The following is a 54,744-nucleotide window of genomic DNA, read 5'->3' on the forward strand; positions in this document are numbered from 1 at the left end:
GTGCGGCCTCAACCACGGTGATCTCGCTGCGATATACTCGTTGAATTATGTCTAGTCGTTTCTCGTCTTTCATTGTCAGGGTTGTCATCCTTCCACCCTGACATAATTACGTTGCCGTTAACCCCTGACATAATCACTTTGCTACAACATAAATTGTGAAATAGATTGACACTGCGTGGGCGATTCTGTTAGCAGAGAGAGCGAATTGAACGCCAGCGCGAGGGGAAGCATGTTGAAGATTAATTCTCGAATTACACTCATCGCCGCCACTTGGCTCTTAACCGTCGCCTTGGCGCGCGGCGCCGAATATCCCACCAAGACGATTCAAATCATCAATCCGTTTCCGCCCGGCGCGGTGACCGATATCGTCGCGCGGCTGTTGGCGCCGAAGATGTCGGCGGCGCTCGGCCAGCAAGTGGTGATCGTCAACAAAGCCGGCGGCGGCGGCGCGGTGGGAATCCAAGCGGCGAAGGATGCCGCGCCCGACGGTTATACGATTTTGGTCACGCCGCCGCCCGTCGCGCTGATTCCGATCATCAATAAAAATTCCGGTTTTACCTTGAAAGACTTCGCGCCGCTGACCTTGGCGACCAGCAGCCCTAATACGACCGTGGTCAAAGCCGATGCGCCGTGGAAAAGTTTCGAAGAGTTTATCGCCGACGCCAAGAAAAATCCTGGGCAGTTTACCTATGGCTCGGCGGGTCCGGGCACGACGCCGCACTTCATCGGCGAGTTGGTGAAATTGAAAACCGGCGTCGACCTGACGCACGTGCCGCTCGGTTCGGAATCGGCGGCGGCCACGGCGGTGCTGGGCGGCCACGTCAACATCGCGTTTCTAACCATAGGCACGACGCGCAGTCATATCGAAGCGGCGACGATGCGCGCGCTGGCGGTGGCGTCCAATAAACGATTGAAAGATTTTCCTAATATTCCGACCACCGTCGAGAAGGGCCATCCGGAACTCAATCTCAAAGTCTGGGTGGGATTTTTCGCGCCGGCCAAAACCCCGCCGGCGGCGCAGAAGCGGCTGGTGGCGGCGATCAACGAAGCGTTGAAAGACGCCGAAGCGGCCGCCAACATCGAAAAAGCCCAAGCTCTGATCGAGAATCTCGGCGCCATCGATTTCGCCAAGTTTCTCGCGGAAGAAGAACGTAAGTGGTCCGAAGTGGCGCGAGTGGCGAAAATCACCCAGTGAAAATTGTCTTCGCGCCGCAAAGTTCGCCGCCATGAAACGCGTTAATCTCGCGGCCGCGATTGGCTTGCTGCTGTTGGCGGGATTCATTCTCTTCGAATCGCGCGTGCTCAGCTTCGGCACGTTCCGCGTGCCCCATACCGGCTTCTATCCGAAAATCATAATCGGGCTGTTGCTGCTGCTGTCGCTCTGCTGTTTAGCCCAATCTTTGCGCGACAAGACCATCGATCGGCCCACGGAGAAAATTCCCACCGAGGGTTGGATTCGTATCGGCGCGACACTGGCGACGCTTTTGGGTTTTGCTTTGGTTCTCGAATGGCTCGGCTTCTTGCTCAGCACATTTTTTCTCATGGTGCTGTTACTGCGCGCCATCGAAGCCCCAAAATGGTCGAAGGTGATTGTCGTTGCATCGGCGACGGCGGCGCTTTCCTACGGCTTGTTTGCATGGCTGCTCGGCGTGCCACTGCCCGTGGGAGTGTTGGGGATTTAGCGTGGACATTTTGCACAACATGGCGGTTGGCTTCGGCGTGGCGCTGACGCCGATGAATTTATTGTTCTGCTTCATCGGCTCGCTGGTGGGAACTCTAGTCGGCGTGCTGCCGGGCCTGGGACCGGTGGGCGCCGTCGCCTTTTTGCTCTCACTGACGTTCAAAATGGAACCGGCCAGCGCGATCATCATGCTCGCGGGCATTTACTACGGTGCCATGTACGGCGGCTCGACAACTTCAATCTTGGTCAACATCCCCGGCGAAACCGCGTCGGTGGTCACCTGTCTTGACGGCTACAAGATGGCGCGTCAGGGCCGGGCTGGCGCGGCCCTGGGCATCTCGGCCTTCGGCTCGTTCATCGCCGGTACCTTCGGCGTCGTCGGTTTGATGTTTTTAGCACCGCTGCTCGGCAGAGCGGCGCTGAGTTTCGGACCGGCGGAATATTTCGCATTGACGCTGGCGGGTTTGACGCTGGTTTCCTATCTGTCGCAAGGCTCGATGGTCAAGGCGCTGATCATGGCGGTGCTCGGCCTCCTCGCCGGCACCGTCGGCATGGACCCGATCTCCGGCGAAGAGCGCTTCACTTACGGCACGCTGACGCTGCGCGATGGTTTCGGCTTGGTGCCGGTGGCGATGGGACTGTTCGGCGTCGCGGAAATTTTAGAAAACTTGGTCGATGTTAGCACCCAATCGGTTTACCAGACCAAGATTCAAGGCTTGTTGCCCAACCGTAAAGACTGGCAAGACAGCGCCTGGCCCATCGCGCGGGGCTCGGTGCTGGGCTTTTTTCTCGGCATTCTTCCTGGACCCGGCCCGGTGATCGCTTCGTTCGTTTCCTACGCCATGGAGAAGCGCTTGTCGCGCTATCCGGAAAAATTTGGCACCGGCGTCATCGAAGGGGTCGCCGGTCCCGAGGCGGCGAATAATTCCGCCACCGCGGGCTCGTTCATTCCTTTACTTTCGTTGGGCATTCCCACCAGCGCGATCATGGCGCTGTTCATGGGCGCACTGATGATCCACGGCATTCAACCTGGGCCGTTGTTTATCGCTAAATACCCGGAACTTTTCTGGGGCTTCATCGCCAGCATGTACGTCGGCAACGTCATGCTGCTGGTTCTAAATCTGCCGCTGATCGGCATCTGGGTGAAGCTGTTGAAAACGCCCTACGTGATTTTGTTTCCGTTGATTTTGCTGTTCTGCTTAATCGGTGTTTACAGTTTGAATGCCAACGTCGCCGAGATCATCATCATGCTGGTCTTTGGCGTGTTGGGCTTTGGCCTGCGCCGCGTCGGTTTCGAAGGCGCGCCGTTCATCCTCGCCATGGTGCTCGGGCCGATCATGGAAACTTCGTTGCGCCAGTCGCTGTTGATTTCCCGCGGAAGCTTTATGATCTTTCTCAACCGGCCGATTTGCGCAGTGTTGATTGTTCTCACCGCGGCGTTTTTGATTTGGCCGATGGTGGGAAGGAAAAAAGGCGCGAGGCTTGAGGCTTGAGGCGCGAGTTGAGATCGGAAATTATTTGCCGTATTGCCGATTCATCTCTTCGAAGAAGCCGGTGCTTTCCAATTCGTTGACGTAGCGCGTTTCGATGAAGCCCTCCGGGTTGGTGCCGGCGACTTGTGGGCTGTTGCGCGATAACAAGTAGAGCATCGACTTCGCCACGCTCGCCGTCGGCGTCGGTTTATACATCAGTCTTTCTTTGTACAAGTTGTAGATCGTGGTCAAGACTTCTTGGTCTTGGGTGGCAACGTATTTTTTCAGGACGCTGAAGGCGACGTCCGGTTTGGCTTTGAACAGATAGAGACCTTCGATCCACGCTTTCAAGAATCGCAATGTGATGTCGATGTTTTTCGAAACGTAGGATCGGCGCACGAGAATGCCAGAGCCGGCGATTTCGATGGGCAGTTTGGAGTAGTCGATCAAGGTACGATAGCCCAACTTGTTTGCTGTGAGCGTCTGGATGCCGGCGATGATCGCGCCGTGAATTCTGCCGGTCTGTAAGCCGTTGAGTCTGGCGGCGAGATCGCCCACCGAGATGATCGTGAGTTCTTTTTCCGCGATGCCGTTCAAGCGCAGTCCTTCGCGCAAAAGAATGTCGGTCAGCGATCCCACCGTACTCATGCCCAAAACTTTGCCGCGCAGTTGTTCGACGTTGGTAATACTTTTCTGCACGACGAGCGAATGCTCTAGCTGGTTCATCGGCGAAGCGATTAGCGCGGTGTCGGCGCCGCGTTGAAACGCTTCCAGCGCGGGCATGCCGGAGTGGTTGACGAACTGGACGCTGCCGCCGATCAGCGACATGATGCTGCGCGGGCCGCCGGAGATGTAGACGAGGTTTATGTCGAGGCCGTGCTTTTCGAAAAGCTTGGCTTCCTTGGCGATCCAGGTTTGCGCCATGGAGCCGGAGATGGCGCCGTAGCTGGCGCCGTAGCTGGCGTTGATTTTCTCCGCTGCGTCGGCCGATGCGCCGCCGTTCGATCCCGCGAATAGCAACAAAGCGGCGAGCCAACGATTTGCAATAATTCTTGTCATCGCGATCTCTCCAAATTTGCCGGTTGGATGCGGAAGCGGCGGACCATGGGGAATGCGGCGGCGACCAGGCCGGATTCGAATTGGCCCAACTGCGGTCCGTTGCTGGTGAAGATGCTGTTGATCGACGACATGCGGCCGCGCAGTTCGTCCGGCGTGCTCATTTGGTTGATCGTCGAGCGCAGGATCGAACTGATGGTGTCGCCGGCGCCGGTCAGTGTCAGCATTAGAATCGATAACCAGAAGATTTTGGACTGGGCGAAGAGCGCCGTCGAGGCGCCATAGATCGCGATGCCGATGATGATCCAGCGGCCGGCGCGCCGCACCGGTCCGAGCACGGTCATGCCGACGGCGACGAGCAACGAGCCGATGGCGCGCGACGCATAAAGCAAGCCCAAGCCTTTCGGTCCGACGAACAATATGTCGCGGGCGAAAATCGGAAACTAGCCGCGCGCGTTGCCGAAGAAAGTCGCGCTGAAATCCAACAGCATAAGCGGGAAGATGACGCCGTGGGAGCGGACGAAGCGAAAGCCTTCGTGTAGCGATGCGATCGAAACCGATTTCCAGCCGCCGCCTTCGGGGATTTTCGTGCGGAGAATCCGTAACGCGGTTAGCATGGCGATCCACGAACAAGCATCGACGGCGTAGCACGCGGCGGGACCTGAAAAGGCGAGCAGCACGCCGGCGAGAGAAGGTCCGGCGATGATCGGCACGTAACGTTGGGTGCCTTGCAACGCTAGCGCTTGAGCTAGGTGTTCGCGCGGCACCAGGTTGGGAATCATCGATTGGCGCGACGGTTGTTCGAGCGAAGTGAAGATCGCCAGCAACATGGTCGCGGCGTAAAGCATGTGCGCCGAGACCTGGCCGAAATAGCTGAGCAGCGCCAGCGTCGTCGAGATGCAGAACAGGCCGCTCTGCGTGCACATCATCAACTTGCGCCGATCCATGGCGTCGGCGAGCAAGCCGCCGACCAGCAGCAATAGTATTTGCGGCAGCGCCCGTGCCAGGCCGAGCAGGCCGATCTGCAAGGGCGAGTCGGTCAGCTCGTAGATCTGCCAGGCCATCGCCACCGTGGTGAATTGCGTGCCCATGCTCGACAAAAACGAACCGGTCCAGAAAACGCTGAAGTCACGATGGCGAAAGGGTATGAGATAGTTTCGTTCGGATGTGGCAGTCATTCAATTGGCGCGCGTGTGGTGCGCTCACTTGGCAAAAAAGATTTCCCGGAAATCGGCCATCAGCTTTTTGAATTCCTCTTCAGTGGCGCTCTCCATGAAGACGACGTTAGCGCTGACCTTCTGGGCGTCGTTGATAGCGGGATAGATTCCCGGTGAGAGCACGAACTCGCCGGTTTCGGCGAAAGCTTTTTGACCTTCGGGAGAACAGGCGTAGTCGATGAACAGGCGTGCCGCGTTGTTATGGGCGGCTTTGGTGCCGAGACTCAAATAGCTCGGGTCGGTGAGATATTTGTCGATGGGCGCGTAGGCCACCGGCCCTTTGAACTGGGTGACGGTGTTGATCAGCGCGATGCCGACGTGGGCTTCACCTTTGACGATGGTGTTGGTCACCGGGGTTAGCGATTCGACCAAGCGCGGTTGTTGCTTGGCCAATGCCTTGGCATAGTCGAGCCATTTGTCTTTCTTGAATTGTTTGATGTTCCAGAGAAACTGCGCCGTGGTGGTGTGGCTCGCCGGGTCGGGCATGGCGAGCTTGCCTTGCCATTTGGGATTCAACAAATCATCCAATGATTTCGGCGCCTCGTTGGCTTTGACCAGCTCCGTGTTGTAGATGATGCCAATCGGCAACATGCGCCAGGGTGTCATGATGCCGTCTTTTTCTTTGAACTTGGCGGAAAATTTCTCCGCCGACGGCGGAATATTTTTTGCGAACAGGCCGGCCTTCTTCATGATCAACTGCACGCCGCGGCTCGCTTCGATGACATCGAATCATGGCCGCTCGGCGCGCCATTCATTGAGCGCGCGATCCGCCACGCCGGTGGCCGAGGCGCGCCAGTACTCGACCTTGATGTCGTACTTCTTTTCGAACCCTTTCATGATCACGTCCATCGCCTGGGGCGTCGCGGTGCCGTAAACCACGACGCTGGCTTCTTTCTTCGCCGCCTCGACGTTGACCGGTTGCGCGTGCGCGCTAGAAGGCGCCGGAGTCAAACACTGAACAAGGAATAAAAGTAGAACGGCCGCGTGGCGCTTGACGATCGGTCTCATGAATATTTCCTCGCGAGATGAACTAGACGAATAGGCTCGTCCGTTCATATCGTACGGTCGGTGCAAAGTCTATTCGCTGACGGGCGGCGTTCGCGCGATGTGATTGACCGCGATTACTTCTTGTTCTCGGCCAAGACTTCTTTCAACAAGCTGTAATCCAACACTTGCGTCAGCGGCACGGCGGTTTTGAGTTTGTTTTGCTCGCGGACGAATTCGATATCGGCGCGCACCGCTTCCTCGGCGGTGGTGCCGTCTATGGAATAGTTTTTGACGATCTCGCGCAGCGATGCCTCGGCGGTTTTTTTGTCGAGCTGAAAATCTTCCATGATGTACGCAATGATCTTGTCTTGATTGGCCGGATCGCGCGCGAAGTCTATACCGCGCAGCGCCGCGCGGATGGTCCGTTTGACCTGCGCCGGATTGTTTTTGATGCGCGCGTCGGAGGTGCCCAGGCCGGACAACACCGTGCGCAAGAAATCGGCGGCGTTGCCGAGGCTACGGTAGCCAAGTTCATCGGCTTTCAAGTTAAACGGTATCGAGAGCATCGCCGCCGCCGCCGAACCGGCTTGCAAAGCGGCGAGGGCGTTGGCGGTGCTGCCGGCGCTGATAAACGTCAAATCCTGCTCGCCGTTCATGCCGGCGGCTTTGGCCATGGCGCGGGCGCCCAACGCATCGGTGGCGGCGAGCGCGGTTACCGCGACGGCTTTGTCTTTGAGATCTTGAATGCGTTTGGTTTCGGGCTTGACCATCATGAAGAAGATCGGTTTGTCGAGAGCGAACATCAGCGCTTTCACCGGCAAACCGGCGGCGCCGCCGCGCAGCACGGTGCCGGCGGCGGCGATGTATTCCATCTCGCCGGTAACGACGGCAGTCAGCTGCACGTCCGCTTTGCCGACCGGAAAGCTTGCTTCGAGTCCCTCGCTTTTGAACAGGCCGAATTTTTCCGCCAAATAGAAATTCAAGAACGTCAGACTCTTCGACGGCATGGCGATGCGAATCGGTTCGGCGACAGCGGCAGCGCCGAGCAATTGGTAGAGTGAAAAGACGAGGGCTGCTGTGAACACGCGCTTATATTGCATGGTAAATTCCTTTTCGGATTTTCTCCCACAAAGGCGCCAATGTGCCAATGAATGTGGAAAGGGCGCAGCATGCTGCGCCCCTACACCGCGCCTTTGCCGGAGATATTCCCATCTCTTCAGACTTGGCTCTCAAGTATTTCCAAACCGTCCAGTCGATCGATCAAGTAGAGCAGGCCGTTTTTGTCGCGATAAACGTCGTTGCTCTTCACCGTCTTCTGCCCGCGCCCTGGATTGGGCACGTAGTAGCCTATTTCTTGCAGGCTGTAGGGATTGCTGATATCGACCACGCGCAAACCGCCGCTGAACCAGGTGACGAACATTTTGTTGTCGTAGATTTGCTCGGCAGGTTGGTGCGCGCCGTACTGATTTCCCGGCGCGATGTCCCACGCGCCGGCGGGATTGAACGTCGATACCGACACCGGCTGTTTCTCGTCGGTGATATCGACCATCCACATGAACGCCGGCGGCGTCGGCGCGCGCTTGCCGGCTTCCTCATCGCATACCACCATCATGTCGCGCCCCATGAGCTTCCATGGGATCGGCAGCGTGGTGTGAATCGGCGAAGGGTAGGGCGGCGACCAGTTGAGGCCGCTGATAAATTTCGGTTTGCTCATGTCGGCGATATCGAGAATCACGAAGCCGCCGTGCCAGTAACTGACGTAGAGCCGGTCGCCGTAGCGGATCGGATGATGGCACTGATGCGCGGTGCCTTCCCAGTTGGGCTTCTCGCCGCCGGCGAGCCATTGTCCGGGCATCCACCAGCGGCCGACTTCTTGCGGTTTGGTGGGATCCTTGAGGTCGAGAATAATTGGGATGCGGCCGATGTAATCCTCGACGTGAACGGAAAGATAAGCGTAGCGGCCGTCGAAGGTGAAACGATGGACACCGCCGTTGGTCTCATAGAAAGCGATCTCGCGCGGCTGGTCGCGCTTCGAGATGTCGTAAATTTTCAATCCGGTAGGAGGCCGTTCCTTGCCGCGATATCTTTCTAAATTTACCAGCATGACATCGCCGCTGACGCGCACTTTGTGCGAATGGATGCCTTCGGGAATCTTGATCTCGGCGACGATCTTCGGATGTTTGGGATCTTTGACGTCGAGAATCGTCGTGCCATGGGGCGGGTCCATATGGCCGACGTAGGCGTAGCCGTTCTCGACGACCACTTGGCCGCCGCCGGCGAGATCGGTGCGGCCGACGAGCTTCATGTTCTTGCTGATGCCGAATTGCGGCGCGCTTGCTTCACTCATGATGGTTCTCCTGTTCGATCCGAGTAAGCACTTCTACCAAGCCCGAGGCGAAGCGGTCAATCGGAAGTCGACAGCAAAAAAACATGCAGTCAGCGTCGCGCGCAGGGGTGGCAAGCAATCGCGGATCAAAATCCCAAATCCAATGCTCTACAGATAGCCGGCGGACCGAAATAGTTTTCATCTATCGCCTTAGACTCTGGCTGAGTCATCAAACTTGATAGTCGTCGCGCCGCTGGCGTCGGAGAGGCTGGCGATTATTTCCGCGGGAATCGCTTGCGCTTTGATTGCTCCGGGCCGATCGGGATGAGGCGCAGCCCACACTCGTTTTTCGAAACCGTCGACGGCCAATTCGCTCGCCTTGAGTATGCGGTGACGCACGGTGAAGCTGCTGCGTCCCCACTCGCCGACTTCGCTTTCGACGACGACTTCATCATCGAAGCGGCATGGCATGATGAAGCGCGCGCCGACATCGACTATCGGCAGGCCGACGATGGCGTATTTATTTCTCATCGGTAACGGCTTTAAGCCGGTGCGCTCGAACAGCCAACCGGTGCTGGTGTCGAAGATGATCAGATATTGTGGATAGAACACGATCCCCGCGGGATCGCATTGTCCCCACTCGATGCGCAGTGTGCGACGGTTGGTTAGCAAGGCTAAATTCCTTTCTTCGAAGACGGTTGTTCGACTAATCTATAAAATCTCATCTTTGTCAATTTCACCGCGTCTATCGTCGCGGGCGTTGTGAATTGACAGGTTGGGCAGCGGATGTTAGCAAGACACATCCATGTCGCACCGCTGTGCAGCAATTCTCCTCGGAGTTTTACTCTTATTTAACTCGCGGACAGCCACTGAGGCGCAAGTTATGCGGGTCGGTTATCCGTCGCTCGCCACCGGCTTCGCCGCGTCTTGGGTGACCGCGGACAAAGGGATTTGGAAGAAACATGGCCTGGATGTCGAATTGATCTTTTTGCGCGGCGGTTCGCGCACGGTGTCGGCGTTGATCGCCGGCAGCGTCGACTTTATTCTCGGCTCCGACCTCGGCATTGTCACGGCAAACTTGCAGAATGCCAATCTCGTTCGTGTCGGTGTGACCACCAACACGCTGGGATATTCCATCGTCGTGCAGCCGAGCATCAAAACCATTCGCGAGCTCAAGGGCAGGATCATTGGCATCACGCCGGGACGCGACGCCGCCTACGCGCGGGTGGTGAAACTGCTGCGCGACAACGGCATGGACTCGAACAAGGACGTGACGTTTCTCTCGGTGGGCGACGGCGGGCCGGCGGCGCGGGTGGCGGCGTTGTCGAGCGGCGTGATTCACGCGTCGATGTTCACGCCGCCGTCGGATATGATCGCCGAGAAGGCGGGATTGAAAATTCTCGCGAAATTGGAAGTCGCCAATGTCAGCGGCGGTATTAATACCACGCCGCAGTTCATTCAGAAAAATCGTTCCCAAGCGTTGCGCTTTTTGCGCGGCTACATGGAAGGGATTCAATATTTGAAAAGCCACAGGGACGAAAGCTTGAAGATATTCGCCAAATACGTGCGCAACCCGGACCTCGCCATCATGGCGTATCTCTACGAAGAGATTTCCACGCGGGCGGAAAAAGAATTGCGGCCGCAGTCCGAAGCGGTGCGCGCGCTGATCGATCTCGCCGCGCTGGATTTCTCACAAGCGAAACGTTTAAGTGAGAAAGACAACACGGATCTGAGCTTGATCGACGAGATTCTGCGCTCCGGATTCATCGACTTGCTCTATAGGTGAAATAGTCGAGTGCACTGGCAATAGAATTATCACCAGGAAGGACATGGTTCGACTACGCTTACCACAGGCTACGAGCACGAAGTTCGGAGTTTAAATTGTCCGAACCCTTCGTGTCATTCGTGTTCTTCGTGGTGAATAGGTATTTTCCAAATGGCTTCGTTATTACAAAAGTGGCAAAAGTTTCGCCACACATTCACCCATACGCCCGCGGCGCTGCGCTTGGTTTGGCAGACCAACCATTGGGCGACTCTTGGTTTGGGTGGGCTCACCATCGCCGGCGCTTTGTTGCCAGCGAGCCAAGCGTGGGTCGGCAAGTTGATTGTCGACGGCGTTGTGGCTTCGATACAAAAGGGTGCCGATCCGGAGCGTACGCATACGGTATTTCTCTATCTCGTTTTCGAACTGATTCTTTTCCTGCTCAGTTCGGCGTTCAATCAAGGGCGGCGGTTGATCCAACAGCTGGTGCAACTCCAGCTTACCAATCGGATTCGCGGCGAGATCATCCGCAAGGCGCTGACCCTGGATCTGTCGTTCTTCGAACATCCAGAATTTTACGACCGCTTGCAGAACGCGCGGCGCGAAGGCGGCTACAAGCCGACCGAGCTGATCAACGACACTTTTCAAATCGTTCAGAACAGCATCACGATGATTTCCTTCGCCGTGTTGCTGCTGCGCTTCAGCCCGTGGCTGGTGGTGATTCTTTTGGCCACCAGCATCCCGGCGTTCATCGCCGAGACGCGCTTTTCCGAGCAGGGCTTTCGCCTGCTGACCCGGCGCGCGCCGGAAAGCCGGCAAATCAATTATCTCTCCCGGCTGTTGACCGAAGACGGCGCGGTGAAAGAGATCAAGCTGTTCAATCTCGGCGCGACTTTGCTGGCGCGCTACATGACGTTGTTCGACAAATTTTTCCAGGAAGACAAAGCGCTGGCGCGCCAGCGGGCGGCGGCCGGCTTCGGTTTGGGTTTGATCACCACCGCCGGCTTCTACGGGTCCTACGCTTGGATCGTCATGCACACAGTGCAAGGCAAAATTTCCCTCGGCGACATGACGCTCTACTTAGCGATTTTTCGCCAAGGCCAGGGAACTTTTCAGTCGATCCTCTCGGCCATCGGCAACATTTACGAGAATAATCTGTTCATGGCCAACTTCTTCGACTTCCTCGGTTTGCAGCCGCAGTTGGCTCTCACCGCCGGCGAACGAAAACTACCTCTGACGCTCATCGGCGGTATTGAATTTCGCGGTGTCGGCTTTCGCTATCCGGAAAACGGCGAGTGGGCGCTGCGCGGTATTAATTTAACGATTCGTCCCGGAGAAAAGATCGCCCTGGTGGGCCACAACGGCGCCGGTAAAACGACGTTGATCAAGCTCTTAAGCCGGCTCTACGATCCGACTGAAGGCAGCATCTTGATCGACGGCATCGATATTCGCGAGCTTCAACCTAGCGAATTGCAAAAACGCATCGGTGTGATCTTCCAAGACTTCGTGCGCTATCACTTGCCGGTGCACGAGAACATCGGCTTCGGTCAGATCGAAGCGGTGGGCGACATGGAGCGGATTAAAGAGGCGTCGCGCAAAAGCGGCGCCGATGCGGTGATCGATAACTTGCCCGAAGGTTACGACACGATGCTCGGCCGCTGGTTTCGCAACGGCCACGAATTGTCCCTGGGCGAATGGCAAAAGATCGCCCTGGCGCGCGCCTTCATGCGCGATGCGGAGATTCTAGTTCTAGACGAACCCACCGCATCCCTCGACGCCGCGACTGAATACGAAATCTTCCGCCACTTCCAAGAACTGACCGAAGGCAAGATGGCGATTCTCATCTCGCACCGCTTCTCCACCGTGCGCATGGCCGACCGCATTGTCGTCATCGAAGCCGGGCAAGTCGCTGAGCTGGGCACGCATGAAGAACTCATGCGACTGGAAGGAACCTACGCGCGGCTATTTGCCATGCAGGCGGAGGGGTATCGATGAGTGAATGTGAAATCAGCAATCTTTCAAAGTGAACCCCGCCGCGCTCTTCGTGCATTCGTCGTGAAACTCTCTTTTCTCAATGGTTGACCGAAACCAACGGCAAGTGTTATTCGGCTTAAAGTACGACGAACTGAGAAAGGAATTAGCGATGATCAAAGAAGGCAAGTTTACGATCTTGGAAACCCGCGGCGCGGTGGCGAAGGTGACGATCAATCGGCCGGAAAAGAGAAATGCGCTGAGCCGCGATGCGATTCGCGAGATTCTCGTCGTGTTCGAAGAGCTGCGCAATGACGATGACATCGCCGTGGTGTTGACCACTGGCGCCGGCGATGTGGCTTATTGCGCGGGGCGCGATCTGTCGGAGTTTCCCACCGAAGGCGGACAGAATCGCGGCAAGGATCGGCGCAAAGAGCCGCGCGCTTATCACGTCGCCGAAGTGATTCGGACATTTCCTAAAGTTACGATTGCGGTAGTGAACGGCTTTTGTCTCGGTGGCGGCATTACGTTGTTATTGCCGCATGATCTGGCGATCGCGTCGGATAAAGCGATGTTCGGTCTGCCCGAGATCAAGCGCGGATTCTTGCCCTATCCGATCATCGCAACCATGTTCAAGACTTTAATTCCGACCAAGTTAGCTTTCGAGCTAATTCTCACTGGTGAAAATTGGGACGCGGTGAAATCAATGAATGCCGGTCTGATCAACCGAGTCGTGCCACACGCCAAGCTGCAAGACGAAGCCTGGAAGTGGGGCGAGGAGATCGGTAAATTCGACAAGGTGACGTTGAAATACTGCAAAATGGCCGCGCACTCGTCGATGGAAGCCGCCAGCGTGCCGATGGCCGCGGAGATCGCCTGGTTGATGCAGGAAGAACATGCGCTGGTTAATCCGCGCGCCTATGCGGGGACGAAGGAGTTTCATAAATAAATAGGCATGAGGCTTGAGGCGCGAGTGGCAACGCGCTTCGCGCGCGGATCAGACTTCAAGAGGTCAAGGTAGCTGGTTCGAAGAATGGGTCGCAATGAACGCAAATAAACCTGATCGAATCCGCCGTAGGGGAGGTCTGTCGGTGTTTCGTGGACCGCGCAACGTTGATAAGTCGGGGCCGCCGGTGGATATTGCGGCAGCTTTGGATTTTTGATTGGCAGAAAGGTTAGCGGTTTACCGATAAAGCTGACAGGCAATTTTGCACGATGGCCAAAAAGTTTCGTCGGCTGAAAGAGGTACAGCGATGATTAGATTTGCAATCATTAGTTTGCTCGGCCTTTTCTCCATTCCACCTAGCGCGTTGGCTCAAAGCTGTGCTGGGAGTCCGGTAGCAGTCCAGATCCTCGGTTCTGGTGGACCCGCGATCAACCGCGAGCGCGCGTCAACCAGTTATCTCCTCTGGATCGGCGCTCAGGCGAGAGTTCTTGTCGACATCGGCGGCGGGGCGTTCTTGCGCTTCGGCCAGTCCCAGGCAAAGCTCAGCGATCTGTCGCTGGTCGCGATCAGCCATCTGCATCCCGATCACGTCTCCGATCTTTCCGCCATCTTGTGGACGAGCCAGAATATTCGCAAGGATACGTTGCCGATCGTTGGTCCTTCCGGCAACGATGATGTGCCGGCCTTTCCGACATTCCTCAGCCGCCTCTTCGATCAGAAAATTGGCGCCTTTCAAGTGCTCGGTGGCACGCTGGGCGGCACGGGAGGCGGCGTTCGTCTCGATGTCGGTGTCGTCGATGTGACGAAAGCGGAACCGTCGACCGTGTTCAACCAGCAGGGAGTGACCGTGACCGCGTTGGGAATACCGCACGGCCTCATCCCGACCCTGGCTTACCGCGTGCAAACGCGCGATGTGTCGATCGTATTCAGCTCCGATCAGGTCGGAACCAATCCAAGGTTCATCGAGTTTGCGCGGGGAGCGAATGTCTTGATCATGCATCTCAACACTGTCGCAAATGATAATCCTATTCACGCTTCACCCGCGGTCGTTGGTCGCATCGCCCGAGACGCTGGCGTCGGGCGACTGATTGTCAGTCACATCGGTCAGTTCGATCTTGATGCTGCCATCGCTGAACTGAAGAAGTTCTACACGGGACCTCTGACCGTCGGCGCCGATCTGCAATGCACGCAGGTGCAGTGAATCGGTGCCCTGTATGGCTTCATGCACACTCCGCCTCAGCGGCAGGCGATCAATAGCAAATCTGGATCGAGGCCAAAAATTTCGCGGCGCAGGCGCCGATCCGCATGACAGTATTGTTGCCGAGTTCTAACCAAGGAGAATGACAATGCCGCTTCAACTACGACGAGTGGTCACCGGACATGATTCAGACGGGCGGGCCGTCGTCAAGATCGACGAAGTCTCCCAAAATCGTGTCTCAGGCCGGCCGGGATGGTCGGCCTGTGTGGTCTGGACCACAGAATCTTTTCCTGTCAACAACACAGGCGACGCCGACGAGGGACTCAGACAGGTCGGCACGACTTTGAACAACGGCACGGTCTTTCGCGTAGTCGAGTTCGGTCCAGGGGTCGCGCCGCGCAACCACCGGACGGATTCCATCGACTATGCCGTCGTGATGGCCGGCGAGATTGACATGGAACTCGATGACTCGATTGTTCATCTGAAGGCAGGCGACGTGTTGGTGCAACGTGGCACGATCCACAACTGGATCAATCGCGGCACTGAGCCCTGCGTGATAGCATTCGTGCTGATCGACGCCAAACCGGTCGAAGTTGGCGGCAAGATCATGAATGCAGTAGGTTAGTTCCGCGGCCGCGACGGTTTAAGTCCAATCAAGATGATCCAAATCAAGATCATAGTATGGTGGTTCATCACATTCATGATCGTGCTTCCGAGCACCGAAGGATTTGCCGCGGTCGCCAAGACCCAGCTCCGTGTCGCCTACAGTTCGATCTCCGGTTCCGCGGTGATTCCTTGGATCGCCGTCGATAAGGGGATTTTCGCCAAGTACGAACTCGACGTCGAGTTGATTTACGTCGCCGGTTCGCCGGCGATGCAGTCATTGCTCGGCGGGACGACGCAGCTTGGGATTCAGGGGATCGAGCCGGTGATGCGGGTCAATGCGCAGGGCAGCGATACGGTGATGATCGTTGGTTTAGTCACCAAGCCGCCGTTCTCGATCATCGTCCGGCCGGAGATTCGCGAACCCAAGGATCTTAGGGGAAGGGCGATGGGTATCACGCGTTTCGGTTCGGTTACTGATGCGCTGTTGCGCTTGGCTCTGGATAAATGGGGGCTGCGGCCGGAAACCGATGTGCCGATTATTCAAATGGGTGGCGTGCCGCCGATTCTTTCCGGCATGCAGAGCAAGAAGATTTTCGGCGGGCCGATCTCGTTGCCGACTCTCGCGGTGGCCAAGCAGGAAGGCTTTCGCGAATTAGTCGATCTGGCAGAAATCATTCCCGACTATCAATCCGCCGGCGTGGTGACGCGCAAATTTTTTCTCCGGCAGAATCCGGAGATCGCGCGCAACTTTGTGCGCGCCATGGGCGAGGCGATCGCGGTATTCAAGAACGATTTGCCGTTTTCCAAGAAGGTCATCAAAGAGCGGTTGAAGATCGACGATCCACTGGTGCAGGAAGAAACCCAAAGAACGTATCTCAACTACGTTCCGCGGGTGCCCTATCCGAATCGGGCCGGTATCGCGCTGATCAAAGCCTTCCTGGAGAAAAGCGAGCCGCAGCTGCGGCCACTGTCAGTGGACGATCAAATCGACGGCTCGATCCTGCGCGGCCTGGAGCAGAACGGATTTTTCAATAGCTTGTATTCGACGAAGTAAGCGGGACAATAACGATCATGCAATGGGCTTTTAGGGTTGCGGTGTTGAGCTGTGTGTTGTTCGCGGGCTGCGTCGCAGCGACCTCTAATTCAATGCTGCCGACCAATGCGCCCAATGGCGCGTTGGAGCAGATTCCCTTTACCCTGCTGAAACCGGATGGCGCTGGGCCGTTCCCGGCTGTCGCGATCATGCATGATTGCAGCGGGCTCGGGCCGCGTTCGAGCGGTGCGCCATTGCGGTGGGCTCGAGAGTTGGTGGAGGATGGTTACGTCATCGTCATACCGGATAGCTTCTCGACACGCGGCCACCCCGGCGGTGTTTGTACTGACGCATCGCCGAGCCGAAACTCCGTTGCCCCAAGGCGTCGCGCCTTCGATGCCTATGCGGCGTTGGCTTATTTGCGGACTCAATCCTATGTCGATGGCTCGCGCGTCGGCATCATGGGTGGGTCCCATGGCGGTTCGACGACATTGTCGACGATCACCGCTCCGGAACGACCCAAGGATCCACTTGCCCAAGAGAAGCGCCGGGGGTTCAGTGCGGCGGTGGCGCTCTACCCTGGTTGCGCGCCCTACAGCGGCGGCTACCAAGCGACGGCGCCGTTGATGATCTTAATCGGCGAGAATGACGATTGGACCCCGGCGGAACCCTGCCGCAATTTGACGCAGATCGCCCAACGAGTCGGGTTGCCCGTGTCGATCAAAGTTTATCCGGGAGCGCATCATGCCTTCGACAGCAATTTCCCCGCGCGCTACGATCCGGCCCGGATCAACGCCAATGCACCGACCGGTCGCGGCGCGACCACCGGCGGCGATCCCAAGGCTTGGGATGATGCCGTGAGCGAGGTAAAGTCGTTTTTCGCGCGCTACCTGAAGGCCGCGGCAAAATAGCTGGCTGGCTTGTATCCGCAGTTGTAATCAGCACATTAAACAAAATTTCTCCGCGAGGTTGCCATGACTCTAAAACTATCCGGGATTCTTTCCGCCAACGTGACGCCGTTCAAAGACAATTACGATCTCGATGAAGCGGGCTTGCGCAAGTTGATTCGCTTCCAAGCCGCGCCCGCGGGTATCAACGCGATCGTGTGCAACGCCGGCGCGGGCGAGGGCGCGACGTTGACCCGGCAAGAGCGGGTGCGCTGCGTTGAAATTATTCGCGAAGAGATTCGCGCCGACCAGCATGTCGTCGCCGGCGTCGAAGCGTTGTCGACGAGGGAAGCGATTCAACAAACCCAGGAGGCCAAGGCGGCCGGTGCGGCGGCGATCATGCTCACGCCGCCTCATGTTTACGACTGGGATTCGCGTATTAATCCGGAATTTGCCGTGCAATATTTTCACGACGTTGCCAAGGCCGTGGAAATTCCAATTACCATTTTTCACTATCCGGCGGCGGTGACTTCCGGCTACACACCGGACACCGCGGTGCGCATCGCCAGGGAAGTCGAATCGGTCGCCGCGGTCAAAGTCGCCAGCGGTGCTAACATCCGCCGCTACGAGCAGGTACTGCGCGGCATGCGCGCGCTGCCGCGCCATGTCTCGGTGCTGGCCACTTCGTCGTTGTTTCAGCACTTCGTCACCGGCGCCGACGGCGCGCTTACCGGTTTCGCCAATTTCGCGCCGCAGTTTTGCTGCGATCTTTTCAAAGCCGTGCAGGACGGCAATCTCGAAGACGCGCGCCGGCTGCATCAGATCAATTGGGATCTCGAAGCGGCGGTCTACAAAGCGCCCAACGTTTATAAACACAGCCGCTATAAAGTCGCCGCCTACTTCGCCGGCTTGCTCGACAACATGGTGGTGCGCGCGCCGCAGATCCCGGTGCCCGAGGGCGAAGTGAAGCTGGTCCATGACGCCATGCAGAAGTTGGCCATGCTCAAGAGATGATTTTTCGATGGCCATGTCTGCTCGCCGCGTGGCTCCTGTTCTTAGCTTCGAATGACACTGTCGCTCAGGAGCGGCGCAAGATTCGCATCTCCAACGCGCCGCTCAGTTATTCCGCGCTGCCGTTGGTGGCGGCGCGGGAATGGAAACTGTTTCAAGAGCAGGGTTTGGATGTCGAAGTGATTCTCATGCGCTCGTCGGCTGCCGTGGCGGCGCTGGCTTCCGGCGATCTCGATTATCAATCGGGCATCGGTCCGGCGAGCATCAGCGCGACTTTGAGCGGGCTGGATTCGCGCGCGCTTTGGTCCTCGACCAATCGCATCACCTATTGGCTCATGGCCAAGCCGGAATTCAAAAGCGTCAACGATCTACGGCGCAAAAAAATCGGCGTCTCGGGTTTGGGCGGCACCAGCCATGTCGCTTTAGCTTTGGCTCTCGAGAAGCGCGGTATCGGGCCGAAAGATTACACCGCGGTGTCGGTGCCGGGCGGCAATCTCGTGCAGTCGTTGGATTCCGGTTTCGTCGATGCCGCGGCGCTCAATCCGCCGACCATGTTTCACGCCCAGCGGCGCGGCTTTCTCCGCGTGCTCAATATCGGTTCGCTGGTGGAGATGGCGTCCGGCGGTCTGACCGCGATGACGCGGACGATGCGCTCGCGTCCCGACGAAGTGAAGCGCATCATCCGCGCGCTGCAAATCGGCAAGCGCATGATGTTGGCATCGCGTGGGCGCACGTTGGCGTTGATCATCGGCGTTTTGAAGATGGACAAAGACTCGGCGGCGGATACGTTCAAGGTCGTCGAGGCGAGCTTCAACGACACCGGCATTCCGACGCCCGAAGGCATCGCTAACATCATCAAAGCGATCAAAGCCGAGGGTCGCTTCACCGAGCGAAATATTTCATTCGACGAAGTCGCCGACCCAAGATTCGCCGTCGAGGTCGCCAAGGAGCTGGGCTATAAGCTGCCGTGAATCGGCTGCGGATTGATTAACCGCAAAGAACGCAAAAGACGCAAAGTTAATCCGGGAAAGAGATTAACCGCAAAAGGCGCAAAAAACATTCCGGGTAAGGGCGAATGACATTCGCCCTGGGGTGAGGTGGCGGCTGGAGTTTGGTTCGGCGCTCAGCTTCCCACCGGCGCGAACAGTTCGCTCAGCGCCGGGCGATTCGGAATATATCCCTGTTCGTTGGCGTACTGGACAAACTTTTCCAACACGACTTGGTTCTCCGGCGTTAAGCCGTGTGCCCAAGGATTTTTGCCGAACAATTCTTCCTCGTCTTCCAAGATGAGCACCGCCGAGGGAAACGCCGAGCGCTTGGCATACTCGTAGGATTTGCGGCACAGCGCTTCGGCTTCGCTGAAAGCGTTCATCAAGCTCGAAACCAGCCAAGGCTGCTCGTCGAATAGTTTTTGCCGCACCACGAGAGTGTGGGTGATGGGGAAAATTTTTGTTTTGCGAAAGTAGTCGTTGACCGTGGCGCGGGCGTCTTTGAAGAGGCGGCGGATGCGCGGGTCTTGGTTGCGAAAGGACGGCACGATGTTGGGCGGGATTAGGGCGTCGAGTTCGCCGCGCAGGAGCATCGCTTCGGTGGACTGATTGGCCATCGTGATGCTGACGTTCGCCGGCGCTTGAAAGCCGGCATCCTCCGACTCGGGCTCGGAGGTGAACCATTGGCAATCTTCGGGATGCACGCCGTAAAATTCTTGGAGAATGCCGCGCGCCCACAGACCGACGGTGAGGCGGTATTGATCCATGCCGATTCTTTTGCCTTTCAAATCCTCGGGCCGCTCGATGCCGGCCGCCGACGAGCAGAAAATATAGGGGTGGATTTGCATGCGCAGCGGAAAGATTGGCAAGGCGATGACCGGTTCGCGCTTGGCGCGGGCCATGACGTACCACGACAGCGACATCTCGGCGATGTCGTATTCTTCGTAAACCGGGCGCATGCAGGCCTCGCCGGGAATCGCTTGCGCGGTGGTAAACTTGATGCCTTCGGCGCTGACTTGGCCGGAGAGGATCGGCTGGGTGCGGTGATAGTCGGCGAGTAGAAGGCTGAGTTCCAGGTCTTGAGCCATGGTTTATTCCCCCGTCATGATTGTTTGGCGTCTATAGCGTTTCAACCCAAAACTCCAGACCCTAGACGCTAGACTTGCCTTCATCGGCTCTGCCCCAGCGCTTTGTTGAGAAACTGCCGGGTGAAAAATTTGTCCGCGCCGCCGAGTTTTTTCGCTTCTGCTTCGATGCGCGTGGCGGCGATCAGCGCGTCGATATCGTCTTTCGCGATGGCGAGCGAATAAACCGCGGCGAACTGATTGATCACTTGGCGTACGATGGCAGGTTCGCCGAACTTGTTTCGCTTAATCACGGCGTCGGCGACTTTCTCGCGATTGCCGGCGAGAAAATCCAAGCCGCGCTTGATGGCTCGCAGCATCGCTACCACGCCTTCCGGATCGTTGTCGGTTTTCTGCTTGCTCGAGACGATCACCACAAAGGGAAACCCCGGCATGACGCTGCCGATGTCGAAGAGGACTGGAAATCCCTTCTTTTCGAGGTCCAATTTTTCCAGGAAGGAAAACGGCGAAGCCTGGATCTTGCCGGTTTCCAGCGCTTGGGCGCGCGCCGGACTGTTGCCGACGCCGTAGAGGATTTTGTAATCCCGGTCGCGCACCAGACCTTTTTTGGCTAAGCCCTCGACGGCGGCGAACTCGGCGATGCCGCCCGGACCGGTGACGCCGACGACTTTGCCTTTCAAGTCGGCGGCGCTGTTCATGCCTCTGGCGCCGAGCAGAGTGTAATCCATGTAAGGCTGAAGGCCGCTGATAATGGTCATCGGCGCGTTCTGCGCGATGGCGCGCACCGCCGCGACGCCGGCGACCAGCGTGTAGTCGACGGCGCCGCCGACTAGCGCGGCCATGGCGGTCGGTCCGCCGCGGATCAGTACCACCTTGATGTCGAGTCCTTCGGCGGCGAAAAAGCCAAAGTCTTGAGCGATCATGAGCGGTAGCGTGCCGTTTAGCGTCGGCGTGTTGGCGGCGAAGTTGACGGTTTTCAACGCCGCCGCGGCATTGACGCTGGAGAACCCATGCAAGGTGCTGAAAATTAGTAGAAGAACCCGCAGAGCTTTTTTCATGGATGATCCGCTGATTGGCTCACAAATCCCGGGTGCTCTCGGCGAACAGTTCTTCGATCTGGGGCTTTTTCGTGATCAGTCCCTGCTCGAAGGAAAACTCGATGAGGGTTTCCAGCAGCTTGCGATTGGCCTTGACGCCGTAGGGAAAGGGATCGCTGCCGAACATTTCTTGGGTCTTGATAATATATTCCTTGCCGAAGAACAGCGCTGAAGGAATACTGTCGGCCAACTTGGCGTTGAAATGTTCCTTGGCTTTTACGAAGCCGCTATACAAGTTGAACGCCACCCAAGGATATTTGCGATGGATATCGCCGCGAATGGTGTAGGCGTGGTTGACCGGCAGAAACCCCCACTTGGCGAAAAATCTTTTGCCTTCGGCCATGCGGTCGGGAAAGAGCATTTTAATTTTGCTCCAGTCGCCGTCGGCGCCGGTGATTTTATGCGAGCGGCCGAGCTGCGTAGGACTATGCTTGACTGGGCTGTTGATCGCCGCGACGTCGAGTTCTCGATTCACCAACATCGACGCCAAGCTTTTATCCGGCGGCACTCGATTGAACGAAATGCCCTTGGGCGGCGTGAAGCCGGTAACGCCGCCATGGCTCATCTCTTCAGTCCGTTCCATGTACCAGTGGACTTTGTACTGCGACACGCCGAAGTCATGGTCGAGGATGCCGCGCTGCCAGAGCGCCGCAGTCTGCTGATACTCGCTCACGCCGATGCGTTTGCCGACGATGTCCACCGGCTTCTCGATGGCCGAGTCGACGTGATAGGAAAGCTCGGTGTGAAACAGCCGGCGGCTGGGAAACACCGGCAGGGCGATCATGTCGAGGCCGCGCTCGCGGGCGATCAAATAAGACGACATCGACATCTCACCGATGGGAAACTCCATGTCACGCAGTTGGCGCAGGAAGGTCTCGGAGGGATGCGAATAGGTCGGCACGATCTTGATCGCTTCGGCCTGAACGATGCCGCGCATGAGCGGCTCGACGCGCTCGTTGAAGTTGGAAATAAATCCCAATTGAAGCTTTGCCATGGCGCTTTCCTCTAGGTGTCGAGCAGGCTTTCGGCGAACAGTTCTTCGACCTTCATCCGGCGTGGCGTCAAACCTTGCTCGTGGGAATAACCGGTGATGGTGTCGAGCATGGCGCGATTGGTTTTGATGCCGAAAGGGAACGGATCGGCACCGATGAGTTCGCGGGTCTGGGCGAGATACTCCTGGCCGAAGATCAGCGCGCTGGGAATCTGTTCCACCAACTTCGCCTGGGCGGCCGCTTTGGCGCGGATGAAGCCGTCGTATAGTTTTTCGGCGAGCCAGGGATATTTGCTGTGGATGTCGCCGCGGATGATGTAGGCGTGATTGACCGGCAGAAAGCCATGCTTTCGATAGAAGCGCGCGCCTTCGGCCATGCGGTCAGGAAACAAAGGTTTGATTTTGCTCCAGTCACCCTTGCCGGTGATGCGGCTGGAACGATCCAAGGCGTTGGCTTGCAGCACCCATGGGCTCGACACATGGGCGACGTCCAACTCGTTGGCCTGGAGCGTCGAGGCCAGGCTTTTGCTCTTTTCGATGCGGCTAAACGATATTCCCGCCGGCGGTTTGAAACCGGTGGCGCCGCCATGGCTCATCTCTTCGCTGCGTTCCATGTACCAGTGAATTTTGTATTGCGAGACGCCGAAATCATGTTCGAGGATACCGCGGATCCATAACGCCGCGGTCTGCTGATATTCCGCCACGCCAAGCCGCTTACCGGCGAGATCTTCCGGTTTCGTGATCCCCGAGTCGACGTGATAGGAAAGCTCGGTTTGAAACAGCCGGCGGCTGGGAAACGCCGGCAGGGCGATCATGTCGGCGCCCTGGGAGCGGGCGATCAAGAACGACGACATCGACATCTCCGCCACTTCGAACTCGCCAAATTTTAATTGCCGCCAAAAAGTTTCGGCCGGATGAGAGTAAGTGGGAATCAATACCACGCCCTCGACCTCGATGGTGCCGTTCATCAGCGGCTCGACGCGTTCGTTGAAGGCGGAGATGAATCCTAAAGTCAGCTGTTCCATTGATTTTGCATTGCGGCGTGCGGCAAATAGGGCGACCAGCCGGTCGCCCCTACATTTCCGAATTCTTTTTTTTGCGCTTTTTGCGCACTTTGCGGTTAAACAATCCGATTCCGAATCGTTGCTCTATTTGTCGTAGCCGTCGATGGACCAGATGTCGTAGAGTAGTTCCATGCGGCGAAAAGTCGCTTTGTAAGTTTGCTCTTGCAGCGCCGGCGAGTGGAGATATTTCACCGCGATCTCTTCGGCCAGGCTGCTGTGATCTTCGTCGGCTTCCGCATGGACGGTGAAGAAACGCACGTCGTCGGGATTCATCTTGTAGTTTTTCAGCAAACCGTTGCCGATCGCTGCCGCCGCCGGCCCGAAGGTTCCCTCGGCGCCGATCTGAATCGACATGACGACGAACCAAGGCAAGGTGTGGATGATCAATTCGACATAATATAGATGCGCCGCGGTGGACGGACGCAGCTCGGCGCTCTCCAACTGTTTCTGGGTGAGGCCGATGGAATTGGCGAAGCGAATCGCCAGCTCGTTATGGCCGGCGGTGCCGGTGTCCATGCCGCGGGTTTCTTCTTCGACCACGCCCCAAAGTTTTTGCGCGATCTCCGGATCGGTGCATGCCAAGTAGCGTAGCATACAGATGCGCGGCACAACGGCGCGAAACTGATAGTCCTGAATCGCCCAGGCGCGAATCTGATCCATCGTCGCGGTGCCGTTGCAGACGGCTTTCAAGAACGGATGTTCGATGCGGATTTTTGGAAAGGCTTGGATGTCTTTCTTGAGCTGAGCGACGAATTCTTTGGATGTGGCCATTGCGTGATTCCTCCTAGTTTCGGTTTTTATTTACAGGAGTGTTGGATGAGGTCCATTACTCCAATGTACTTTTGTTTCTATTCAACCGGCCGACGAAATATTCCCAACCGCGCAGGGGAAAACGTTGGTCGGCGTTGTACACTTCAAGTTCTTCGGCGCTCAAATATTTCGGTTGACCGTGGAGCAGCGCCAAGTGATTCCACTCGCCCAACATCGCCAGCCTAGTCGTGCGTTCGATCATCTGCTCGATGCTTTCGCCGACCACGGCGTCGCCGTGGGCGCGCATCAGCACCGCCGGGCCGTTACCCAACGCGTCGGCCAATTCGTTGCCGCGTTCGATGGTGCGCACCAAACCGACGCCTTGATAAACCGGCGGTCCGTCAGCGGAGAGAAACTTGCCATAATGATGCAGCGGCTTGAGCTTGATCGGTAAGACGCTGAAGATCGTGCTCCATTTGGAATGGGTATGCGCGACGCTGACGATTTCCGGCCGAGCTTTGAGAATGCAGGCGTGGATCGGCCACTCGTTGGGCGGAGTGGTCGCGCCGTCGAGATGGTTGCCGGCGAAATCCTGCATGATCAAGCGCTCGCGCGTCACCGCGCCGGGACTGATATTGGCGATGGTGATAAACGCGTCGGCGTCCGGCACGCGCACGCAGACGTGGCCGTATCCGTCGGTCACGCCTTCGTGATCGAGAATGTGACAGGCGGTGATGAGCTTGTCCGTCAGTTCTCTTAGTTCCGCTGAATCGATCGTTGGAATGTCTTTGCGGGCGGCGGCCATGAATACTCCTGAGCGCGAATCTATGCGTCGCTAACCAGCCTGTCAAACGCGCCGAGCGCCGAGCCGGCTCAAGAAATATTCCCACGGCCGTGCTGGAAAAGATCGGTCGCCGGCGAAGGTCGCGAGTTCCTCTTCGGTCAAGTAATCCGGCCCACCGTGCACCGCCGCGAGATGCGCCAGCTCGCCGAGAAACGCCAGCTGTACCGTGCGCAAGATCGCTTGCTCGACGCTGGTGCCGACCACGGCGTCGCCGTGGGCGCGCAGCAAGACCGCCGCGCCGTCTTTCAAAGCGCCGGCTAGCGCATCGCCGCGCTCGACCGAAGTGATCAGGCCGGCGTTGGGATAAATCGGCGCGCCGTTCACCGGCAGAAAGCGGCCATACATATGCGCCGGCCGCAGACCTTTTTTGAGCACGCTGAAGAGCGCGCTCCATTTCGAATGGGTGTGGCAAACGCTGTTGACGTCGGCGCGCGCTTTCATGATGCAGGCGTGAATAGGCCATTCGTAGGGCGCCGGTTGCGCGCCGCCCAAGTAGTTGCCGTCGAAGTCCAACAAGATGAGTTTGTCGAGGGCCGCACAGCCGGGACTGACTTGGGCAATCGTGATCAGCGCGTCATGGCCCGGCACGCGCGCGCTGACATGGCCGAAACCGTCGGTGATGCCTTGCTCATCGAGGATCAAGCAAGCGTTGACGACTTTGGCTTTGAGCTCTTTGAGTTCGGCCGAATCTAACGAGAGGCCTTGGTATGGATGTTTTGCCATGGAGTTCCTTAGGAATCGACAAGGTGGTTCCATTGGTTCTAGTCGTGCCGCCATGGGCTGTCAAGAAGATCGGCATGGGAGTTCATGTTTGCTGGCAATTGAGGCATAATTCGCAGTTAAGTGAAGCGCGAAGAAGAAACTGTTTGTCGTCTACAGCCGTATCAAGCGCCGGGTGATGGCATCATGGAGGTCTCGGTTCGGCTGCGGCGGACCGCGAGCGGACTTGATCTTCAATATTTCCTGTCGGGTGACATCGAGAAACTTGTCATTCCACCCTTGGGTCAACCACAACGAAGCGACCTTTTATGGCAACACACCTGCTTTGAAACTTTTCTGCGGTGTGGAGAAGCGCCCGCCTACTACGAATTTAATTTCGCACCATCGCGCCAGTGGGCAGTCTACGCATTTCGCGGTTATCGTGAGCGCGCTCTGCTCGATGACGAGCGCTGGTCGCCAATTCTTTCGGTTCAATCCGGTGGTACAGCGATTGAGGTTTTTGTAACGATCCCGCTGGATCCTTTGCCGATGTTGAAGGAAGCAGCAAAGCTGGGCATCGGCTTGTCAGCGGTGATAGAGTCCAGGGACGGCAAATTTTCCTATTGGGCATTGAAGCACCCCGCGGACAAGCCGGATTTTCATCATGCCGATTCCTTCGCTTTAGAACTCGTACTTCCTGAACAGAGCGCTTAAAATAGACTCACGATGAAATTCGGCATCGATCGATTGATAGAAGATTCGGCGTTGCGTAAGCCGCTTGTCGGCAAGCGCGTCGCGCTGCTCGCGCATCCTGCTTCGGTGACGCGCGATTTGACTCACTCTCTCGATGCGTTGGCTGCACTGCCGGGTATCAAGTTGACCGCAGCCTTTGGTCCACAGCATGGGCTGCGCGGCGATAAGCAGGACAACATGGTCGAGTCGGCGGATTTTCACGATCCGGTGCATGGGATTCCAGTCTTTAGCCTCTACGGCGAAGTGCGCCGGCCGACGGCGGCGATGATGGATAGCTTCGATACTCTGCTCGTCGACTTGCAGGATGTCGGCTGTCGCATTTATACCTTCATCACGACCTTGCGCTATGTTCTTGAAGCGGCCGCTCATTTCAAGAAAACGGTTTGGGTACTCGACCGGCCCAATCCTGCGGGCCGGCCGGTGGAAGGTTTGTTGCTCCGTCCGGGATGGGAAAGTTTTGTCGGCGCTGGACCGTTGCCGATGCGTCACGGGATGACCCTCGGGGAATTGACGAGCTGGTTTGTCGAGACTTTGGATCTCAATGTCGATTGCCAAGTCATCAAGATGTCAGGCTGGAATCCCGCGGCCGCTCCAGGCTATGGCTGGCCGTTGGCCGAACGCAGCTGGATCAATCCCAGCCCCAACGCTGCCAATTTATCAATGGCGCGCTGCTACGCTGGTACCGTGATGCTCGAAGGCACGACATTGTCAGAAGGGCGCGGCACGACTCGGCCGCTGGAACTGTTCGGCGCGCCGGACATAGAGCCGCGAAAATTGCTAGCGAAGATGGCAGCGCTGGCGCCCGACTGGCTGCGCGGCTGCCGCCTGCGCGAATGCTGGTTCGAACCGACCTTTCACAAACACGCCGGCAAGCTCTGCGCCGGCATCCAGATCCATGTTGACGATCCGAGCTACGATCACGATCTATTCAAGCCTTGGCGCTTGATGGCGCTGGCGTTCAAAGCGCTGCGCTTGCTGCGGCCGGACTATGAACTGTGGCGCGACTTTCCTTATGAATACGAAAAAGACCGGCTAGCCATTGATGTGATCAGTGGGAGCGAGCTGCTGCGGCGGTGGGTGGATGACGGAGAATCGACACCGGAGGATCTCGAAACAGCAGCGTCGAGTGAAGAGAAACTCTGGGAAGAAGATCGTAGATTGTGTTCGATATATTGAACTGGATGTTGCTTTGATACGCATACCGTTCTTGTCAGTTATTCTTTTCTGGTTTTCTGCATGTGCGGTGGGCGGTGTGGTAAGAATCAGTCGCCCGACATTGGAAGTTAACTCGGAAAGCTCATTCCGCTTGGACGATGACGGGATTTTTCACGTTGGCGATCTATCCCTTTCCATAAAACCGGCTAATGGGCGTGTACCGGTGTTATTTCCGGGACCAGTCTTGCCGATATTCCCAGTCGGTGCAGGGAGCGATGCTACTGGCAGTATGCCATTGAACATAACTTTTTATTTTGAAACGAAGGTGAGTGACTACAGTTTTGAATGGCGTGAGATAATTCTCAGTTACTCCGGCACGACATATGTTCCTGAAGAAGCTGTTGGTCCACTTACTACGTTGGGCTGGTCTCAGGAATTGGAAAGGGTAAAACCTGGGCACAGTTGGACGTGCGTGGGTTTTGGAAACAAGAGGTTTGAAACCGCAACTCCCCCAAGCGCGGCGATCCCTAACAAAGGATGCATCCGACTTCGGTACAATGTGAAGACGCCCAGTCCAGACGATCCATTCGACTTAACGTTAGGCGGCATCAAGAAGTCTGAGCAGTCTGTTGGAGTACCCACCATCGGCTTTAGACCGGGCTCAGCCGCGGGACTATCGTTTATTGGGAATTGACCGAGACTCTGTCCCGTTGTCTATTTTAGCCCCACACTCTTCACAAACCCACTCTCGTCGAATTCTCGCATGACACTGTCATAGAGGATCTCTTCGGCTTTCACATCTTTGACTTTCGGATTATCGCGGGCGGTGAAGTCGATCAGGGTCTTCCAGCCTTTATTCACCGGGTAGGGGACTTTGCTGCGGATTTTCAGAATGTAAACGTCGTAGGCGATTTCTAACAGCTCGTCATCGTTGACGCCGGTGTAGGCCGCCAAGATCTTTTTTGACTGGGCTTTGTTGTCGAGGTTCCACTTGATCGCTTCGAGATAGGCTTTCATGAAGTTGACGACGACGGGCCGTTTGCTCTGCAAATATCTTTTGGTCGTGGCGATACCATTGAACGGAAAATCTTCGCCGAGCTTGGAGACGTCGATCAGTGTGTTGAAGCCTTCGCGCTGCAACATCTTGCCGAAGGAATTGCCCAATCCCATGGTCGCGGCGGAAATCTGTTTCTGCTGCAGCGCCAAGTAAGTTTCGCGCAGGCCGCCGGTGTAAAGAATCTTTACGTCTTTGTCGGGCACCAGGCCGTGGTGGGTGAGGCCGAAGCGCGCCCAGTAGTCGGTGTTGGCGCCGCGGCGGGTAACGCCGAGGGCTTTGCCTTTGAGATCGGCGACGGTTTTGATTTCCGGGCGCGAGATCACCTGCGCGGCCATGCTGTTGATCGTCGTCGCGATGAACGCCATGTCGACGCCTGCGGCTTTGCCAAACAGGGCGGCTGTGCCGCCGATCTGACCGATCTGGATATCGCCGGCGATCATCACTTGCACGATGCGTGTGCTACCGCCCAGATAAACGGTGCTGACATCGAGTCCGTACTTCTCGAATAGATTCACTTTGGCGGCGCTGACCAATGTCCATTCAGCCGGGCTGATCGACGAATATCCCGCCACCAATTTCTCTGCTGCTCCGCTATTTCGCCCAAGCGCGACGACGGCGGTTAACATCGAGAGAAATATCGATAGATTTTTCATCAATTAGTTACTCCTAACGTTGGTCCGACACTTCGCTACTATCAAAGGATCGAGAGGTCGGTCAATTGTTTTCGCCGTTTAAGATTTGCTGTCGGGCCGCGACGCCTTGTTTATCTGTTGCCACCGGTGATTCGCCCATTTGGGCGCTTGCGATAGAGAAGGGTTTCTTGAATTGCGTTCCGCTCTTGGGAGTTCCGAGGCGAACTATGTCTTGGTATTTGCATTGCTCTATAGCTTTGTCCATGAGCAACACCGACAAGAAAACACTGGCATTGGCATCGGCTGAACCGGCACAAGACACCGAAGGATTGCTGTTGGATCGACTCAAAAACAGTAAGTCGGACGAAGACTATTTTCGTTGGATGCTTTTCGTTGTCGGTTTCTACCGCGGTGTCAATAAGATCGACTCGGCGATCAATTTGCTCGAAGGCTATATCCGGATGAACAAGAATCCCGAGCAATCGGCCCATTGCCACTTAGCCCTGGGACAGATCGCCACCGACGAGCAACGAGTCGAGGCGGCGCTGAAGCATTTTACCGCGGCGTTGGAGCTAGCGCCGACGAAGCGCAAAGTCAGTTATGTTTTACATAACAACATCGGCTATTGCCTGAATAGTTTGGGACGATTTACCGAGGGTGAGAAACATTGCCGGCGTGCCATCGAGATGGACTGGGTGCGGGCCAGCGGTTACCGCAATCTGGGCATGAGTCTACAGGGTCAGGGCGACCTGACCGGTGCGGTTTGGGCGCTCGCCGAAGCGGTCAAGGCCGATAGCGCCGACAATCGCGCCCGCATCGTGCTCGACAAATTGCTGGTGAAGAATCCCAAGCTAGGCATTCAATGCCCCTGGGCAACTGAGTCGCTAGCCACTGGTAAGGATTCGGCCGAACTGCCGCTCATGTGAGGCCCATGAATTTCGCTTTACTCCGTTCCTAAGCCCCCTGACCGAAGCGCATTCGCCCCGCGCTTGCTGTCACACACTCCGGGAGCCGCCTGACACGGCTTCCGGAGTCTTCCCTTGCTCCTATTCAATCTTCTAGTTATCGCCGTCTTACAGCTAAATATCTCGGCCGATTCTTCTCTTGCAGGGCGGCTCTGCAAGGCTGTTCTCTTATGCTCCTTGATCGTCGGATTGGTTGGTAAAACTTCCTTGACCATAGTTGACAATTTTTATTGACGATGACATATGAAGATTAGCTAAAGTAACTCTCAGACCTAATTTAATTAACTTGATTGACCAAATAGATTTAAAAATTCTTTCTATTCTGCAAAATAACGGTAGAACTCGTCTGGCCGATATCGCCGACGAGGTGGAGTTGTCCGCTCCCGCCGTTATGGAGCGAGTGAAGAAGCTCGAAGCGAGCGGCGTGATCAAAGGTTATCAGGCTCTCGTCGATGGCAAGAAGGTCGGTAAAGATATTACCGCTTTCATTGGCGTTTCCATCGGTAATCAGCGGGATATCGATCAGTTCGCGATCCAGATCTTGAGCTATCGGGATGTGTTGGAATGTCATCATGTGACCGGCGACGAAAGCTTCATTCTGAAAGTTAAGTCGGGGAATACCGGTTCGCTGGAAAAGTTGCTGGGACAAATTCGCTCCGTGGAGGGGGTGACGCGGACGGTGACCAAGATCGTTTTGTCGACGGCGAAGGAATCTCAGGCGCTCGAACTGGACGCAGGGTTGGCCGAGAACGTCAGCGCCAAGAAAAAGTAACCATTCAAATCTCAGCATTTCGGATATTCAGAGTTTGCGCAAGTAAGTATGAAGGGTAGTTCCATGAAGCAGCTAAATCAGCGCAGTCCGGCTGGCGTGCCGAAGAAACAAGGGCTTTACGATCCACGCTTCGAGCATGATGCTTGCGGCGTCGGCTTCGTGGTCAATATCAAAGGTGAAAAGTCCCATGAGATCGTCGACCAGGCGCTGACGGTGCTGCAAAATCTCGATCATCGCGGCGCCTGCGGTTGCGAGGAGAATACCGGCGATGGCGCCGGCATCTTGATGCAAATTCCCCATGCGTTTCTAAAAGACGCCTGTTCCGGCCTCGGATTCCAGTTGCCCGACCCTGGCGAATATGGTGTCGGAATGATTTTCTCCATCGACCATCGCGAGCAGCGTCAGCAATTTGAAAAAATCCTCGAAAGCATTATCGCCGAGGAAGGTCAGACATGTCTCGGTTGGCGCAAAGTGCCTACCGACAATATGTATCTCGGCGAAACCGCCAAGGCGTCTGAACCGTTCGTGCGTCAAGTGTTTATTGGCCGGGCTGAGGCGATCACCGACGATCTTGCCTTCGAGCGAAAGCTCTTCGTGATTCGCCGGCGCGCCGAGAACGCGATTCGTTATGCCGGCTTGCCTGGCGGCGAATATTTCTACGTGCCGAGTATGTCGTGCCGCACGCTGATCTACAAAGGCATGCTGACGCCGCGCCAAGTGGCGACGTTTTATCCCGATCTCTCCGATCCACTGATCGAGTCGGCCATCGCCTTGGTTCACTCACGCTTCAGCACCAACACGTTTCCTAGCTGGGGCCGGGCCCATCCCTATCGCTACTTGATTCACAACGGCGAGATCAACACGCTGCGGGGCAACGAGAACTGGATGCACGCGCGCCAAGGCATGTTGGCATCGCAAATGTTCGGCGACGATTTAAAAAAACTGTTTCCGATCATCCAAGAAGACGGCAGCGATTCGACCAAGTTCGACAACTGTCTGGAATTTCTCGCCTTGAGCGGCCGGTCGTTGCCCCATGCGGTGATGATGATGATTCCCGAACCCTGGGAAAATCATGAGAGTATGGATGCGAAAAAGCGCGCCTTCTATGAATATCACAGCAGCTTGATGGAACCTTGGGACGGTCCGGCGTCGATCGCCTTTACCGACGGCACGGTGGTCGGCGCGGTGCTCGACCGTAACGGCTTGCGCCCGTCGCGCTACTACGTGACCAAGGACGATCTGGTGATCATGGCTTCGGAAGTGGGCGTGCTCGACGTGCCGGCGGAGCGGGTGCTGGAAAAACGCCGCTTGCAGCCCGGCCGGATGTTTCTCGTCGATACGAAAGAAGGGCGGATCATCAGCGACGATGAGATCAAGCAAGAGATGGCGTCCGCCGAGCCTTACGCCAGCTGGCTGAAAGAAAATCTCGTTCACTTCGACGATTTGCCCGCGGTTGCCGAGCAAGTGCCGCAGATCGATCACCACGCGACGCTGCAACGCTTGCAGACCTTCGGTTACAACTTCGAAGATCTGCGCGTCAATATCGGTCCCATGGCGCAGAACAATATTCAGCCGGTGGGGTCCATGGGTACAGACACGCCGTTGGCGGTGCTGTCGGACAAGCCGCAGCTGCTCTACAACTATTTCAAAGAGCTGTTCGCCCAGGTGACCAATCCGCCCATCGATCCGATCCGCGAGGAACTGATCACTTCGACGACGTTGACCATCGGCACCGAAGGCAACCTCGTCGATCCCAATCCGCAGAGTTGCCGGCAGCTGCGCTTGCACGATCCGATTCTGCGCGACTCGGACATGATCAAGCTCCGGCAAATCGATCAACCGGGCATCAAGTCGACGACCCTGCCGATTCTTTTCAATCCCACCGCCGGCAAAGCGGGTTTGGAGCGCGCGTTGAACGAATTGTTTGCCGCCGCCGACCAAGCGATTGCCAGTGGAGCGACGATTTTGATTCTTTCCGACAAGGGCGTCGACCGCGAACATGCGCCGATCCCGGCGCTGTTGGCGTCGGCCGGGTTGCATCATCATTTGATTCGCCGCGGCACGCGCACCCGAGTGGGTCTGGTGTTGGAATCCGGCGAGCCGCGCGAGGTGCATCACTTCTGTCTGCTGCTGGGCTACGGCGTGCAGGCGATCAATCCCTATTTGGTTTACGAATGTCTCAACGACATGATCGCTGAGGGCTTGCTCAAGGACATTACTTATCCCGACGCCGTCAAAGGCTACGACCGCGCGGTTTACAAGGGCGTCGTCAAGGTGATGGCCAAGATGGGCATCTCGACGATCAAGTCCTACTGCGGCGCGCAAATTTTCGAGGCGGTGGGTCTCGGTCATGAGTTGATCGATAAATATTTCTCGTGGACACCGTCGCGGGTCGGCGGCATCGGCTTGGCCGAGGTTGCCCAGGAAGCGGCGCAGCAACATGCGCGCGCCTATCCGAACTATCCGCTCAACGGCCATACCTTGGAAGTGTACGGTCAGTATCAGTATCGCAAAGATGGCGAACTGCATCTGTTCAATCCGCGCACGATCCATTTGCTTCAGAAGTCTTGCCGTAACAACGATTACCGTTCGTTCAAAGAGTACACCCAACTGATTGACGATCAGTCCGAGCGCATGGCGACGCTGCGCGGTTTGATGGAATTGAAATACGCCGCGGAGCCGATTCCACTCGACGAAGTGGAGCCGGTGGACGTCATCGTTAAACGCTTCAAGACCGGCGCCATGTCTTATGGTTCAATCAGTAAAGAAGCCCACGAAGCGCTCGCCATCGCGATGAACCGCTTAGGCGGTAAGAGCAACACCGGCGAAGGCGGTGAAGATCCGGCGCGCTACGTGCTCGAAGCCAACGGCGATTCGAAAAATAGCGCGATCAAGCAAGTCGCATCGGGCCGTTTCGGCGTGACCAGTTATTATCTCACCCAAGCGCGGGAAATTCAGATCAAGATGGCCCAGGGCGCCAAGCCAGGAGAAGGCGGCGAGTTACCCGGCCGAAAAGTTTATCCGTGGATCGCCAAAGTGCGTCACTCGACGCCGGGCGTCGGTTTGATCTCGCCGCCGCCCCATCATGACATTTACTCCATCGAAGATTTGGCCCAACTGATTCACGATCTTAAAAATGCCAATCACTATGCGCGCATCAGCGTTAAACTAGTTTCTGAGATTGGCGTTGGGACCATTGCTGCGGGCGTCGCCAAAGGCCACGCCGACGTGGTGCTGATCAGCGGCCATGACGGCGGCACCGGCGCGTCGCCGCAGACCAGTATCAAACATGCCGGCTTGCCGTGGGAATTGGGCTTGGCGGAAACTCATCAGACTTTGCTGCTCAACAATTTGCGCAGCCGCATCGCGGTAGAGACCGACGGTCAGTTGAAAACCGGCCGCGACGTCGTGATTGCCGCCTTGCTCGGCGCCGAAGAGTTTGGCTTTGCCACTACTGCTTTGGTCACACTCGGCTGCATCATGATGCGTGTTTGCCATCTCGATACCTGCCCGGTGGGTGTGGCGACGCAGAATCCTGAGCTGCGCAAGAAATTCGCCGGCGATCCCGCCAGCGTCGTCAACTTCATGCGCTTCATCGCCCAAGAAATGCGCGAGCATATGGCCAAGCTCGGCGTGCGCACGATCAACGAAATGGTCGGCCGCACCGACAAGGTCGAAATGCGTCAGGCGGTGGAGCATTGGAAAGCTAAGGGCCTCGACTACTCGGCGATCTTTTATCAACCTGACGTCGGTCCGGAAGTCGGACGGTATTGTCAGATTCCGCAGAATCACGGTTTGGAAAACGCTCTCGACAATCAGGTGCTGCTCGACTTAGCCGCGCCGGCGTTGGAGCGCAAGGAAAAGGTCAAAGCGACGCTCGACATCCGCAACACCAATCGGGTCGTCGGCACGATTCTCGGCAGTGAAGTGACGCGCCGTCATGGGCCGCAAGGTTTGCCCGAAGACACCATCCATTTTCACTTTCAGGGATCGGCGGGGCAAAGCTTTGGCGCGTTCATACCGCCGGGTATGACGCTGGAGCTGGAAGGCGATGCCAATGATTATTTCGGCAAAGGTTTGTCCGGCGGCAAAGTGGTTTTGTATCCGCCCGAAGGCTCGACCTTCATGCCAGAGGAAAACATCATCGTCGGCAACGTCGCCTTCTACGGCGCCACCAATGGTGAAGCCTATATTCGCGGCATGGCTGGCGAACGGTTCGGCGTGCGCAATAGCGGCGTGCGCGCGGTGGTCGAAGGGGTTGGCGATCATGCTTGCGAATACATGACCGGCGGCCGGGTCGTGGTCATCGGCAAGACTGGGCGCAATTTTGCCGCCGGCATGTCCGGCGGTGTCGCCTACGTTTTGGATGAAGACGGCACGTTTAAGAACCGCTGTAACTATGAAACCGTCGGCTTGGAGCCCTTGGACGATCGCGACTGGTTGGAAGTGGAAGAGATGTTGAAGCGCCACGCGGTTTACACTCGTAGCGCCAGAGCGTGGCAGCTCTTGGCGCTGCGCCAAGAGACCGCCGGCAAATTCGTCAAAGTGATGCCGCGGGATTACCGCCGCGTCTTGGAAGCGTTGCAGGATGCCGAGACCCGAGGTTTGGTCGGCGACGACGCTTTGATGGCGGCGTTTGAAGCCAACAAGAACGACGCGTCGCGGGTGAGCGGCAACTAATACTCTTACGCGGGATTAGAGTTTTTAGTTTTGAGTGTTGAGTTTTTAGTTGAGTCGAAATTCACAACTCAACTTACCAGAGCCGATAGAAAGAGAAGATCGAGAGATGGGTAAGCCGACTGGATTCATGGAGTTCGAACGCGAACTGCCGGGCGATCGTTCGCCGCTGGAGCGGGTGAAAGACTGGCACGAGTTTCACGAACATTTCGCCGAATCGAAGTTGCAACAGCAGGGCGCGCGCTGTATGGACTGCGGCATTCCGTTCTGCCATACCGGCCAGCTGATCAGCGGCATGGCGTCGGGCTGCCCGGTCAACAATTTAATTCCCGAGTGGAACGATTTGGTTTATCGCGGCTTATGGAAAGAAGCTCTAGCGCGTTTACACAAGACCAATAATTTCCCTGAATTCACCGGCAGGGTCTGTCCGGCGCCCTGCGAAGGTTCCTGCGTATTGGGGCTCAACGAACTGCCGGTGACGATTAAAAATATCGAAGCGGCGATCATCGACAACGGCTTCAAGCAAGGCTGGGTCACGGCCGAGCCACCGGAAAAGCGCACGGGAAAAAAAATCGCCGTCGTCGGCTCGGGCCCTTCGGGTTTGGCGTGCGCCGCGCAGCTCAATCGAGCCGGCCATCTGGTGACCGTGTACGAGCGCGCCGATAGGATTGGCGGCCTGCTCATGTACGGCATCCCGAACATGAAGCTCGACAAACAATTCGTTAAGCGGCGCGTCGACCTGATGGCCGCGGAAGGCGTCACGTTCGTCACCAACGCGCATATCGGTGTCGATCTGCCGGCAGCGCAGTTGATCAACAACTTCGATGCCGTGGTGATCTGCACCGGCGCGACCAAGGCGCGCGATCTGCCGATTCCCGGTCGGGATCTCAAGGGGATTCATCTGGCGATGGATTTTCTCCGCGCCAATACCAAGAGCCTGCTCGACTCCCAACATAAGGGTGGCAATTTCATTTCAGCAAAAGATAAGCATGTCATCGTTGTTGGTGGTGGCGATACCGGCACCGATTGTGTCGGCACTTCCATGCGCCATGGCTGCAAAAGCTTGACCCAGTTAGAAATCCTGCCGCGTCCCGCGGACACGCGGCAAGCCGACAACCCCTGGCCAGAATGGCCCAAGGTCTACAAGCTCGACTACGGCCAAGAAGAAGTTGCCGCGCGCTTCGGCGCCGATCCACGGGTCTATCTCACCACCGGTGAAAAATTCGTCGGCGATGACCACGGCAACGTCAAGGAAATGCATGTCTACGATGTTGAGTGGGCCAAAAACGAGCAAGGCGCGTTTATTCCTAAACGAGTGGGAGGATCGGACAAGGTTCTCAAGGCCGATCTGGTGCTGCTCGCCATGGGCTTTCTCGGCCCCGAGGATTCAGTGCTTTCGCAGCTCGGTGTCGAACGGGATTCGCGCTCCAATGCTAAAGCCGAACATGGACAATTCACGACAAACATACGCGGCGTCTTCGCCGCCGGCGACTGCCGGCGCGGCCAGAGCCTGGTCGTTTGGGCGATCAACGAAGGGCGTGGCGCCGCCCGTGAGTGCGATCGTTATCTGATGGGTGCTAGCGGTTTGCCTTGATCGTTTGCTGGCCTTTTTGGAAATCGCAAACTGTTTTCGATCTCGGAATTTTCATCCTAATTACGTCTCCTTTCTTTTAACCTCTGTCTAAACTGACCGGAGCGGCTGTCATCGCTGACAGCATCGCGCCGGTTTGGCTTAGCCTTTGTGAGTGTTATCGATCACTTCTTAACCGTCCAATACCTGGCATCGCCATTGCTTTACCATCTCCGTAGCGAATTGAGTCAGTCGCCTGAAAAAGCCAAACTCTCCGTGAGGGGAGGGCGGAAAGCCACGGATCAGATCACTACGGCCAAGTGCCGTAACCTAGTCTGACTGCCGAGCTGCCAAAAGCGATGCCCCCGGAAGCAAGCTTGGCAGTGAAGGAGTCAGATGATGAAACAGAATACTGCGGGACATAGCGGATCTTTCGAATCTCTCCCAGTTGGGTTAGTCGACGAAAGTTCTTCCTCTCAGGGGTTGGAGTCATCTCAAGCTGCGATGTTTCGGACGCTCGGGCAAGTTCTGGAAAAGCATCGTTGCTCGAGTTTCGAACTCCGAGTGGAAAATGCTGATTACCTGATCAAGGGAAAAATTCCGCCGGTGGTGCAGCAACAACCGAAGCCGTCGTTGCTCCGTTCGGTTCGCGATCTATTCAGCAAGCCGCCGGCGCCCGCCATAGCGGAAAAGACCAACAATGAAATCGAGTTGCGCTTCTCGCCAAACGAGCTCCAAGCTTTGGCCGCGAGAGTGCGCGCTGATCGAAAACCTGCTCCCGAATCGCCGGATCCACACAGCGTCTCTCAGCTGCTGCGCGGCATCGGTTGCCACCTCGACAAACGGCGTGATTGTCTATTGGTCAGCCTCGCCGTCGAAGACCGATGGGTGACGATCGTATCGCGTAACCGCGCCGGTGAGCTGCAGAAGACTCAACAGGACCTCGAGTATTTTTATAATCTTTGGGTCAAGATGTACTTGCAGCGCGGCGACCGGCCGAACGAGACGCTACACAGCGATCCGACCTTCTGCGTGCCGCGTTAATCAAAGAAACTACTAGCTAAACGCTCAACTGCCGCGGCGACTTCAGCGCCGCGGCAGTTTCTTATTAAGCTATTTGATCCAGAGATTATTGAGATCGCCGATGCTCGGAAGCAAGCCGAGGCCGATGCCCGATTGCAAGATTTTATTTTGCGACTGAAAAAAATTGTCACCCCATTTATCGGCGAAGTTATCCTTGTTTACCTTGATGCCGGCGGTGATTTCCTCGGCACTGCTGAGATTGAAAAATTCCTTTGCTTTGCTTTTGAAGTACTCTTCGTCTTGTCCCTTCTTAATCATCTGCACAGCGTCGGCGTAGGCGCTGCGCAGGGCTTTGACCAGCGCCGGCTGTTTCTCGACGGTCTCTTTCAACATGCCGATGGTGGATTTGAGCGGCGGCGAGCCAAAGATTTCTTCGAGCGCAATATCGAAATCCACCAGCACGCGGTAGCGGCCGGACATCACCATGCGCGTGACGTGGGGTTCGAACATGTTGATCGCCTCGACGTCGCCACGCTCGAGTAAAGCGATCAGCGCGCCGGTTTCCGCGGGGATCGACTGAAAGTCTTTTTCGAGATCGAGCTTCTGCTCCTTGGCGATCACCGCGGAGAAAAAGAATGCACCGGTGACTCGGGCGAAGTTGCCGATTTTTTTGCCCTTCAAATCGGCGAAGGTTTTGTACGGCGCGTCTTTCTTAACCACCCAGGAATTGCCCGACCAAATTTGCGGCAGGATCAGACGAATATCCGTGCCGCTCTTCACCAAGTTCACCGCCGTGCTTGGCTGCATGGAGCTGGCGATGGCGCGGCCGAGCTTCACCGCGTTGGCCGCTTCGGTGAAGTCCATCAACATGTTGGTGATCTTGATGCCGTACTTGAGGTCGAGGCCTTTGTTTTCGATCATCGCGGCGATATAGCCGGATTGGCCCGCGGCGCTGGTGGCGAGGTTGATCGCTTGGGGCGCTTGGCCGGCGTGTGTCGATCCGACCGCCAACAGAGTTGCAAGCGCGGCTCTGAGAAATAATTTGGTTTTCATAATTCACCTTCCTCCTTGAGTGTCACTTTGGTTTCGAGTTCGGCGGCGAAGCCATAAATGTCCGGCCCCCATTGCCGTGGTGTCGGGAGCGGATTGGTCACGTAGGCGTCTAAAGTTGCGGGCCGGCGTGTCAGGGTGACGACATAGTCGCTCATGTAGGCGGCCTCGGCCAGGTTGTGGGTGACGAACAGAACCGTGCGGTGCAACTGCTCGCACAAGCGTCGCGTGGTTTGGCGCAATTGCCGCGCGGTCAATTCGTCGACGCTGGCGAAGGGTTCGTCCATTAACACCAAATCGGATTCGATCGCCAAGGCGCGCGCCAGACCGACCCGTTGGCGTTGGCCGCCGGAAAGATAAAGCGGAAACTGGTTGAGGTATTCTTCCAAGCCGACCATCTGTAAATATTTCTTCACTCGTTCTTGCCACTGCGCTTCAGGGACGTCGGCGCCTTTGAGCGCCAAGCGCAGGTTGTCGCCGACGGTTTTCCACGGCAGCAGGCGCGGGCTTTGAAAGACGTAGCCGATCAGCGGCCGCTCTTGTGTTTTGCCGCCGTCGACGAATTTCAATTCGCCGCGGTCGAGCCGTTCCAACCCGACGATGGAATTAAGCAACGTCGACTTGCCGCAACCGGAGGGCCCGATCAACACCGTGACCGAGCCTTCACGCGCTTTGAACGACAAACGGTCGATGACTTTGAAGGGCTGGCCATCTTCGCGGTGAAACCACTTCTCGATATTTTCCACGACGAGTTCGGCCATCTAGCGTCTCCAGACGTCGATCTTGGGGCGCCACGCCGTCAAACGGCGCTCGGCGAGATTGATGGCGCCGTATTCGATGACGATCATGGCGACGACGAAGGTGAGCGTCCAGGCGATGACGCCTTCCATGTTGAACACTTGGTAGGACTTCATCACCTGATAGCCGACGCCGTTGCTGGTGCCGAACATCTCGACCACCACGACGACTTTCCAAGCCAAGCCCAAGCCGTAGCGAGTGGCGGCGAAAATATTCGGCACCAGCTGCGGCAAGATCACCTGGGTGATTTTCATCGCTTTGGTGAAATGAAAAACATGGCTCATGTCCATGAGATCTTTGTCCAAGGACTTCACGCCGGCCCAGATGTTGATCACCAGCATGGGAAAGGTCGTCACGGCTACGGCGAAATAGGAAGCGAACTCGTTGATGCCGAATAGCATGACGGCGATGAGCGCCCACATGAGCCCGGGAATGGTCAGCCCCAACACTACCAACGGCTGAAAAAAATGTTCGCCCATCCGCACCGTGCCCATGTAGATGCCGACGGCGATGCTGAAGCCCATCGCCACGGTAGCGCCGACGAAAACCCGGCGCAGGCTTTGATACATGTGAAAGAAAAACGTGCCGTCGGAAAGTAAGCGGATCGCTTCGTTGACCGTGCTCTGCGGGCTCGGCAGCAGGCGTGGATAAATCAGATAAAGCGTCCACCAAATCGCGATCACGCTTGAGACCGCCAACACCGGCGGTAGCACGCGGGTCAAAAAATCGCGCCCCGCCGAATTATAAACAGGAAGCGATTCGGCTCCGGCGATGGCTGCGTGGCCGCTTAAAGAAGCTTGGCTATCGGATTCACTGGCCATGATTCATTACTGCAATAGAACCGCGCTTGAAGTCAATCGCTAGCGATGACTTACGCCGGGGCAATGTTGACTTGGCGTTCAGCGCCGATTAGTTTCGCAGCAAGCGAATCAATGTCTACATTGGAGGCCCGAACATGGCAGGTGAATTCGGCCCGCGGCCGATGAGCGAAGTGAAAGAAGAACTGCTCGATCGAGCCAAGGGCAACCGCAATCCATTTCTTTATACGATCTACGCTGAAGTGGCGCCGGTAATTCACGGACTTAAATCCGTCGACCGGGAGGATTGGGCCAAAGCGTTCAGCGCTCTCGCGGCGCCCCATGAAGAGCGCGCGGCTCAAGCGGAAGCGGCGGGCGACGCGGCGACGGCGCGCCGAGAATATTTGATCGCCTACGATTGCTATCACGTGGCGCGCTATCCGGCGCCCAACTCGCCGGGGAAGCTAGAGGCTTACAGAAAGTCTCAGGAAAATTTTCTCAAAGCCGCGCGTTACTTCGATCTGCCATTGGAGCGCGTCGAGATGCCATTCAAAGGACAAGCCAGTGAAGGCACTTCCGCCTTCGGTCTTTTGCGCAAACCGAAAGGCGTGGCCAAAGCACCGGTCGTGATGTTGTGGGGCGGCATCGATGCGTTTAAAGAAGAGCGGCCGAGCGACCACTATCTCGCGGCAGGAATGGCGACGTTGGCGATCGACATGCCCGGCGTCGCCGATGCGCCGATTGCCGGTTCGGAAAATGGCGAGCGGTTGTGGAACGCGTTTTTCGATTTCATCGCCAGCCGTGCCGACTTGGACGCCGGCCGCGTCGGCATGCACGGCGGCAGCACCGGCGGCTACTGGGCGACCAAGGTTGCCCATACCCACGCGCACCGTTTGCGTGCTGTGGTCAACCAAGGCGGACCGGCACACTTCGCTTTTCAAAAAGACTGGATCGTCAAGGCGCAGCGCGGTGAGTATCCTTTTGAATTGGCAGAAACTTTGGCTTGCGCCTTCGGCCGTTCCAGCGCCGAAGAGTGGATCGAGTACGCGCCCAAGCTGTCGCTGCTTGATCGAGGCCTCCTCGACAAGCCCTGCGCGCCGCTCTTGTGTGTCAATGGCGTCAACGACAGCGTCTTTCCGATTGCCGATATGTATTTGCTACTCGAACATGGCAAACCGAAATCGGCACGCTTCTACGCCGGCGGCCACATGGGTGGCGGCGATTCGCAGTCGGTGATCGTTCAGTGGTTGAAGCAGCAACTGTCGATGTGACGCTGCTCGCTCGGCGTTAACGGAGATTTTGCTGCTGGTGGCGGAGATTTTCTAAATCCCGCTGTAGCTGATTGCGCTGGATCTGCTCTTGCAGCGAACGAATCTGCTGCTGACGTTGCAGCTCGTTGATCTGTTGCTGGCGGCGCAGCGAGTCGGTCTCGCGTTGAATGCGGTTAATCTGTTGTTCGGTTTGCAAGCGTTGCAGCTGCTGGTCGTTCTTAATTTGATCGAGCTGTTGTTGAATCTGTCCCGCCTCCGGTCTTTGCGGCTGAGACGGATCGAGTTTTTGCTGGGTGATCCGATCCAAATCCTGTTGCGAGCGCTGTAACTGTTGGTCGCGTTTCAAATTATCGAGTTGCTCGTTGGCTTTAAGTTCTTTTGCTTTTTCTTCCTGGCGCGCTTTGGTTTGTTCGCGCAGTATTTCATCGAGTTGATCGGCGGCGGCATAGAGTTCACCCGTGCCGTTCCCAGTTGTGATGATCGCAGCGAGGAAAATGATTGTAGCTTTCATGAATGTTCCCTCAGCGCGCCGAGGGTAGCATAGTGAAGTCGACGAGCTTTTCGGCGTCGAAATTCTCCGGTATCGGCCGTTCTTCGCCTAAGATTTTTAGATAGCCTAGCACCTTCTTGGAGTTGATGGCGCCGTCGGGCGAAAAGATCGCGGTCATCGATTCGTAAGACCGTTCCGCTTCGGCTGCGCTAATTTTGAAGCGGCTGGCGATCATCTTGACCGCTTCGGCGCGATTGTTGCGCTGCCAGTTGACCGCCTCCAGGACGGCGGCGATGGTGCGGCGGATGCGTTCGCGGTTGCTACGGATTTCCGCCTGGGAGGTAAACAGGCCGACGTATGGGATGTCGGCGAGGTCGCCCAGATAAAGAAATTTCTTGTAGCCGAGACTCACGGCTTTCTCATCGAAGGGCGGGCTCAAGACCGCGCCGGCCACTTGATTGGTCGTCAATGTCGCGAAGCTGTTGGCCGTTCCGCCGGTGGTGACCAAGTTGATTTGTTTTTCCTCGATGGCGAGTTTTCGCAGTCCAGCGCGGGCGAAGTAATAGGGCGAAGATCGAATATCCGAGATGGCGATGCGTTTACCGATGAGATCTGAGCTTCGATTTATTTCTTTGGTCGTGACCAAGACCCAAGGAGAGTCGCGGTAGAGCGACAGCACGACGACCAACGGCAAGCCCGCCACCGCGGCGTTGATCGCCGACTGCGGCGAAGTGAAGAATTGAATATTGCCATTGAGAATCGCTTGGGGACCGAGCGCGCTACGCATCTGAATATATTCGACGTCGACGCCGGCTTTGGTGTAGAAGCCTTTTTCTTTGGCGATGTCGAAGGGAAGGGTGGAAACCGCCGAGGACGGGTAGCCGATGCAGACTTTCTGCGGCGGTTCGGCGGCGTGTAGCAAATTGCTGAAAAACAATCCAAGTACCGTAAACAAGACCGTCCATTGTTTGGAGGACCGACACGTAGGTCTGCCCCTACAAGGAATGTATGCACGGAATTTTTTGCTTGCACCGTTCATCGTGTTCTATCACCCCGTCATGCCGTAGTACGTCGCGCAGTTGTCCCAGAGAATTTTCCGCTTGTCGTCTGCGCTCAGCGGCAATTCTAAAAATCGTTCCACGGCTTTGGGATACTTGGTGTCGACGTGGGGAAAGTCGGTGGGGAAGACTAGTCTTTCGTTGCCGAGATAATCGATGGTGTATTTCACCGGTTCTTCGTCGCATTCGACGGACGCGTAACATTGGCGCTTGAAAAAATAACTTGGCGGCGAATCTAAATGCGGCGCCCATTGATCGCCGTAGAGTTCCCAGTGTTCGTCGAGACGCCAGAGGAGAAACGGCAGCCAGCCGCAGTTGCCTTCGAGAAAGGCGACGCGCAGCTTAGGATGGCGCGCCAAAATTCCGCCGCCGCAAAACGCGCCGACGGCGAGCATCTGTTCCAGCGGATGAGAGAAAGTGTGGCGCAGCATAAAATCGTAACCGAAGTTGTCGCCGGCTTGGCGCGCCGCGGAATTATTCGCTTCGTGAAAGCCCAGTGGCACGTCGAGATCTTCCAGAGCCGACCACAGCGGTTCGTAGTAAGGCTCGTGCCAGTTGTGGCCATTGACGATATTGGCGCGCAGAAAGATCGCGCGGAAGCCCAGCTGCTCGACGCAGCGCCGCGCTTCGCCGATCGCGTCGTCGATGTTGAACGGCGAAATCATGCCGGCGCCGATGAGCTTCGCGTTGTCCGCTTGGCAGAAGTCATGAAGCCAATCGTTGTAGGCGCGCGCCAACGCGGCGGCGAAGTCCACTTCTAACTCTGGCATGGCGAGCACGTTCAGGCCGCGGCTCGGATAGAGAATTGCCACGTCGATGCCTTCCTCTGCCATTGCCTCCAATTGCACTTGTGCCGACCAGCCGCGCTGATTGTGTGGCGCAAATAATTTCTGATTCTTATGAAAAATATGTCCCGGCGGTGGCAGCGTTCCCGCCGGCGGATCGTCGGGCCGGCCCCAGGCGCGGCCGTCGGGGCCGACCAAGCGCAGGTCGCGCACGTGATCGGTGCAGCCAATGGGCGCACGGTGTGTGAATTTCTTGTCAATGTAACGCCGCCAGAGATCGGCCGGCTCCAAGATGTGCATGTCGCTGTCGAGAATTTTGTAGCCGTGTTTGGCCATTTGAAACCTCCGAGCGTAGAAGCCCTCGTTTCGCTCCTTCGCCACGCGCTTCGCGCTACTCAGGACCTACTCGGGCAAACGGATTAAGCTGCCGATTCCCCGAGTAGCCCGTAGGGCGTAGCGAGGGGTTCCCGCCGGTTCATTTGCTCTCCGGATGCGTCGAAATATATCGCGCCGCTTGCGCCGGGTCCACTCCTTCGGCGCGCAGTTCGACTTGGGCTGCTTCTTCCTGGAGACGAAAGGGGACGGTATACGCCGACAGATCGCCCCAGCCACGGTTGAGCGCCGCGACCAGAGTTTGCTCGGCGATGTTCGCCAGCGGCAGCGGTACGTCGAGCGTCCGGCCCAATGCGGTGGCCAAGCCGACGTCTTTGCGCAGGAGCTTGAGCGGAAAGGTGTCGGTCGCATAGTCGTTGCGAAAAACATTTTGCGGCACTTGGCTGTGCAGCACGTGCATGCGCCCGACCATGCCGCGGCGCACGCATTCCCAGAGTGCTATGGTATCGACGCCGGCTTTAACGCCAAGCGTCAGCCCTTCGGCGATCGCCTGGGAGATCGTGCTGTTGATCATCTGATGCACCAGCTTACAAATGCTCCCCGAACCCAACGGCCCGGCGTGAATCACTTGATCGCCGAAGGCGTCGAGCACCGCTTTGGCGCGCTCGAAGATTTCCTTTTCACCGCCGACCATCACTTCATGGATACCGCGCGCGGCGCCCGGTTGTCCCGAGGCCACAGGAGCATCGAGAACATGCGCGCCTTTGGCGGCGAACAGCGGTTCGAGTTTGCGGATCAGCGTCGGTGGGCTAGTCGAGATGTCGATGTAGATGGCGCCGGGTTTGATGCCGTCGACAATTTGCTTCGCAACTTGTTCGACGTCATTGGGCATCGGCAGCGCGGTCATGACGATATCGCTTCGTGCCGCAAGTTCAGCCGCCGATGGGACGACGGTAGCGCCGCGCTCGCGAAAGGGTTCGCTCGCTTGCGCGCGCAAATCGAAAACGTTGAGCGGAAAGCCGGCGCGCTGGATATGGCCCGCGACCGGGCCGCCCATATTGCCGAGACCGATGAATCCGACGGTTTGCATGTGTTACCCCATTTGTTCTGCTTATCGCAGAAGGAAGATTCGGGTGTCAATGCGCATAAAGCACACGAAAGATTCGGACGGTTCACCGCAGAGGCGCTGAGGACGCGGAGACGGAGTCTTTTTCGCCTGCGGAGATTCTGATAGAAGCCAGTTAGCGAACCGAAGGGAGAACTCCTATGGGCCACATGCTAGACGGGAAATGGGTGGACGACGATCGGATCACGGCCGATGTACGCGGCGCGTTCGTCCGCGCCGACTCGCAGTTTCGCGGCTGGGTCACGGCTGACGGCAGCGCGGGGCCGTCGGGTAGCAGCGGTTTCAAAGCGGAAGCTGGACGGTATCATCTTTTCGTTTCCTACAATTGCCCATGGGCGCATCGGGCGATCATTTTTCGAAAACTGAAGCAGCTCGACGGCGTAATCTCGATGTCGCTGGCCGACAAGCCGAAGAGCGCCGGTTGGGCCTACTCGGAGGCGATCGACGACTTTCGGCCAGAAGAAGACGGCGTGTTTCGTCTGCACCAAGTTTATGCCGCGGCGAACGCCAACTACACCGGCAAAGTCACCGTACCGACGCTATGGGACCGCGAGCGCCGGACTATCGTCAACAACGAGTCGTCGGAAATCATCCGTATGTTCAACGCCGGTTTCCGCGCCCACACGAATGTCAGCTACGATTTTTATCCGCAAGAGCTGCGCGGCGAGATCGATAAGATAAACGAACTGGTCTACAGCCATTTTAACAACGGCGTCTATCGCGCCGGTTTCGCGCGTAGCCAGGAAGCGTATGACGAAGCGGTAAGAAAAGTTTTTGTCTGTTTGGATCAAATGGAAACGTGGCTCGGCGAGCGGCGTTACCTAGCCGGCGATCACATCACCGAAGCGGACTGGCGCGCATTTCCGACGTTGCTTCGCTTCGATCCAGTCTATCACGGCCACTTTAAGTGCAATCTGCGGCGCGTCCAGGACTATCCGAACTTGGTAAATTATTTACGCGAGCTGTATCAGTGGCCGGGGATCAAGGAGACTTTTGACTTGCAGAAGACCAAGGCGGGTTATTACAGCCAGATGAATGTAAATCCGACGGGGATTGTGCCGGTCGGGCCGGACATGAGCCATCTTGAATTGGCGCATGATCGCGGGCGGTTGGCGGCGCGGCCGGAAAATTAATTTCACCACGAAGGACACGAAGTTCGGATTTTAAAGGAGCGCGGACATTCTTATCCGCGTATTCTCGCGGGTTAGAAAACCCGCGCTACTGTCGACACGCGAGAGCACCACGCCACCACCACCGGGCGTATGGCCATACGCTACATTCGGACTCGCTCGCGGAATTTTTTTGCGAACTTTGCGTTCTTTGCGGCCAATCAAATCCGATTGACGCTCTGCGGGCCGACTTTTTCGATGTTGATACGAATTAGCACGCGTTGTTCGTCGGCCATTTGTTTTTTGTAGTCATCCCAGTTTTTGTGCTCGCCGCGCACCGTCTTGTACCAGTAGATCAGTCCATCCATCGCTTGCGGTAGATCGACAACTTCGGCGCTGCCGTGGATCTGCACGAACTTCGAGCCGCTGTATTGCTCGCCGAAGACTAGCATCGACACGCGCGGATCGCGGCGCAGGTGTTTGACTTTGTAAGTCGTGCCGCGCGAGGTCAGGATGACTCGCCCGTCGGCGTCGATGGCCGGCGTCACCAAGGTCATTTGCGGCAAGCCGTCTTTTTGATGGACCGCGATGCAGGCGCGGTGGTTTTCTTGCAAGAACTTCTTTGCGGCTGCTAAATCCACAAAATCCTCCTCAGTCGGGCAAGCCATGGCAGTTCGAACCCTATAGTTTGCCGTCGATCCAAAGTTTTGCCAGTTCAAAGCCGTAGGAATCGGCCTGCTCTTGGCTGTCGAATGTTGCGCGGCGCCGGCCGTAGATCGGATTGCGTTTGGGCCTTTCACCCTCGTCGATCACGATGGTGGCGCGGGCTACCCATTCGCCTTTGTCAACTTCTTCGGCGTCGAGTTCGACGCCGTGGCCTTGGTAAATTCGGTTGTCCATAAGATGAAATGAGACAGAGACAGAGACAGAGATGGAAATGGGGATGGGGCGGTCTCTATCTCAACTCTCTGACTAGTCTTCTAGATGCTAGTTTTCCCGCCGTTCAGCTTGATGCCCAACGCCGCCAGCGCTTCGACTACGGGAATTTCCGCGCCGAGTTCCTTGCCGACCGCGGCGGCGAGCGGCAGATCTTTATCGTAGAGATTGGTGCCGGGATTGAACGTCATCTCGTTGCCGTTGAGTTGGAAGCGCGTCTCCCAGCGCTCCAAAATATTCATCGACTTAGTTTTCTGCATGAGATCCAACGCGGCTTTGTAGCCGATGCCGCCGGCCTTGGCGATCTGCAGCGCTTCGTAAACTACTAACGCTTCCGAAGCGGTGACCATGTTTTTGAAAAGTTTGGTGACATTGCCGCAGCCGAGCGGTCCCATGTGGACGGCGTCCTTGGCCATGGTCATCAAGTGCGGCTTGACGCGGTCGAAGAACGCTTTCTGGCCGCCGACGAGAAATGTCAGGCCGCCTTGGCGCACGACGTTGGGCACGGCGGTCATGCAGGCGTCGATAACGTTGACGCGTTTCTCGGCGGCGGCGAGGGCGACTTTTTTAGTCGTGCTTGGACGGATCGTGCTGTGGAGCAAGATCAACGTTCCCGGCGCGGCGCCTTCGACGACGCCGTTGGCGCCGAGCATGCAGTCGATCACTTCTTGGTCGGTGCGCACAACGACGTCGACGATGGTGCAGGCTTGGGCGACTTCCTTCGCCGAGTTCAATGTCTGCGCGCCCTCGGCGCGCGCTGCTTCCTGGCCTTTCGTCGTGATGTCGAAGGACAGCGCCGAGACGTTTGATAATTTCAAGCGCGAGAGCAACGCGCTACCCATCGCGCCGGTGCCGACAAATCCGATTTTTTCCATGATCTTCTCCTTGTTGTTCTTAAATATGCTTTGGTTGCTATACGTCGGATTGTTACTCACCACGGAGGCACCAAGGACACGAAGGTTTCGGATAAAACAATTCCGAACTTCGTACACTTCGCGGTGAGACGTCCGTTACTCGCTGCCGCCCAACTTCGCCATGACATCCTTTTTAAATAATTCGATCGTGCGCAGCGATTCCGCCAAGGTTAGATCGCCGAAGGCGAATTGGCCGACTAAATAATTCGCCGCCGATTCGTCGAGCTGGGCTTGGAGAAATCTTCTTACTGTCTCAGGGCTGCCGGCGATGGCTTGGCCGATCGCCATCATCTGGTCGAACTCCGGTGAGCGCGGATGGGCCGGCATGCGGGCGCTCATGCGCGCGAGAAAATAAAAATTCTTGTGCCACACCGGATAGGCGCGCCGGGCGACGGTCAGCGCTTGTTGATCGTTGTCGGCGATGACGATAAAGCGGCTGAGCCCGAGCTTTGGCGTCGGTTTGTTGCCGTGCAGCGCGCGCCAGACTTCGAGATATTTTTCGTTGAAGCTACGTGTGTCTTTAGCCGAGTCGAGGCTCACCATGTTTAAGCTTTGCTTGGCGGCGCGCTCGGCGGCTTCCACCGAGTGGACGCCGTACCACATCGGCGGATGGGGCTTTTGCAGCGGTTCGAGCTCCATCGGCACGTCTTTGAACTTGTAATGTTTACCCTCGAAGTTGAGGGTCTTTTGCGTCAAGCCCTGCAAGATCAGCTCGCGTCCCTCGGTGTACATTTCTTGCGCCGAGTTTGGGTCCTGGCCGTACAAAGCATTTTCCGTCGGCGACGAGCCGCGGCCGAAGCCGATCTCCATGCGCCCGCCGCTCAGTTGATCGACCATGCAGATCTCTTCGATCAAACGCAGGGGATGATGCAGCGGCAGGGCATAAACCATGGGACCGAAGCGCAGAGTCTTCGTGCGCTGAGCGATGGCGGCGAGAAACACGCTCGGCGACGGCGCCATGCCGATGGGCGTCGAGTGATGCTCGGCGAGATGATATGCGTAGAAGCCGGCACGCTCGTAGGCTTCGATAAGTTTTAGCCGCGCTTCATAAAATTCACTGAGCGGCAAATCGTTGCGGTCGAGATGATCGAAAATTCCGAAATCCATACCACGCCGGATATATCGTGAATTGAGATCAAATCAAAGCTGCGCGGTGAAAATTAGCACGTTGAAAGAGGGCAAATCCTTTGAGGGCGATTCTGGTTGAAAAATCTGGCGTAGGGGCGCATCTGTGTGTGCGCCCGTCTCAGAGGGCGGACACATAGGTCCTCCCCTACGGGATTTGTCGTCCCAGGCCCAACGATGCTATCTATGGTCAACGGAGATGACGGTAATGGAAAAACCACCGATCAGAAAAGATTACTTCGAAAGCGAGTGCGGTTGCCGCAAGTGGTTCGAGTCCGTGCCCGGCGGGCCAGTCGAAGTGCTAGAAGAAGTCGTCGAGTACTGCGAGATGCACGAGATTGAGAGCGGCAGCGCGTGATGCTTGCGAGAAACCGAAGACGAAAAAGGGGTTTCACCGCAGAGACACAGAGTTCGCAGAGTTCGGAGTATATCTTGATCAATAAAGTTTTTACTCCGCGTTCTCAGCGGCTCTGCGGTGAGCTTTCCGAAAACCTGCGCGTGCTGCGCAAACGTTGAAGCTTAGTAATAGATAGAGTCCAGGAGATTTTGATGGCGCAAGAAACTTCGAGTCCAACTCAGTGGCAAGAACCCGACAAAGGGCAGAACGCCGGCATCGGCAGCTGGAACCGGCCCAACTCGCCATACGACAACTTCATGGAAAGCGAAGGGGTGCCGATTTACCGCGGCATCGGCGTCGAGCGCGTGCAAGAGCTGCCGTTCAAACCGTGGAAGCGGCTGGGCGGAAGAGGAACGTTTATTCAGCTCTACGGCACCGAAGGTTTGTGGGGCTGTTACGTCGTCGAGATTCCCGGCGCCGATGGGCTCAAGGCCGAGCGCCACATGTACGAAGAAATTTATTTGGTCGTCGAAGGGCGCGGCACCACCGAAGTGTGGGTCGACGGCTCGGCGCGCAAACATCAGTTCGAGTGGCAAACCGGTTCGCTCTTTTCGATTCCGATGAACGCTTGGCATCGCGTGGTCAACGCGCGCTCGACGCCCGCGGTGTTGCTGGCGGCGACCACGGCGCCGAACATGGTCAACCTGGTGCGCAACAGCGATTTCATCTTCAACTGCCCCTATGTTTTCAAAGACCGCTACAACGACGGCGAAGACTTCTTCAAGCCCAACGTCGATGTCGTGCCCGATCCGCTGCGCGGCCTGGCCATGAGCAAGACCAATCTGATTCCCGATGTCTTCAACAGCGAGTTGCAATTGGACAACCGCCGCTCGCCCGGCTACCGGCGCATGGAACCGCGCATGACCGAAAATGTTTTTTATCAATTCATCGGCGAGCATGAGAACGGCCGGTATTCGAAAGCCCACGCCCACGCGTCGGCCGCGGTCTTGGTCTGCATCAAGGGCAAAGGCTACACTTACACGTGGCCAGTGAAGTATGGTCTCACGCCGTGGAAAGACGGCCACGCCGACAAGATCATTCGCCAAGATTACGATCACGTCGGCATGGTCAGCGCAGCGCCGATGAGCGGCGACTGGTTCCATGCGCACTTCGGCGTGAGCAAAGAACCGATGCGCCTGTTGGGCTGGTATGGGCCGAATAATCACCGCGCGCAGCAACCCGGACGGCCCGGTGAAAAAGCCATCGACGAAGGCGCCATCGACGTACGCGACGGCGGCACGGCGATTCCTTACGACGAGGAAGATCCGTTTATCCGCGCGGAGTACGAAGAAATCCTAAAAAAAGAAGGCGTGACTTCGCGGGTGACGGATAGTTTGTTTCGGCGGACGTAGATTGGGATTGCGGTGTGACAAATCGACTAAATTGGGCTGTTTATGCTACTCTGACATTATTAGAATAGACGCCGGAAAATGACAGGGCGGTTAACGCTCCGTTGCGAAGCAATTAGGGAGGAACTTATGAAAGCGGTCAAGGTAGAAACCGACGGGTCGATTAAACTCCCTAAAGAAATGCTGCGGCTGTTCCCGACTTCGAGCGAGTTGGCGGTATGGACGGAAGGAGACATGATCGTTTTGAAGCGGTTACACCCGCTAAAGCCGTCGCGAATCGCCGAACGAATTCCAGAGAATGGGCCGTCACTTGCGGATATCGCGACTGAGGTACACGGCATGAGGCGCGAGACGCGGCGGCGGCGTGGCTAAAGTCCGAGTCGTGCTGGATACCAATGTCTATGTCTCAGCGCTGCTGTGGACCGGCATCCCGCACCGGCTGCTGCGCTTGGCGGAAGAAGGCGATCTGGCGTTAGTGACCTCTCCATCGATTCTGGAAGAGTTACGCGATGTGCTGCGGCGTCCGAAATTCAGACTCAGGATCAGAACGTTGCAGACTTCCGTGGCGGAACTCATGGAATCGCTGTTGAGCGTGGTTGAGGTGATTCCCGATTCGGTGATGGAGCCGGTCATCAAGAGAGATCCAGACGACGATAAAATTCTCGCCTGTGCGGTGGCCGCACAGGCGCCGTGGCTTATTTCTGGAGACGATCATCTGCTGAGCCTAAAGCGGTACAATGGGATTTCAATCGTTACGCCGAGCCAATTTTTGCGTGCATGGAAGAGCGTCCAATAGGCTACCATCATCCAGAAAACATTAAGATCGGAACGATCTGAAATAAAAGTTCCAGCATAACACTTCGACTGTAGTGCTCGAACACTATCAGCGTGAACAAATAACTCTAGCGCCTGTTGGGCTGGTACAGCCCCAACAACCCGGCCGGCCGGGAGAAAAAGCCATCGACGAAGGCGCCATCGACGTGCGCGACGGCGGCACGGCGATCCCCTACGACGAGGAAGATCCGTTTATCCGCGCGGAGTATGAAGAAATCTTGAAGCGAGAAGGCGTGACTTCGCGGATGACGGGTAGTTTGTTTCGGCGGAAGTAGAGCCGGTTGTCGATGCTGCGAACGAACTACCCTGGCGTTCGTCTGAGGATTGGCACAATGACAAGCCGTAGGGGAATCGCAGTCTCAATCGCCGACGCGTGGTCAATACGATGGTTTCCTCAACACACTTATACAAATTGAGTTTGATGGTTATGTTGACGCGTCATCGTAACTGAGTTACCGTTCCTTGCATGAGCACCTTACCTACCCGTGCAAAGCGCCTTGCCGGCGGCCGGCCGCGTACCAGCGATCTGAGCCGCGCTGAACAGTTGCGCCACGCCAAACGCGCGCAGCGCGCCCGTGAAGGAGATGCCGGTCAGACGGAGGCCCGGATCAAGTTACCCAAGGTGTTGGCTCAACGCCTATCGTTCGCGTCACGGCAACCGGGATTCGTCGCCGTGCTGACCGAACTCCTGGATTCCGAAACGATCGAAGTAGGACGCTACCCGCAGCTCAAATTTTTGTGCTGGAATCGGCGCAATCATTTTCTCACTGCTCACGACGCGTGGAGTCTGTACGAGCGCAATTGGCGTTTTGTCGAACCGAATCGACTTGAGACGTCGGAGCGTCAGTTGATCGAGACGCTCTCTGCGCGCTTCGGCGGCGGGATCATGCATGGCTGAGTATCGGCGTCCACGCCACCGTAAGGTCGCGCGTGTTCTTGACGCCCTCGACGCGGCGGTCCTGGCACGAACCCATTGCTGTTTCGGCGGCGGCACGCGCATCGCGCTGGAACTTGACGAATTTCGCGAGTCGGAAGACATAGATTTCATTTGTTCCGACCTTGTCGGCTATCGCACTCTACGTGCCACTGTTGAAAATCGCTCGCTCGGGATTCTGCGGCCGAAATTACCAGCGGGCGTGTCGTTACTTCGCGACGTGCGCGCAGATCAATACGGTATTCGTACCGTGTTCGGCGTCGATGGCGAGCCGGTGAAGTTCGAAATCATCCTCGAAGCGAGAATTCAGGTAACGGCTGCCAAAGTCAAAAGCATTCCAGTGCCGGTCCTGAGCCGAACCAGTTGCTTCGCGGAAAAATGGCTGGCCAATGCCGACCGCTGGAATGACACCGCGGTTTTAAGCCGCGATGCGTTCGACTTGGCGTTCATGCTGCGCGCTTGGGATATCGACGAAGCGCGCGCCGGCGCGGAACTTGCCGGCGGCGCCTATGGCGATGCGATTCGCCGTGCCGCGCGTGCCGCGAGCACCAAGCTCCTGGAAGATGCCAAGTACCGAAAGTACTGTGCCCAGAACCTCGGGATCGCCGATTCGAAGAGCCTGGTGCCGGGATTGAAGAAGCTCGCGAAAGTAGCAAAAGATCTGCCTTGAATCCCACCGTTTGATAAACAAGGTTGTCTGGAAATTAATGTCTCGGTTATTGACGAGTGATTAAATTTGATTGCTCGATGAACATGGTTCAAAAAAGATTGTCGAGATTGATGGTCTGCGAGATTGTTGTGACCCCGCGGACCCGTGGATTCAGCGCTAAGTGAATCATTGATCCGCAGTTTTTTCATGATTAGCTCTACCACTAAGCTTTGGTTTTTTGGCGCGATAGAGAAGCCAAGCTTTCCAGCAAGGCTTTGAGCAAGTTCGCGATCAGAAGCGCCCGTTCTTCAGATGTAGCGGCAAAGGATATTGCTTTGAGTTTCAGCATGGGGAATCTGGGAAATTTTCTGTCGTGGCAACGTCAATATGTCATGTTAACAGCAACGCGATTATGTCAGGGTAGTGCGTTGGGTTGAGGTCGTAAGTTAGAAACCTGGCCATAGCGGAACCCCACCTTGTTGGAGTTGGTTCGATATAGGCCAAGTGTGTGCG

General features: G+C 56.8%; 54 protein-coding genes and 1 riboswitch. Of the genes, 27 read left to right on the forward strand and 27 right to left on the reverse strand.

What is annotated here, in order from left to right; all coding sequences use genetic code 11:
• Positions 1-229: 229 nt before the first annotated feature.
• From EXR70_06830 to EXR70_06840, 3 genes are read left to right on the forward strand one after another with little or no spacing between them, the layout of a single operon-like run.
• Complete coding sequence (locus EXR70_06830) at positions 230-1,195, forward strand: tripartite tricarboxylate transporter substrate binding protein (protein MSP38188.1); 966 nt, start codon at positions 230-232, stop codon at positions 1,193-1,195.
• 31 nt (positions 1,196-1,226) lie between these two features.
• Positions 1,227-1,682 (forward strand): tripartite tricarboxylate transporter TctB family protein, encoded by a 456-nt coding sequence (locus EXR70_06835; GenBank protein MSP38189.1) that lies wholly within the window; start codon positions 1,227-1,229, stop codon positions 1,680-1,682.
• A 1-nt stretch (position 1,683) separates the two neighbouring features.
• Positions 1,684-3,174 (forward strand): tripartite tricarboxylate transporter permease, encoded by a 1,491-nt coding sequence (locus tag EXR70_06840; GenBank protein MSP38190.1) that lies wholly within the window; start codon positions 1,684-1,686, stop codon positions 3,172-3,174.
• 21 nt (positions 3,175-3,195) lie between these two features.
• Here EXR70_06840 and EXR70_06845 read toward each other — a convergent pair whose 3' ends face one another.
• The 8 genes from EXR70_06845 to EXR70_06880 all read right to left on the reverse strand — a co-directional run bounded on the left by EXR70_06845 (position 3,196) and on the right by EXR70_06880 (position 9,450).
• The gene (locus tag EXR70_06845; GenBank protein ID MSP38191.1) at positions 3,196-4,212 is read right to left on the reverse strand and encodes an ABC transporter substrate-binding protein; all 1,017 of its coding nucleotides are present in this window, start codon (positions 4,210-4,212) and stop codon (positions 3,196-3,198) included.
• Entirely contained in the window at positions 4,209-4,646 is a 438-nt protein-coding gene (locus EXR70_06850) for a hypothetical protein (protein ID MSP38192.1), read from the reverse strand. Before EXR70_06850 ends, EXR70_06845 begins: the two co-directional genes overlap by 4 nt.
• 6 nt (positions 4,647-4,652) lie before the next feature.
• The gene (locus tag EXR70_06855; GenBank protein ID MSP38193.1) at positions 4,653-5,387 is read right to left on the reverse strand and encodes an MFS transporter; all 735 of its coding nucleotides are present in this window, start codon (positions 5,385-5,387) and stop codon (positions 4,653-4,655) included.
• Positions 5,388-5,411: 24 nt separating this feature from the next.
• Entirely contained in the window at positions 5,412-6,128 is a 717-nt protein-coding gene (locus tag EXR70_06860; protein ID MSP38194.1) for an extracellular solute-binding protein, read from the reverse strand.
• Between the two features lie 27 nt (positions 6,129-6,155).
• Positions 6,156-6,434, reverse strand: coding sequence for a hypothetical protein (locus tag EXR70_06865; GenBank protein ID MSP38195.1), 279 nt, complete (start codon positions 6,432-6,434; stop codon positions 6,156-6,158).
• A gap of 113 nt (positions 6,435-6,547) precedes the next feature.
• The gene (locus EXR70_06870; GenBank protein MSP38196.1) at positions 6,548-7,513 is read right to left on the reverse strand and encodes a hypothetical protein; all 966 of its coding nucleotides are present in this window, start codon (positions 7,511-7,513) and stop codon (positions 6,548-6,550) included.
• Between the two features lie 116 nt (positions 7,514-7,629).
• A complete protein-coding gene (locus EXR70_06875; GenBank protein ID MSP38197.1) occupies positions 7,630-8,718 on the reverse strand; it encodes a hypothetical protein in 1,089 nt (362 codons plus the stop codon).
• 231 nt (positions 8,719-8,949) lie between these two features.
• Positions 8,950-9,450, reverse strand: coding sequence for an acyl-CoA thioesterase (locus EXR70_06880; GenBank protein MSP38198.1), 501 nt, complete (start codon positions 9,448-9,450; stop codon positions 8,950-8,952).
• Positions 9,451-9,544: 94 nt separating this feature from the next.
• Here EXR70_06880 and EXR70_06885 point away from each other — a divergent pair, with 94 nt between their 5' ends.
• From EXR70_06885 to EXR70_06925, 9 genes are all read left to right on the forward strand, one after another.
• Positions 9,545-10,525 carry an ABC transporter substrate-binding protein gene (locus EXR70_06885; GenBank protein MSP38199.1) on the forward strand — a complete coding sequence of 327 codons (981 nt, stop codon included), beginning with the start codon at positions 9,545-9,547 and terminating at the stop codon, positions 10,523-10,525.
• 150 nt (positions 10,526-10,675) lie between these two features.
• Positions 10,676-12,496 carry an ABC transporter ATP-binding protein gene (locus tag EXR70_06890; protein ID MSP38200.1) on the forward strand — a complete coding sequence of 607 codons (1,821 nt, stop codon included), beginning with the start codon at positions 10,676-10,678 and terminating at the stop codon, positions 12,494-12,496.
• A gap of 79 nt (positions 12,497-12,575) precedes the next feature.
• Complete coding sequence (locus EXR70_06895; protein MSP38201.1) at positions 12,576-13,421, forward strand: enoyl-CoA hydratase/isomerase family protein; 846 nt, start codon at positions 12,576-12,578, stop codon at positions 13,419-13,421.
• 304 nt (positions 13,422-13,725) lie between these two features.
• Positions 13,726-14,619 (forward strand): MBL fold metallo-hydrolase, encoded by an 894-nt coding sequence (locus EXR70_06900; protein MSP38202.1) that lies wholly within the window; start codon positions 13,726-13,728, stop codon positions 14,617-14,619.
• Positions 14,620-14,764: 145 nt separating this feature from the next.
• Entirely contained in the window at positions 14,765-15,241 is a 477-nt protein-coding gene (locus EXR70_06905; protein ID MSP38203.1) for a cupin domain-containing protein, read from the forward strand.
• Between the two features lie 33 nt (positions 15,242-15,274).
• On the forward strand, positions 15,275-16,276 hold the full coding sequence (locus EXR70_06910; protein MSP38204.1) for an ABC transporter substrate-binding protein: 1,002 nt from the start codon (positions 15,275-15,277) through the stop codon (positions 16,274-16,276).
• A gap of 17 nt (positions 16,277-16,293) precedes the next feature.
• Positions 16,294-17,166 (forward strand): dienelactone hydrolase family protein, encoded by an 873-nt coding sequence (locus tag EXR70_06915; protein MSP38205.1) that lies wholly within the window; start codon positions 16,294-16,296, stop codon positions 17,164-17,166.
• A gap of 63 nt (positions 17,167-17,229) precedes the next feature.
• Entirely contained in the window at positions 17,230-18,156 is a 927-nt protein-coding gene (locus tag EXR70_06920) for a dihydrodipicolinate synthase family protein (protein ID MSP38206.1), read from the forward strand.
• Entirely contained in the window at positions 18,153-19,124 is a 972-nt protein-coding gene (locus EXR70_06925) for a hypothetical protein (GenBank protein ID MSP38207.1), read from the forward strand. The genes EXR70_06920 and EXR70_06925 overlap by 4 nt, the downstream gene beginning before the upstream one ends.
• A 152-nt stretch (positions 19,125-19,276) precedes the next feature.
• Here EXR70_06925 and EXR70_06930 read toward each other — a convergent pair whose 3' ends face one another.
• From EXR70_06930 to EXR70_06960, 7 genes are all read right to left on the reverse strand, one after another.
• Entirely contained in the window at positions 19,277-20,230 is a 954-nt protein-coding gene (locus EXR70_06930; GenBank protein ID MSP38208.1) for a hypothetical protein, read from the reverse strand.
• Between the two features lie 80 nt (positions 20,231-20,310).
• The gene (locus EXR70_06935) at positions 20,311-21,285 is read right to left on the reverse strand and encodes an ABC transporter substrate-binding protein (protein ID MSP38209.1); all 975 of its coding nucleotides are present in this window, start codon (positions 21,283-21,285) and stop codon (positions 20,311-20,313) included.
• Positions 21,286-21,304: 19 nt separating this feature from the next.
• Positions 21,305-22,318: a hypothetical protein gene (locus EXR70_06940; GenBank protein MSP38210.1), complete on the reverse strand. Its 1,014-nt coding sequence runs from the start codon at positions 22,316-22,318 to the stop codon at positions 21,305-21,307.
• A gap of 11 nt (positions 22,319-22,329) precedes the next feature.
• Entirely contained in the window at positions 22,330-23,340 is a 1,011-nt protein-coding gene (locus EXR70_06945; protein ID MSP38211.1) for a hypothetical protein, read from the reverse strand.
• A 123-nt stretch (positions 23,341-23,463) separates the two neighbouring features.
• Positions 23,464-24,150 carry an iron-containing redox enzyme family protein gene (locus EXR70_06950; protein ID MSP38212.1) on the reverse strand — a complete coding sequence of 229 codons (687 nt, stop codon included), beginning with the start codon at positions 24,148-24,150 and terminating at the stop codon, positions 23,464-23,466.
• Positions 24,151-24,205: 55 nt separating this feature from the next.
• Entirely contained in the window at positions 24,206-24,934 is a 729-nt protein-coding gene (locus EXR70_06955; protein ID MSP38213.1) for a class II aldolase/adducin family protein, read from the reverse strand.
• Positions 24,935-24,976: 42 nt separating this feature from the next.
• Positions 24,977-25,750 (reverse strand): class II aldolase/adducin family protein, encoded by a 774-nt coding sequence (locus tag EXR70_06960; protein ID MSP38214.1) that lies wholly within the window; start codon positions 25,748-25,750, stop codon positions 24,977-24,979.
• Between the two features lie 66 nt (positions 25,751-25,816).
• Between EXR70_06960 and EXR70_06965 the strand changes: the two genes are divergently transcribed.
• Together EXR70_06965 and EXR70_06970 are read left to right on the forward strand one after the other, a co-directional pair.
• Complete coding sequence (locus EXR70_06965) at positions 25,817-26,386, forward strand: DOMON-like domain-containing protein (protein ID MSP38215.1); 570 nt, start codon at positions 25,817-25,819, stop codon at positions 26,384-26,386.
• A gap of 12 nt (positions 26,387-26,398) precedes the next feature.
• The gene (locus EXR70_06970) at positions 26,399-27,601 is read left to right on the forward strand and encodes a DUF1343 domain-containing protein (protein ID MSP38216.1); all 1,203 of its coding nucleotides are present in this window, start codon (positions 26,399-26,401) and stop codon (positions 27,599-27,601) included.
• A gap of 693 nt (positions 27,602-28,294) precedes the next feature.
• Here the strand turns inward: EXR70_06970 and EXR70_06975 are convergent.
• Entirely contained in the window at positions 28,295-29,290 is a 996-nt protein-coding gene (locus tag EXR70_06975) for an ABC transporter substrate-binding protein (protein MSP38217.1), read from the reverse strand.
• A 206-nt stretch (positions 29,291-29,496) separates the two neighbouring features.
• Here EXR70_06975 and EXR70_06980 point away from each other — a divergent pair, with 206 nt between their 5' ends.
• From EXR70_06980 to EXR70_07000, 5 genes are all read left to right on the forward strand, one after another.
• Positions 29,497-30,195, forward strand: coding sequence for a tetratricopeptide repeat protein (locus EXR70_06980; protein MSP38218.1), 699 nt, complete (start codon positions 29,497-29,499; stop codon positions 30,193-30,195).
• 328 nt (positions 30,196-30,523) lie between these two features.
• A complete protein-coding gene (locus tag EXR70_06985) occupies positions 30,524-31,006 on the forward strand; it encodes an Lrp/AsnC family transcriptional regulator (GenBank protein ID MSP38219.1) in 483 nt (160 codons plus the stop codon).
• 63 nt (positions 31,007-31,069) lie between these two features.
• Positions 31,070-35,686 (forward strand): glutamate synthase large subunit, encoded by a 4,617-nt coding sequence (gene gltB / locus EXR70_06990; GenBank protein MSP38220.1) that lies wholly within the window; start codon positions 31,070-31,072, stop codon positions 35,684-35,686.
• A gap of 106 nt (positions 35,687-35,792) precedes the next feature.
• Complete coding sequence (locus EXR70_06995) at positions 35,793-37,277, forward strand: glutamate synthase subunit beta (GenBank protein MSP38221.1); 1,485 nt, start codon at positions 35,793-35,795, stop codon at positions 37,275-37,277.
• A 230-nt stretch (positions 37,278-37,507) separates the two neighbouring features.
• A riboswitch (cyclic di-GMP riboswitch) is annotated at positions 37,508-37,608 on the forward strand.
• A gap of 209 nt (positions 37,609-37,817) precedes the next feature.
• Entirely contained in the window at positions 37,818-38,297 is a 480-nt protein-coding gene (locus EXR70_07000; GenBank protein MSP38222.1) for a hypothetical protein, read from the forward strand.
• A 69-nt stretch (positions 38,298-38,366) separates the two neighbouring features.
• Here EXR70_07000 and EXR70_07005 read toward each other — a convergent pair whose 3' ends face one another.
• Genes EXR70_07005 through EXR70_07015 form a run of 3 tightly spaced genes read right to left on the reverse strand, consistent with a single transcriptional unit; the run spans position 38,367 to position 40,945 of the window.
• The gene (locus EXR70_07005; GenBank protein ID MSP38223.1) at positions 38,367-39,329 is read right to left on the reverse strand and encodes a hypothetical protein; all 963 of its coding nucleotides are present in this window, start codon (positions 39,327-39,329) and stop codon (positions 38,367-38,369) included.
• A complete protein-coding gene (locus tag EXR70_07010) occupies positions 39,326-40,087 on the reverse strand; it encodes an ATP-binding cassette domain-containing protein (protein MSP38224.1) in 762 nt (253 codons plus the stop codon). The genes EXR70_07005 and EXR70_07010 overlap by 4 nt, the downstream gene beginning before the upstream one ends.
• A complete protein-coding gene (locus EXR70_07015) occupies positions 40,088-40,945 on the reverse strand; it encodes an ABC transporter permease (GenBank protein MSP38225.1) in 858 nt (285 codons plus the stop codon). It lies immediately after the preceding gene.
• 161 nt (positions 40,946-41,106) lie between these two features.
• Between EXR70_07015 and EXR70_07020 the strand changes: the two genes are divergently transcribed.
• A complete protein-coding gene (locus EXR70_07020) occupies positions 41,107-42,192 on the forward strand; it encodes an alpha/beta hydrolase (GenBank protein ID MSP38226.1) in 1,086 nt (361 codons plus the stop codon).
• A gap of 16 nt (positions 42,193-42,208) precedes the next feature.
• On the opposite strand, the gene EXR70_07025 is transcribed toward EXR70_07020, so the two are convergent.
• The 4 genes from EXR70_07025 to EXR70_07040 all read right to left on the reverse strand — a co-directional run bounded on the left by EXR70_07025 (position 42,209) and on the right by EXR70_07040 (position 45,948).
• Entirely contained in the window at positions 42,209-42,703 is a 495-nt protein-coding gene (locus tag EXR70_07025) for a hypothetical protein (GenBank protein ID MSP38227.1), read from the reverse strand.
• 10 nt (positions 42,704-42,713) lie between these two features.
• Positions 42,714-43,721, reverse strand: a complete 1,008-nt coding sequence (locus tag EXR70_07030; GenBank protein MSP38228.1) for an ABC transporter substrate-binding protein — start codon at positions 43,719-43,721, stop codon at positions 42,714-42,716.
• A gap of 9 nt (positions 43,722-43,730) precedes the next feature.
• The gene (locus EXR70_07035; protein ID MSP38229.1) at positions 43,731-44,861 is read right to left on the reverse strand and encodes an amidohydrolase; all 1,131 of its coding nucleotides are present in this window, start codon (positions 44,859-44,861) and stop codon (positions 43,731-43,733) included.
• A gap of 139 nt (positions 44,862-45,000) precedes the next feature.
• Entirely contained in the window at positions 45,001-45,948 is a 948-nt protein-coding gene (locus EXR70_07040; protein MSP38230.1) for an NAD(P)-dependent oxidoreductase, read from the reverse strand.
• Between the two features lie 176 nt (positions 45,949-46,124).
• Here EXR70_07040 and EXR70_07045 point away from each other — a divergent pair, with 176 nt between their 5' ends.
• Positions 46,125-47,117, forward strand: coding sequence for a glutathione S-transferase family protein (locus EXR70_07045; protein ID MSP38231.1), 993 nt, complete (start codon positions 46,125-46,127; stop codon positions 47,115-47,117).
• A 197-nt stretch (positions 47,118-47,314) separates the two neighbouring features.
• Here the strand turns inward: EXR70_07045 and EXR70_07050 are convergent, their stop codons facing one another.
• The 4 genes from EXR70_07050 to EXR70_07065 form a co-directional block, all read right to left on the reverse strand.
• On the reverse strand, positions 47,315-47,761 hold the full coding sequence (locus tag EXR70_07050; protein MSP38232.1) for a TIGR03618 family F420-dependent PPOX class oxidoreductase: 447 nt from the start codon (positions 47,759-47,761) through the stop codon (positions 47,315-47,317).
• Between the two features lie 13 nt (positions 47,762-47,774).
• Positions 47,775-47,993: a hypothetical protein gene (locus EXR70_07055; protein ID MSP38233.1), complete on the reverse strand. Its 219-nt coding sequence runs from the start codon at positions 47,991-47,993 to the stop codon at positions 47,775-47,777.
• An 80-nt stretch (positions 47,994-48,073) separates the two neighbouring features.
• Positions 48,074-48,904 (reverse strand): NAD(P)-dependent oxidoreductase, encoded by an 831-nt coding sequence (locus tag EXR70_07060; protein MSP38234.1) that lies wholly within the window; start codon positions 48,902-48,904, stop codon positions 48,074-48,076.
• Between the two features lie 135 nt (positions 48,905-49,039).
• Positions 49,040-50,050, reverse strand: a complete 1,011-nt coding sequence (locus EXR70_07065) for an LLM class flavin-dependent oxidoreductase (protein MSP38235.1) — start codon at positions 50,048-50,050, stop codon at positions 49,040-49,042.
• A 567-nt stretch (positions 50,051-50,617) separates the two neighbouring features.
• On the opposite strand from EXR70_07065, the gene EXR70_07070 reads away from it, so the two are divergent.
• From EXR70_07070 to EXR70_07095, 6 genes are all read left to right on the forward strand, one after another.
• A complete protein-coding gene (locus tag EXR70_07070) occupies positions 50,618-51,817 on the forward strand; it encodes a cupin domain-containing protein (GenBank protein ID MSP38236.1) in 1,200 nt (399 codons plus the stop codon).
• 126 nt (positions 51,818-51,943) lie between these two features.
• The gene (locus tag EXR70_07075; GenBank protein MSP38237.1) at positions 51,944-52,186 is read left to right on the forward strand and encodes a hypothetical protein; all 243 of its coding nucleotides are present in this window, start codon (positions 51,944-51,946) and stop codon (positions 52,184-52,186) included.
• Positions 52,179-52,610 carry a putative toxin-antitoxin system toxin component, PIN family gene (locus tag EXR70_07080; GenBank protein MSP38238.1) on the forward strand — a complete coding sequence of 144 codons (432 nt, stop codon included), beginning with the start codon at positions 52,179-52,181 and terminating at the stop codon, positions 52,608-52,610. The genes EXR70_07075 and EXR70_07080 overlap by 8 nt, the downstream gene beginning before the upstream one ends.
• Before the next feature lie 73 nt (positions 52,611-52,683).
• A complete protein-coding gene (locus EXR70_07085; protein ID MSP38239.1) occupies positions 52,684-52,923 on the forward strand; it encodes a hypothetical protein in 240 nt (79 codons plus the stop codon).
• Between the two features lie 398 nt (positions 52,924-53,321).
• A complete protein-coding gene (locus EXR70_07090; protein ID MSP38240.1) occupies positions 53,322-53,546 on the forward strand; it encodes a hypothetical protein in 225 nt (74 codons plus the stop codon).
• A complete protein-coding gene (locus EXR70_07095) occupies positions 53,539-54,252 on the forward strand; it encodes a hypothetical protein (GenBank protein ID MSP38241.1) in 714 nt (237 codons plus the stop codon). The genes EXR70_07090 and EXR70_07095 overlap by 8 nt, the downstream gene beginning before the upstream one ends.
• The last annotated feature ends 492 nt before the right edge of the window (positions 54,253-54,744 follow it).

The organism is Deltaproteobacteria bacterium, from assembly GCA_009692615.1.
Classification (GTDB): Bacteria; Desulfobacterota; Binatia; order UBA9968; family UBA9968; genus DP-20.

Coding starts and splice junctions, on each gene's coding strand:
- EXR70_06830 (MSP38188.1), top strand. CDS start 230: ATGTTGAAGATTAATTCTCGAATTACACTCATCGCCGCCACTTGGCTC.
- EXR70_06835 (MSP38189.1), top strand. CDS start 1,227: ATGAAACGCGTTAATCTCGCGGCCGCGATTGGCTTGCTGCTGTTGGCG.
- EXR70_06845 (MSP38191.1), bottom strand. CDS start 4,212: ATGACAAGAATTATTGCAAATCGTTGGCTCGCCGCTTTGTTGCTATTC.
- EXR70_06855 (MSP38193.1), bottom strand. CDS start 5,387: ATGACTGCCACATCCGAACGAAACTATCTCATACCCTTTCGCCATCGT.
- EXR70_06865 (MSP38195.1), bottom strand. CDS start 6,434: ATGAGACCGATCGTCAAGCGCCACGCGGCCGTTCTACTTTTATTCCTT.
- EXR70_06870 (MSP38196.1), bottom strand. CDS start 7,513: ATGCAATATAAGCGCGTGTTCACAGCAGCCCTCGTCTTTTCACTCTAC.
- EXR70_06875 (MSP38197.1), bottom strand. CDS start 8,718: ATGAAGCTCGTCGGCCGCACCGATCTCGCCGGCGGCGGCCAAGTGGTC.
- EXR70_06885 (MSP38199.1), top strand. CDS start 9,545: ATGTCGCACCGCTGTGCAGCAATTCTCCTCGGAGTTTTACTCTTATTT.
- EXR70_06890 (MSP38200.1), top strand. CDS start 10,676: ATGGCTTCGTTATTACAAAAGTGGCAAAAGTTTCGCCACACATTCACC.
- EXR70_06895 (MSP38201.1), top strand. CDS start 12,576: ATGGTTGACCGAAACCAACGGCAAGTGTTATTCGGCTTAAAGTACGAC.
- EXR70_06900 (MSP38202.1), top strand. CDS start 13,726: ATGATTAGATTTGCAATCATTAGTTTGCTCGGCCTTTTCTCCATTCCA.
- EXR70_06905 (MSP38203.1), top strand. CDS start 14,765: ATGCCGCTTCAACTACGACGAGTGGTCACCGGACATGATTCAGACGGG.
- EXR70_06910 (MSP38204.1), top strand. CDS start 15,275: ATGATCCAAATCAAGATCATAGTATGGTGGTTCATCACATTCATGATC.
- EXR70_06915 (MSP38205.1), top strand. CDS start 16,294: ATGCAATGGGCTTTTAGGGTTGCGGTGTTGAGCTGTGTGTTGTTCGCG.
- EXR70_06920 (MSP38206.1), top strand. CDS start 17,230: ATGACTCTAAAACTATCCGGGATTCTTTCCGCCAACGTGACGCCGTTC.
- EXR70_06925 (MSP38207.1), top strand. CDS start 18,153: ATGATTTTTCGATGGCCATGTCTGCTCGCCGCGTGGCTCCTGTTCTTA.
- EXR70_06930 (MSP38208.1), bottom strand. CDS start 20,230: ATGGCTCAAGACCTGGAACTCAGCCTTCTACTCGCCGACTATCACCGC.
- EXR70_06935 (MSP38209.1), bottom strand. CDS start 21,285: ATGAAAAAAGCTCTGCGGGTTCTTCTACTAATTTTCAGCACCTTGCAT.
- EXR70_06940 (MSP38210.1), bottom strand. CDS start 22,318: ATGGCAAAGCTTCAATTGGGATTTATTTCCAACTTCAACGAGCGCGTC.
- EXR70_06945 (MSP38211.1), bottom strand. CDS start 23,340: ATGGAACAGCTGACTTTAGGATTCATCTCCGCCTTCAACGAACGCGTC.
- EXR70_06950 (MSP38212.1), bottom strand. CDS start 24,150: ATGGCCACATCCAAAGAATTCGTCGCTCAGCTCAAGAAAGACATCCAA.
- EXR70_06955 (MSP38213.1), bottom strand. CDS start 24,934: ATGGCCGCCGCCCGCAAAGACATTCCAACGATCGATTCAGCGGAACTA.
- EXR70_06960 (MSP38214.1), bottom strand. CDS start 25,750: ATGGCGGCACGACTAGAACCAATGGAACCACCTTGTCGATTCCTAAGG.
- EXR70_06970 (MSP38216.1), top strand. CDS start 26,399: ATGAAATTCGGCATCGATCGATTGATAGAAGATTCGGCGTTGCGTAAG.
- EXR70_06975 (MSP38217.1), bottom strand. CDS start 29,290: ATGAAAAATCTATCGATATTTCTCTCGATGTTAACCGCCGTCGTCGCG.
- EXR70_06980 (MSP38218.1), top strand. CDS start 29,497: ATGTCTTGGTATTTGCATTGCTCTATAGCTTTGTCCATGAGCAACACC.
- gltB (MSP38220.1), top strand. CDS start 31,070: ATGAAGCAGCTAAATCAGCGCAGTCCGGCTGGCGTGCCGAAGAAACAA.
- EXR70_06995 (MSP38221.1), top strand. CDS start 35,793: ATGGGTAAGCCGACTGGATTCATGGAGTTCGAACGCGAACTGCCGGGC.
- EXR70_07005 (MSP38223.1), bottom strand. CDS start 39,329: ATGAAAACCAAATTATTTCTCAGAGCCGCGCTTGCAACTCTGTTGGCG.
- EXR70_07010 (MSP38224.1), bottom strand. CDS start 40,087: ATGGCCGAACTCGTCGTGGAAAATATCGAGAAGTGGTTTCACCGCGAA.
- EXR70_07015 (MSP38225.1), bottom strand. CDS start 40,945: ATGGCCAGTGAATCCGATAGCCAAGCTTCTTTAAGCGGCCACGCAGCC.
- EXR70_07020 (MSP38226.1), top strand. CDS start 41,107: ATGAGCGAAGTGAAAGAAGAACTGCTCGATCGAGCCAAGGGCAACCGC.
- EXR70_07025 (MSP38227.1), bottom strand. CDS start 42,703: ATGAAAGCTACAATCATTTTCCTCGCTGCGATCATCACAACTGGGAAC.
- EXR70_07030 (MSP38228.1), bottom strand. CDS start 43,721: ATGAACGGTGCAAGCAAAAAATTCCGTGCATACATTCCTTGTAGGGGC.
- EXR70_07035 (MSP38229.1), bottom strand. CDS start 44,861: ATGGCCAAACACGGCTACAAAATTCTCGACAGCGACATGCACATCTTG.
- EXR70_07040 (MSP38230.1), bottom strand. CDS start 45,948: ATGCAAACCGTCGGATTCATCGGTCTCGGCAATATGGGCGGCCCGGTC.
- EXR70_07045 (MSP38231.1), top strand. CDS start 46,125: ATGGGCCACATGCTAGACGGGAAATGGGTGGACGACGATCGGATCACG.
- EXR70_07050 (MSP38232.1), bottom strand. CDS start 47,761: ATGGCTTGCCCGACTGAGGAGGATTTTGTGGATTTAGCAGCCGCAAAG.
- EXR70_07055 (MSP38233.1), bottom strand. CDS start 47,993: ATGGACAACCGAATTTACCAAGGCCACGGCGTCGAACTCGACGCCGAA.
- EXR70_07060 (MSP38234.1), bottom strand. CDS start 48,904: ATGGAAAAAATCGGATTTGTCGGCACCGGCGCGATGGGTAGCGCGTTG.
- EXR70_07065 (MSP38235.1), bottom strand. CDS start 50,050: ATGGATTTCGGAATTTTCGATCATCTCGACCGCAACGATTTGCCGCTC.
- EXR70_07070 (MSP38236.1), top strand. CDS start 50,618: ATGGCGCAAGAAACTTCGAGTCCAACTCAGTGGCAAGAACCCGACAAA.
- EXR70_07075 (MSP38237.1), top strand. CDS start 51,944: ATGAAAGCGGTCAAGGTAGAAACCGACGGGTCGATTAAACTCCCTAAA.
- EXR70_07095 (MSP38241.1), top strand. CDS start 53,539: ATGGCTGAGTATCGGCGTCCACGCCACCGTAAGGTCGCGCGTGTTCTT.